This window comes from Pseudomonas sp. PDM02, assembly GCF_014852285.1.
Lineage (GTDB): Bacteria > Pseudomonadota > Gammaproteobacteria > Pseudomonadales > Pseudomonadaceae > Aquipseudomonas > Aquipseudomonas migulae.
The window spans coordinates 57672-115342 of record NZ_JACVBL010000018.1 but is presented as its reverse complement, the minus strand read 5'-3'; the positions used below and the strand labels follow the sequence as shown (position 1 = coordinate 115342).

Sequence of the window (57671 nt, the reverse complement as noted above, 5' to 3'; positions counted from 1 at the left end):
GGCTAGCCGACAACCGTAAAGGTCCGCAATTCTGTCCACTCCGAATCGACGCCCTCCACGTTTTGTCTAGCCTTGACTTGGTATTCCTCTTTTTCCCACGGAGAAGGTGAAGTCACTTGCCATTGACCTGAAGACAGCACGACAGCCGTACCCAGCAACTTTCCGTCATGTAGCACAACAGTTACCTTCCCCCCGACGGTCGCCGTCCCAATAAACGTTGGTCTTAGACTTTCCTCAGCACCTTCAACAGGAAGGATAATCTCGAGTTTCTCAAAAATAGGCGTGCTCATAGCAGTCTGCTCCTCATCCATGATTCAACGATCAAACAGGAACCCGTGACTGGCGCTCCTTTCAAGAAGGGATGTTCGACGTGTCTATGCGGGGCGTCTACCTGTGAGAAATGACAGTTCCGACAAGCGGTTGCGTCATCGGTACCCAAAAAATGTGGCTTGTCGCAGATTCCTGCCCATAAAAAAACCGCATAAATGCGGTTTTTTGTTATCGGTAATGATCGAAACCAGCGTCTACGGAGGTTCGACAATCCATGTAGGAGCCGGCTTGCTGGCGAAGCAGGCGACTCGGTTTAACTTCTTGACCGAGTCGATGCTATCGCCAGCAAGCCGGCTCCTACACAAGCGTTGCGGTGTTGCTTAGACGAACAACGACAGCAGCAGGATAAAGCCCAGGCCAACCACGGACAGGATGGTTTCCATCGCCGTCCAGGTCTTGAAGGTTTCCGCTACGGTCATGTTGAAGTACTGCTTCACCAGCCAGAAACCCGCGTCGTTGACGTGAGACAGGATCAACGAACCGGCGCCGGTCGCCAGCACCAGCAGCTCACGGTTCACACCCGGAATCATCCCCACCACCGGCACCACGATGCCTGCGCCAGTAATGGTCGCCACGGTCGCCGAACCGGTCGCGATACGGATCACCGCCGCCACCAGCCACGCCAGCAGGATCGGCGAGATTTGCGCAGCCACCGCCATGTTGCCGATGACATTACCCACGCCGCTGGTCACCAGCATCTGCTTGAAGCCACCACCGGCACCGATGATCAGGATGATCGCGGCGGTTGGCGCGAGGCTCGCATCCAGCCATTTGAGCATCTGGTTGGAGCCAATGCCCTGCTTGTAACCGAAGGTGTACAGCGACAGCAGCAACGCCAGCAGCAGGGCCGAGATCGGGTGACCGATCAGGTCCATGAAGGTGCGGAAGAAGTTGCCGTCCGGCAGCACTACGTCGGCAAAGGTCTTGAGCAGCATCAGGAACACCGGCGACAGCACGGTGATCAAGGTGATGGAGAAGCTCGGGAGATCGGCAGAATCGTTCTCACGCGCCAGTTGATCCACCAGCTCCTGGTTGGGATGGCCGGGAATGTATTTGGCGATGAAGGTGCCGTAGATCGGGCCGGCGATGATGGCCGTCGGCAGCGCAACGATCAGGCCGTAAAGAATGGTCTTGCCGATGTCGGCACCGAACACGCCGATGGCCAGCAACGGACCCGGGTGCGGCGGAACGAGCCCGTGCACGGCAGACAGACCGGCCAGCAGCGGGATACCGATCTTGATGATCGACACGCCGGTACGCCGGGCGACGATGAACACCAGCGGGATCAGCAGCACAAAACCGATTTCGAAGAACAGCGGAATGCCGACCAGGAACGCGGCGAACATCATTGCCCACTGCACTTTGTCCTTGCCGAACGCGCGAATCAGCGTCTGGGCAATCTGATCCGCCCCGCCCGACTCGGCCATCATTTTGCCGAGCATCGTGCCCAGCGCGAGGATGATGCCGACGAAACCGAGCACGCCACCGAAGCCGTCCTGGAACGCCTTGATGATGGTGCCGATCGGCATGCCGGAAGTCAGCCCGAGAAAGGCTGCCGCAATGATCAGGGCAATGAACGGGTGAAATTTGAACTTGGTGATCAAGACGATAAGCCCGATCACCGTGACCACTGCATCGAGCAGCAGGAACGTCTCGTGGGACATGCCAAACATTAGGGGTGTCTCCTGGTTGTTGTTGTTATTAAAACGGGTAATTCGAAAGCCATAAGGACAGCGCTATCTCTTCAAGCAAAATTTAACCGGCGCGTTTCAAGCCGTGTTCCAGCCACCAGGCGTGGGCTTGCTTCGCCAACTGGTCGACGCTGTGGTTCGAGGCGTCGAGGGCCAGGGTCAGCGGCTCGCCAACCGGGGATTCAAGGGTGGCGAACTGGCTGTCGATCAGGGTCGACGGCATGAAATGGCCCGGCCGATGGGAGACACGATCGGCCGCCACTTCAGGCGTGAGCTCAAGGAACACAAAGCCCAGGCCCGGCAAGGCGCTGCGCAAAACTTCGCGGTAACTGTGTTTGAGGGCCGAGCAGGTCAACACCGGGCGCTGGCCCGTGGCATCAACGCGGCGCAGTTCATCGCACAGGCTGTCGAGCCAGCCGGCACGGTCGTCGTCGTTCAGGGGGATACCCGCGCTCATCTTTTCGATATTGGCGGCAGGGTGGAAAGTATCGCCTTCAATGGCAGTCGCGCCGCTGAGCTGGCACAAGGCTTCGCTGACGCAGGTCTTGCCGCAACCGGCAACGCCCATGATGACCAGGGCGGTGATGGGATGATTCATGTAACACCTCAGCGCGCAGACAGCGCTACCTTTGCCAGTTATGACACTAGACGAAAAGTAGAAGTTGCCGACGCCTTCTTGTCATTTTTGTGGGTTGCAGCATGTTCGTTCCGGACGCCGAAAAGCGAGGTTCAGGCAAAACTCGCTTACGCATTTGCAGCTGCATCGGGACAGCGCTACCTTAGTGCCTTGAATTTTGTTTGGCAAGCCGCCCGATGACCTCTTCTAAAAACGATAAAAATACGCGAACCACTGGCCGTCCTACCCTCAATGAAGTAGCCCGACTGGCCGGCGTCAGCCCGATTACCGCCTCCCGCGCCTTGCGCGGCGTGAGCACGGTGGCCACCGAACTGGTGGAAAAAGTCCAGAAAGCCGCGCTTGAACTCAACTACGTGGTCAACCCCGCCGCCCGAGCGTTAGCCTCGGCCCAGAGCCATTCCGTGGTGGTTTTGGTGCCGTCGCTGTCCAACTTGCTGTTCATCGACACCCTGGAAGCCATTCATCAGGTTTTACGACCGAAGGGCTTCGAAGTGCTGATCGGCAACTTCCATTACTCGCGCGATGAAGAAGAAAACCTGCTGCGCAATTACATGGCCTATCAGCCACGCGGTTTGCTGCTGACCGGGTTTGATCGCACCGAAAGTTCGCGGCGGATGATCGAGGCGAGCAATATTCCCTGCGTGTATATGATGGAACTCGACAGCGCTGCGGGCCTCAATTGCGTGGGTTTCTCGCAACTGGCGGCCGGCGAAACGGCGGCGGAGCATTTGCTGTCCCGCGGTCGCAAGCGTCTGGCGTACATCGGTGCGCAACTGGATCAGCGCACGTTGCTGCGCGGCGAAGGGTTTCGCAAAGCCCTGCAAAAGGCTGGTCGGTATGACCCGGATCTGGAAGTGCTGACGCCCCGCGCCTCCTCCGTCGGTCTGGGCGGCGAGCTGTTCCTGCAACTGATCGCCAGTCATCCTGACGTCGATGCGATCTTCTTCGGCAACGACGACCTGGCCCAGGGCGCGCTGCTGGAAGCGATGCGCTGCGGAATCAAAATCCCCGAACAAGTGGCGGTCCTCGGTTTCAACGACCTGCCGGCCTCGGCGCACATGGTCCCGCGCCTGAGCAGCATCAACACCCCGCGCGAGGCGATTGGCCGGCGCGCGGCAGAGCAGATGCTGACGTTGATGGCGGGCAACACCGTGGCGAAACCGGTGCAGGACATGGGGTTCGAATTGAAGGTGCGCGAAAGCACGTAACACCTGTAGGAGCCGGCTTGCTGGCGATGGCATCACCTCGGTCCGTCAGATTCAACGCGGTGATGCCATCGCCAGCAAGCCGGCTCCTACAGAGGTATTCTGATCTTCCGGAAGCATCGAATCGCTAAAGGAGCAGCTCCATGGAACATGCACTGAAGATTCTCGGCAAAGCCTCATCCATCAACGTCAGAAAAGTCCTGTGGACCTGCGACGAGCTGGGCCTTTCCTACGAACGCGAGGATTGGGGCAGCGGGTATGCGTCGACCCACAGTCCCGAATTTGTCCGGCTCAACCCCAACGCACAGGTGCCGGTGATCATCGATGAGGCCGGCGTGCTGTGGGAGTCCAATACCATCTGCCGTTACCTGGCCGGCAAACACCCGCACGCAGAATTGCTGCCACACGAACCGGCAGCGCGCGCCCGGGTGGAGCAGTGGATGGATTGGCAAGCCACCGATCTCAATTCGTCCTGGAGCTACGCGTTCACGGCACTGGTACGCAAAGACCCGGAGTTCCAGGACGCGCACCGGATTGCCACGGGCTTGCGCGGCTGGAATCAAAAGATGGGTATCCTCGAGCATCAGCTCGCGACCACCAAAGCCTATGTTGCCGGGCCACGGTTCACGCTGGCCGATATCGTCATCGGGCTGTCAGTCAACCGTTGGCTGATGACGCCGATGGAACGACCGGATTTCCCGGCCATCGACGAATATTTCCAACGCCTGGCGCAACGCCCCGGGTTCCTCAAACACGGCTGCAACGGCCTGCCTTGATCGGTCGACCTCTGCCGTCGGGCGGCAAAGGTTGACCGCAACGCTTTCGTTTTCTGCTCAAGCAAAAACATAACCAATTGAAAATACTGGGTTTTATTGCCTAGGCACGCTAATTGCTCAAGTCGCTGCACCGCAAACACCTACAAGGTCTACTCATCATGTTGGTCAGTGCAAAGCAAAACCTAGTGACGCCGCTTCCCAAAAAGCCGGGCGACGAACCGACGGCGGACGCCGCTGCGGGTCTTCAAGGTGGCCTGCAAGCCGTGTTGATGCAGAGCGTGCAAAACAATATCCAGCTGCAAAACGTGAAGAACGATGGGAAGGTCCTGGCGTCTGCTTCCAAGCTCGCCACGGAACAGGTCAACGCCGCCAATAAAATCAGCGACAACGTCGATGAAGCGTTCGCCAAGACCCGTGTCGCGCTGCAAGCCACCGAAGCCTCGACAGTGCCAAAGGCCGGTGAAAGCACCGCCATGGCCGACTTCAAGGACTACATGAGCAAAACCCCGGAACAGCGATTGCGCGACAGTATTCTGAAGGAGATGGGGATTACCGAAGAAGACCTGAAAGCCATGCCGCCGGAGAAACAACTGGCGGTCGGTAAAGAGATTGCCGAGCGTCTGCAGGACAAGATAAAACTGGCGCAGGCCGAGAAAGTAAACGGCAGCAGCAGTGAGAAAAGCGGCGCCCAGGTGGTCGACAAGTTCCTCGCATCGCTCTGACCACGCGGATGCTTCTGTAGGAGCCAACTTGCTGGCGATGGCGTCCGCAAGATCGCCATCGCCGGCAAGCCGGGCTCCTACAGGTCAGCGTTTCAATTCAATTGCAGCGTTGAATTGAACTGGCTGATCGCATCCACCACATGCCGCGAGCCTTGCTGGATTTCCAGGATCACCTCCCCCGCCTCGTTCGCCAGTTCCACCCCAAGACCGGTGCGGCTCAAGCTCGACTGCATGCTCGACACCGCGCTCAACGACAAATCGTGGTTTTTGCGCACCACGTCGACAATCTCCAGCGTCGCCTGGCTCGTGCGTGCCGCGAGGCTGCGAACCTCATCCGCCACCACGGCAAACCCTCGGCCGTGTTCCCCGGCCCGCGCCGCCTCGATGGCCGCGTTGAGCGCCAGCAGGTTGGTCTGGTCGGCGATGCCACGAATGGTCTGAACGATGGTGCCGATGATGTCGGACTGTTTGCTCACCGCATCGATACTCAGCGCCGCTTCGTTCAAGTCCCTGGAAATGTCCTGGATGATCTGCACCGTCTGCTGCACCACCTGAGATCCCTTCTGCGCGCAGGCGTCGTTCTGCACCGAAGTGCTGTGGGCCGACTCCGCAGCCGTTTGCAGCGTGGTCACTTGCTGCGTGATGTCGCTGGCGAACTTCACCACTTTGTACAAACGGCCCTTGGCGTCGAACAACGGGTTGTAGGACGCTTCGAGAAAAATCGTATGACCGTGCTTGTCTCTGCGTTCGAAACGGTGCGAGTGATATTCGCCGCGATTCAGTGAAGCCCAGAATCCTTTGTAAGACGGCGATTCGGCTTCGGCGCGGTGGCAAAACAGGCTGTGATGCTGGCCGACGATTTCGTTGAGCGCGTAATGCGTGGTCTTCAGGAAGTTTTCATTGGCGGTGATTACATTGCCAGCGGGGGTGAATTCGATCACCGCCATCGAACGACCGATTGCCGCGAGCATGCTTTCGTTTTCGTGTTCCTTGTTCACCCTGTCCGTAATGTCGGTGGCGACTTTGATCACACTGCTGACTTGCCGGTCGGCACCGAAAACCGGCATGTAACTGGCTTCGAGCCAGATCTCCTTGCCGCCCTTGTTCAAGCGCAGGAAAGTCCCGCTGATCGGCTCGCCACGGGCCAGGTCACGCCACAATTTGGCGTAGGCCTCACTGCGATAAAACGTTTCCTCACAAAAGATCCGGTGATGTTTGCCGCGCACTTCTTCGGCGCTGTAACCCATGGCTTTGCAAAAGTTATCGTTGGCATCGAGCACGATGCCGTCAGGGGTGAACTCAATCATCGCCATCGAACGACTGACGGCCGCCAACTTGGCGTTGGCCTCGGTCAGCGCACAGCTGTAGCGCTCGATTTCCTGCAGGTCAGCCTTGTGATGTAGGTTAAACATGGTCGTATCACCCTAAGCGCGGTCGTTTGATTGATGAAAGTTCTTCGGTCTTTCAACGTATCCACCACAACGTTCCATGGAACAGGCACACGCATTCCTCCACGGGAGGAATTGTCAGGTGATCAATGATGTTGAATCGGAGAGTCCATGTGGCAACGCTCTTATCAAGACATCCGTCTCTTGATAGCCCGGGACCGGGCCAGCCCTAACGTTTTCATAAGTAACTCCCTTTATCGTAAAACTCCTTGCCGCTCGCATCGGTGCCTTGGGGTGCGCACTCTGAAGCATGCATGCCAGCCTTCACATGGCGACCGACATGGTTCGTCAGGACTGAGCATAGCCAGCCGCAATAGGCTTGCAAGGCCACTAGTCGGCCAGTATTGAGGACAAAAACGGTTCAGCTTGATTCAGTGTTCAGCCAGCATGCTCAACAACGCCTGCACCGCTGCCGAGGGTTGTTTGTTTGCGGCGACCACCAAGGCAAACTCACGATCGATACGCGGTTTGACCGGCACCACACGCAGCCCCTGGAGATGGCTGGGCAAGGTCATTTCCGGCACCAGGGTGATACCGATGTTTTCGCGCACCAGCGTGAACGCACTGCTCCACTCGCGGACCTCGACCCGAACGTCGCGCAATTGCAGACCGGCATCGGCGGCCAGGCTGCGGGCGTTGGTTGAACAGCCGCCCGTGGCCAGCACAAACGGCTGGTCTGCCAACTCCGCGAGGGTGACGCCTTGTTCAATCGAGCGGCGTGCCAAGGGATGGCCGCCGGGCAACACCGCGACCCAGGCATCGCGCCCCAAACGCCCGGCATTGCGCTCCGGCGCCGGGTTCAGCACCACACCCACATCCACCAGGCCGGCGCCGAGCAGTGCTTCCACTTCATCGTCGCTGACTTCCAGCGCGACCACCTGAATGCCGGGGTAAAGCCGGCTGAATGTGCGCAGCAGCGGCGGCAGAAAGGTTGCCAGCACCATGGGAAAACTCGCCAGGCGAATCGTCCCGCGCTGGATGTCTTTCGCGGCATCGACGGTGCTGCGGATGTTTTCCAGGGCGCCGAGCATGGTCCGGGCCTGCTCGATGACCGGCAGGCCGATAGCGGTCGGCAGCGTTTGGCGATTCTCCCGAGTGAACAGCTGCACGCCGAGGGTTTCTTCGATCAGCGCCAACGCTTGGCTCGCGCCTGACTGGGTCATGCCGACCCGCTCGGCCGCGCGGGTAATGTTGCCCGTATCGGCCACTGCCACCACCATTCTCCAGTGCATCAGATTCATCATGGCAGTAGCTTTCCTTATGGCAGTTTTCTGAAAGATTAATTTTACCGAGGGCGCCGCGCACTATGACACTGGCGCAAATCCCCAACCAGAGCCCTGCCGATGAAGTTGTATTACGCCCCTCAAGCCTGCTCGCTGGCACCGCACATTGTGCTGCGTGAACTGGACCTGCCGTTCGAGTTGATCCGCGTCGATAACCGCACCAAACGGACCGCGAACGGTGCCGATTTCCTCGCCATCAACCCGAAGGGTTACGTCGCGGCGCTGCAACTCGACAACGGTGACGTGGTGACTGAAGGCCCGGCGATCCTGCAATACCTGGCGGACCTGCGACCCGAGGCGAACCTGGCGCCCGTGAACGGAACGTTCGAGCGAGTGCGGTTGCAGGAGTGGCTGAATTTCGTTTCGACGGAGATTCATGGCGGGCTGGGTTGGCTGTTCAACGCGCAGTTCCCCGAGGAGGTGAAAGCGCTGATCAGGGAGAAGTTGTACAAGCGCTTTGCGGTGTTGTGTCAGACGCTGGAGCGCCAGGATTATCTGCTGGCGGGTGGGTTCAGCGTGGCGGATGCTTACTTGTTTACGGTGCTGCGGTGGGCGCCGTTGTTTGCGATAGATTTGAATGAATGGCCGGCGTTGATGCGGTTTCAGGCGCGGGTTGATTTGCGCCCGGTGGTGAAAGCGGCGTTGGCCGTGGAGTTGGTGTAGGTCTTGAGACCATTCGCGAGCAAGCCCGCTCCCACATTTGATCGCATTCATACAGGATGAACTCGGTTCAATGTGGGAGCGGGCTTGCTCGCGAAAGCGGTCTAACAGACGCGGGAGAATTTACAGGCTCGAACTCACTTTCGTCGCCACCTCACCCGGCACCCACCCCTTCCAAATCTGCGGTTGATCGCGCAAAAACGCTTCCGCCACCTGACGCGGTTGCTGGCGTTTTTCGCTCATCTGCGCCAGCGTCTGGTTCAGCAGATCGATCGGGAAATCGACTTTCTCGAAGAACGACACCAAGTCCGGATACTGCGTCTTGAACGGTGCAGACACGCCGATCGCCAGGCTCGCCGGCATCGAGCGCGTGCCTTTGGGGCTTGGGTTGTTGGCATCGGCCAGGGTCTTCCAGGCTTCGGCGTCGAACGGCGGCTCTTCGAGTTTCACCAGTTTGAAGCGACCCAATAGCGGCGTCGGTGACCAGTAGTAGAACAACACCGGTTTGCCGCGACGGATCGACGAAGCCACTTCGGCATCCAGCGCCGCGCCGGAGCCGGTGCGGAAGTTGACGAAGCTGGTGGTCAGGTCGTAGGCCTTGAGTTTCTGACTGTTGACGATCTCCGAAGTCCAGCCGGTCGGGCTATTGAGGAAACGCCCGCGACTCGGGTCTTCGGGGTCGCGGAACACGTCTTTGTAGCGCGCCAGATCGGCGACGGATTTCAGCTCCGGCGCCAGCGGTTTGATCCCGCGCTCCGGGTCGCCCTTGATCACGTATTCCGGCACCCACCAGCCTTCGGTGGCGCCTTTGACGGTGTCGCCCAGCCCGAACACTTTGCCTTCCGACGCCGCCTTGACCCACGCCGGACTGCGCCCGGCCCACTCTTCGCCGATCACTTGAATGTCGTTCTTGGCCAATGCCGCTTCGAGGCTGACGGTGCTGCCCGGCAAAGTGTCGGTCGGGTAGCCGTAACCTTTTTCGACGATCAGCCGCAGGATCTCGGTGATCAGGCTGCCGCTTTCCCAGGTGATGTCACCGAAGTGGATCGGCTTGGTTTGTTCCGCAGCGGGAACGTGGGTCGCCACAAGGCTCAGGGCCAGCAGCGAACTGCCGAGCAGGGTTTTGATCGATTTCATGCGGACCTCTGGTGCAAGGGTTCATTGGCGCTGTGCTGGGCGCACAACGCTTGGGAGCGGGTCATGTAGACGCTGACCGAGCGCTGGGAAATGCCCAGTTCGGCAGCGATTTGCGGGTACGTCAGGCCATCGATGCGCGACAACAGGAACGTCGCCCGGACTTTGCCCGGCAAACGCTCAAGCGTTCGGTCGAGGCGGTGCAACGCCTGGGTCAGTTGCAGCAATTCCTCGGGCGAGGACGCTTGGGGCTGATCGAGGTGTTGCAGTTGATCGAGGTGCTGACGCTCCAGATCGCGACGGCGCCAGAGCTGATAAATCAACCGGCGGGCGATGGTGGTGAGCAAGGCGCGGGGCTCGCGGATCGGGGTCAGACCCGGCGATTCGAGCAGTTGCACGAAGGTCTCGGCGGCGATGTCTTCGACGCTGGAACTGGCCCCGAGAAACTGGCGCAACCGAGTGCACAGCCAAGGGTAATGGGCGCGGAACAATCCGCCCACGTCGTTTCGATGGGATACGTCGGTGCCGGACATAGAGGCTCCAAGGGTTAGGGTCGCTGAATGTCCGGTGGTCCGGTGAGGCGAATCCTAGCAAGGAGCCTTATTCTTTAATAATACTTAAAATGCATTTTTATATTCCATTATTGAATTTGAGATTAATGGTGATTTTGCAACCGCTTTCGCGGGCAAGCCCGCCCCCACATTTGGAATGCATTCCACTGTGGGAGCGGGCTTGCCCGCGAAAAATCTCCAGTCAACGCAACCGCCCAAACCCCAACGCCTCGGCTTCCTGCTGATAATCGAGAACAACCTGATAGTCGCTCTCGCCGGCCGGCAACACCTCGTGCAACCCGAGGATTTCGGCGACATCGGGCAATTCCCGCAGCGTCTCGTTCATCACCTGCCGCAGCGCCTCCACCTGTTCATCGGTCGCCGTCGCAACGGTGATATACGGCAAGGTCGGGCTGAACGCGCTACGCACCACCACGCGCAATCCCGCCACTTCCTCTTCGGCGTGCCGCGCCAGGTAGGCGAAGGTCACGCTGTCGATGGCGGCGAGGTCGGCTTGATCTTCACGCAGCCAGTGCAGGCTCTCGCGGTGGCTGCCGCTGATGCCGACGCTGGCGAAGAACTGCCCGTCGCGGTGCAACGGCGCGAGTCGTTGACGCAGCAGGTTCATGCCGCTGTTGGAGTCTTCGCCGTTGATCACGCCACGGCTGCCGAAAAACGCGGGCAAGGTCCGGCGTGAATCATCGACACGGCTCAACAGCAGGCTGCAATGGTTGCCGCCGCTGCTGTCCGGCAGTTCGTAACGAGGCCGGCCGATAACCCGAACCTGGCCGCGCAATGCGGTCATCAGCGGATAGCCGCAGGTTTGGGTCAGCAGCAACTGCGGGGCCAGCCACAGGTCCATCAGCGATAGCCCATCGGCGTTGCGGCGGGTGGCGCCCAGACGTTCGAGGATTCGCGTCAGCCAACGCTCGTTGGCCTGGCGGATGGGTTCGGGCGCGACGTACATCAGTAATTCGGTGATGTGTTGAGTCATCAAAATCTTCCCATACAACAAAATTCCCCGTGTAGGAGCCGGCTTGCTGCGGGCGGCGTTCCGACGATGGCGGTGTGTCAGTCCCGTCAATGCAACATGACACACCGCTATCGCCAGCAAGCCGGCTCCTACAAGGGGATGCGTTGGCAATCAGTGGAAGGGGTGTTTCGGGCTGTCGATCGCCTTTATCCCGTTCTCACGCCACAACTGAGCATAACCCTGCACCAGAAAGCCGCCGCTGCGCGCCACCCATTGCTCGCGGCGCGCGTGGTAGGCGCGGGGCAAGTCGTACCAGGGCAGACCCGGCAAGTCGTGATGCACCAGATGAAAATTCAGGTTCAGGAACAGCCAGCGCCATGGCCAGCCAGCTTCATTGAGCACGGTGCGTTGCTCGGGTTGCGCATGGGGACGGTGCTCATAGTAGGAGCGGATCATTGCAATCGACAGCGCCGGCACGCTGATCAGCAACAGGTAATGCCACACCGGCACCACGCTGTAATGGGCGATGAACAGCAACATCGACACGGTCAGTGCGCCGTGGGTCAGCCACATCAACCAGGCCTGTCGATCACCCGATCTCAAGCGCTGCAGTTCTTCGCGCGCCAGCGCCAGCAAGGCCAGCGGCGCACCGATGATGAAGCGTCCGAGTACGGTTTTGTTCAACCAATGCAGGCTCTGTTCGAACACGGAACTGCCCTGCCACCGCTCGGCACTCAGGTAACGGCTTTCCGGATCGATGCCCGGCAAGGTCAGGTCTTCGTCGCGGTGATGCAGCAGATGGCTGTCGCGATACAACGTGTAGGGGTACCAGACGGCGAACGGTGCGTAACCGAGGATTTTGTTCAGCGTGGTCCAGCGGGTGGGATGACCGTGAAGCAATTCGTGCTGCACCGACAACCACAGCACCACCAGCGGAATCAGCAGCAACGTGCTCCACCAGACACCCAATCGATTGCTGGCCAGCATGATGCCGAACCAGCCGCCATACACGCCGATCAGCAGCAACCAGGTCGGCCACTCGGTGCGAGCGGTCAGGCGCTGGCGCAGGGTTTCGATTTCTTCTCGGTGGGCACTATCGAAGTAATGGGGCATGGCGTTGCTCAGATCGGGGACCAGTCCCCTTCTGTGCAATGGCATCGGGAAATCTTGCAGATTATTTTTTCGCTGTCTGTAGGAGCCGGCTTGCTGGCGATTCAGGCAACGCGGTCTGCCTGACACACCGAGTGGTCTGAATCGCCAGCAAGCCGGCTCCTACAGGGGGGCGTGCGTTTCATGCTTACAGCTTAATGGCCGAACACACCCACCTTCTTGGCCTTCTTGTCCGCGCGTTTTTCATCGGCGGTTTTCGCCGGTTTCTTCTTCGCTGCTTTTTTTGAATCCATGCCTTTGGCCATGATACGTACTCCACTCATACGGGATGTGAGATCAGGTATACACCTATCCCCGGCCGCCCGTTCTTTTATAATCGCCCGCTTTGCGCACACACAGACCCGCCCCATGACCGACACTCAATACACCTTGCTCGACGAGCCGTTATGGCCCCTGATGAACAAGTTTTATCGCGCTCACCAATCGTCGATGAAAGCGGTCCGCGACGCTCAATTGTGGGTGGCCAGACGCAACGAGATCATTGCGGCGCTGTGCTTGCGTCCGGTCTCGGGCGGGCATTGGTTGACTGGTTTGTTTGTCGACCCGGCCTGTCGTGAACAAGGGATCGCAGCGGCGCTGATTGCCGAAGCGGTGAACGGTCTCGACCAACCGGTGTGGCTGTTCTGCCACCCGGACTTGCGGGGCTTTTATGAGCGTCGCGGGTTTACCTTCGATCCGCCCATGCCTTACGCGATGGTCGAACGCTTGAGCCGTTATGCGCGCAGCAAACCGATGATTGCGATGGGCCTGGAGCCGGTTGGATAGGCGTGTGGACCCAATGTGGGAGCGGGCTTGCTCGCGAATGCGCAGTGTCAGTCAGCATTGATGTAGCCTGACACTGCGCATTCGCGAGCAAGCCCGCTCTCACAGGGGATTATGGTGATTTCAATCGTCGGCGTTGGGATCTAGATCCGGAAACATCACTTCGGTAAACCCGAATTTGCTGAAGTCGGTAATCCGTGACGGGTACAACCGGCCGATCAGGTGATCACATTCGTGCTGCACCACACGGGCGTGAAACCCTGAAGCGATGCGCACGATTGGCTCGCCTTTCGGGTCAAAACCTTCATAGCGAATTTGCTGGTAACGACTCACCGCGCCGCGTAATCCAGGCACCGACAGGCAGCCTTCAAACCCCTCTTCCATCACCGGGCTCAACGGCGTGATCAGCGGATTGATCAGGATCGTCTGCGGCACCGCTTCAGCGTCCGGATAACGCTCGCTGTGCTCGAAGCCGAAGATCACCAGTTGCAGGTCGACGCCGATCTGCGGCGCAGCCAGGCCCACCCCGCCGACGCTTTCCATGGTCTGGAACATGTCGTCGATCAGTTGCCACAGCTCGGGGCTGTCGAACATCTCGGCGGGGACCGGCGGCGCAATGCGCAGCAGGCGCTCGTCGCCCATTTTCAGGATTTCACGGATCATTTGATGACTTCGTCAGTGGGTGGTTTCACCGAGTGATCCCGGCCCAGTCCGGAAACGTGATGTTTCTCTTCGTGGACAGGACCGTGTTCACCGGCGACTTTTTCGCCAGGGTCTTTGCCTTCGCGCGACATGTGTTCGATCACCGCATTCATCTCCGCACCGAGCAACAACACCGCCGCAGAAATATAGAAGTACAGCAACAGCACGATGATCGCGCCGATACTGCCATACATGGCGTTGTAGTTGGCGAAGGTCTTGACGTAAAACGCAAAGCCCAACGACGCGATGATCCACACCACCACCGCCAGCACCGAGCCTGGGGTGATGAAACGAAACTCCTGTTTGACGTCGGGCATGACGTAATAGATCAGCGCCACGGCAATCATCATCAGGATCACGATGACCGGCCAGCGAGCGATGGTCCAGACCGTGACAATAAAGTCTTCAAGGCCGACCTGCGCGGCGATCCAGCCCATCACTTGCGGCCCGAGCACCATGAGCGCGGCGGCAATCAGCAACATCCCGGCAATGCCGATCGTGTAGAAAACCGACAGCGGAAAACGCTTCCAGAACGGCCGGCCTTCGACCACGTCATACGCGGCGTTCATCGCGCTCATCATCAGTCGCACGCCGGCCGAGGCCGTATACAGCGCGATGACGATACCGACCGAGAGCAAGCCACCCTTGGATTGCTGGAGCTGGTCGATCACCGGGTTCACCTGCTCCAGCGCCTGGGGCGGCAGGACCAGTTCCGATTGCAGGCGCAGCCAGGAAAAGAAGTCCGGCAGGTGCAGGAAACCGATCAGGGCAATCAGGAAAAGAATGAAGGGAAACAACGAAAACAGCATTTGATAGGCCAACGCCGAGGCATAGGTCGACATCTCGTCGGCGACGAACTCGGTGACCGTGCGCACCATCACGCGATGGAGGGGCACACCTTTCATGTCCGGGAAAATCATTAGCGTCTCCTTTCGCCGCAATGGGGTTGAAGTCGTGGCGACTCAGGGGCCGTTTTCTACATCAAAGTAGCCTACTTGGCGAATTTGAAACAATTTCCGTGTGCAAGTTCAGACTGACACAAAAACGACATTTCATCGTTCCGTGCAGGTTGGGCTTTATGTTTGCCGACCAACCCCCGAGAATGCGCAACGTATTCAGGCCACGGCCCTGAAGATCCAATCCCGTAGGAATGTTATGAAACTCGATAAAAAGCAGGCCATTGCCCGCAGAAACCAGGAACTCGGCGGTGCCGTGCTTGGCGTCAACAACTGCCATTTCGCCGAATTGAACCGTAACCGCAACATCTGGTGGTTCGATCTCCCGGTGGCGCGCCTGGCCATTGGTCAGTACGAATGGATTCACCTGCTGATGCACACGCCGGACACCGACGAACTGCTGCACCTGAAAGTGCCGACGGTGTTCCTGCGCGAGAAGCTCGAAGGGCTGGTAGTGCGTAACCAGGGCAAGCGCAAGGCTGCGCTGAGCCTGGAACTGAGTGCGGACAAGGATTCGTACCTGCAGGACATGCGCCCGGCGGGCACCAACGTCAATTTCGCGCCGTTCCGCCAGTAAGCCAAAAGAAAATCAAAAGCTTCGCGAGCAAGCCCGCTCCCACAGTTGATCGCATTCATCCTGATAGAACGCGGACAAAAATGTGGGAGCGAGCCTGCTCGCGATGGCAATCGATCAGACAACGAACCTTTCAAGTCAGCCAACAAAAAGCCCCGCATCTGCGGGGCTTTTTGCTGGATTACGCGGTGGTCTTCTTCGCGTTGATCTTCTTCAGCTCTTCATCACGCAATTCCCGACGCAGGATCTTGCCAACGTTGGTCGTCGGCAGCGCATCGCGGAACTCGACGGCTTTCGGCACTTTGTAGCCGGTGACGTTCGCACGCATGTGCTCCATCACTTGCTCTTTGGTGAGGGTCACGCCCGGTTTGGCGACGATGAAAATCTTGATCGCCTCGCCCGACTTCTCGTCCGGCACGCCGATGGCCGCGCATTGCAGCACGCCCGGCAGGGTCGCGAGCACGTCTTCGAGCTCATTCGGGTACACGTTGAAACCGGACACCAGGATCATGTCTTTCTTGCGATCGACAATGCGCATGTAGCCGTCAGGCTGGATCAGCGCGATGTCACCGGTCTTCAACCAGCCTTCGCTGTCGAGCATTTCGTCGGTGGCTTCCTGACGCTGCCAGTAGCCCTTCATCACCTGCGGACCTTTCACACACAGCTCGCCGATTTCGCCCAACGGCTGTTCAACGCCGGCATCGTCGATGACTTTGCAAAGGGTCGACGGCACCGGAATGCCGATGGTGCCGATCTGGATATTCTGGATCGGGTTCACGGTGGCCACCGGGCTGGTTTCGGTCATGCCGTAACCTTCGCAAATGGCGCAACCGGTGACCGCTTTCCAGCGTTCGGCCGCGGCCAGTTGCAGGGCCATGCCGCCCGACAGGGTGACTTTCAGCGCCGAGAAATCCAGCTTGCGGAAGCCTTCGTTGTTGCACAGGGCCACGAACAGCGTGTTCAGGCCGACGAAGCCGCTGAACTTCCACTTCGACAGTTCCTTGACCATCGCCGTCAGGTCGCGCGGGTTGCTGATCAGGATGTTGTGGTTGCCGATCAGCATCATCGCCATGCAATGAAAGGTGAAGGCATAGATGTGGTACAGCGGCAGCGGCGTGATCAGGATCTCGCAACCTTCATTCAGGTTGGAACCCATCAGCGCCTTGCACTGCAACATGTTGGCGACGAGGTTGCGATGGGTCAGCATCGCGCCCTTGGCCACGCCGGTGGTGCCGCCGGTGTATTGCAGCACTGCCACGTCGCTGCTGGCCGGGTTGGCTTCAGCCACTGGCTGGCCATGGCCCTTGCTCAACACGTCGTTGAACTTGATGGCTTTGGGCAAGTGATACGCCGGGACCATCTTCTTCACGTACTTGATGACGCTGTTGATCAGCAGGCGTTTGAGCGGCGGCAGCAGGTCGGCGACTTCGGTGACGATGACGTGCTTGACGCCGGTTTTCGGCACGACGGCCTCGGCCAGATGCGCCATGTTGGCCAGGCAGACCAGGGCTTTGGCGCCGGAGTCGTTGAACTGGTGTTCCATTTCCCGCGCGGTGTACAGCGGGTTGGTGTTGACCACGATCAGCCCGGCGCGGATGGCACCGAACACAGCGACCGGGTACTGCAAGACGTTGGGCAGTTGCACGGCGATTCGATCGCCCGGCTGCAAGTCGGTATGCTGTTGCAGGTAAGCGGCAAAGGCACCGGACAATTCGTACAGTTCACCGTAGGTGATTGTCTTGCCCAGGTTACTGAATGCCGGCTTGTCGGCGAAGCGTTGGCAGGACTGTTTCAACACTGCCTGAATATTCGGATACTCGTCCGGATTGATGTCGGCAGCAATCCCGGCAGGGTACTTATCCTTCCAGAAGTCTTCGATCATGGAAGCCCACTCCTCAGCAACGCGAATTCAAATACCGCATTTGATGCGATTATTATTGGTGTTTGATTATTGGTGAGTCTGGGCTTTTTACAGAGGCCGAGAGGTCACAAAGCGCGCCGAGAGTAGCAGCTTTGCCAAGGGCCGACTAGAGCCAAAAGCGGCCTCTACAGTCACATTAGTGACTCAAGAATGACAAGCGGTCATTTTAGAGCAAAAAACCTATATGTCGCTGAAAGCCCCGAAAATCGGGGCCTCCGCCTTAAAAGCTTCGCGGGCAAGCCTCGCTCCTACAGGTTTTGTGTCGTTCATTACCTAATGAACAACACTGACCTTGTAGGAGCGAGGCTTGCCCGCGAACCGCGCGAAGCGCGGCCATTTATCGGTTACGCGATATCCCGCAACTCCCGCCGCAGAATCTTGCCCACCGGCGTCATCGGCAACGACTCACGCAACACGATGTGCTTGGGCACTTTGTACGCGGTGAAGTTTTCCTTGCAGTAAGCCTTCAACTCTTCAAGGCTGACCCCCGACTCACGCGCCACCACAAACAACTTCACCGCCTCGCCCGAACGTTCGTCCGGCACACCGATGACGGCGCAGTTGGCGACTTTCGGGTGAGCCATCACCACGTCTTCGATTTCGTTCGGGTACACGTTGAAACCCGAGACGATGATCATGTCTTTCTTGCGATCGACGATGCGCACAAAACCGTCCGGGTCGATCACCGCGATGTCGCCGGACTTGAACCAGCCTTCGGCATCCAGCACTTCGGCGGTGGCTTCGGGTTTCTGCCAGTAGCCCTTCATGATCTGCGGGCCCTTGATGCACAGTTCGCCGCGCTCGCCCAACGGTTGCTCGACGCCTTCGTCGTTGATGACTTTCAGCGTGGTGCCCGGCACCGGCAGGCCGACCGTGCCGATCCGCGATTTGTCGCCGTACGGGTTGGTGCACGCCACCGGTGAGGTTTCGGTCAGGCCGTAACCTTCGGTGATGCGGCAACCGGTCAGTTGCTCCCAGCGCTCGGCGGTGGCCTTGACCAGCGCGGTGCCGCCGGAGTTGGTGAGCTTGAGGCTGGAGAAATCCAGGGTCTTGAAGTCCGGATGGTCCATCAACGCGACGAACAGCGTGTTGAGCCCCAGCAACGCCGAGAACCGCCAGTTTTTCAGCTCCTTGATGAAGCCCTTGATGTCTCGCGGATTGGTGATCAGCACGTTGTGGTTGCCGGTCACCATCATGCACATGCAATTCGCCGTGAATGCATAGATGTGGTACAGCGGCAGCGGCGCGATCATCACTTCCTGCCCCTCACGCAACAACGGCTGACCGTCAGCGCCGAACTGGCCGAGGCAGGCGCGTGCCTGCTGCATGTTCGCCACCAGGTTGCCGTGGGTCAGCATCGCGCCCTTGGCCAGCCCGGTGGTGCCGCCGGTGTATTGCAGCACGGCGATATCGTTGAGGCCGGCGTTCAACGGCTTGATGCCCAGGCCCCGGCCCAGACGCAGCGCGCTCCTGAAGGAGATCGCCTGCGGCAAGGCGTAGTCCGGGACCATTTTCTTGACCTTGCTGACCAGCGTGTTGACCAGCCAGCCCTTGGCGGCAGGCATCAGGTCGCCCATCTTCGCTTCGATCAGGTACTGGATGTCGGTGTCGGCCAGCACTTCCTGGACCTTCTGCCCGAATACGTTCAGGTAAACCAGTGCCCGGGCACCGGAATCCTTGAACTGATGACGCATTTCCCGCGCGGTGTACAGCGGGTTGGTGTTGACCACGATCAGCCCGGCGCGCAATGCACCGAACACGGCAATCGGGTAATGCAGGACGTTGGGCATCTGCACCGCGATGCGATCGCCGGGCTCCAGGTCGGTGTGGGCTTGCAGGTAACCGGCGAACGCGGCGCTGTAGCGTTCCAGTTCGGCGTAGGTCAGGGTGACGCCCATGTTGCTGAAGGCCGGGCGGTCAGCAAATTTTTTGCAGGAACGCTCGAACACCTCGATCACCGACTTGTAAGCCCCTTGTTCGATGTCCAGGGGTACGCCGGCCGGGCGTTTGTCATTCCAGAAATCAGGTTGCATTGTTCTTGTCCTCTTTACCTGAACCTATCCGGGGCCGCTTTTGTGTCACCTTTGAAAAAGCGGAGCTTCACGGACACTAGCAGCTATGGCGAATCAGGCAAATATGCCAACAACCGTCATTGACCGTGTGAATCTCGGTGCCGTGGTGCGGCCTGATCAGACGGCAAGCGCAGGATGCGCTATACAATGGGCCGAGCCCATGCAAAGGAATCGCCATGATCCACGACACCTTCTGGCTGACCGCGAGTGACCGCAGCCGCCTCTTCGTCAACCAGTGGCTGCCCGCAGCGCCGTTGAAAGCGGTGATCCTGCTGGCCCACGGCATGGCCGAACACAGCGGTCGCTATGCGCGCCTGGCAGAAAAGTGCTGCGCACAGGACTACGGTGTGTACGCGCCGGACCTGCGTGGACATGGCAAAACTGCCGAAAACGGGACACTCGGTCATTTCGCCGACGACGACGGCTGGTGCAAGGTGGTCGGCGACCTCGCCAGCCTCAATCAGCACATTGGCCAGCATCATCCCGGCGTGCCGATCGTGCTGCTCGGCCACAGCATGGGCAGCTACATCGCCCAGGCTTATCTGCTGCATCACAGCGCCAGCCTGCACGGCGCGGTGCTCAGCGGTTCGAACTTCCAGCCCGTGGCGCTTTATCGCGCGGCGCGGCAGATTGCCCGCCTGGAACGACTGCGCCAAGGGCCGAAGGGCCGTAGCGCGCTGATCGAATGGCTGTCGTTCGGCTCGTTCAACAAGGCCTTCAAACCGGCCCGCACCCGGTTCGACTGGCTCAGCCGCGACCCGGCGGAGGTTGATCTGTACGCCAACGACCCGCTCTGCGGCTTCCGCTGCACCAACCAACTGTGGATCGATTTGCTCGGTGGCTTGCAGCAAATCAGCAAAGCGTCCAATCTCGCTCAGATCGATCCGGGCCTGCCGTTGCTGGTGATAGGCGGTGAATGTGATCCGGTGAGCGAAGGCAAGCGTCTGAAAGATCTGGCCGATGCGCTACGCGCCGCGGGCAGCCAGAGCCTGCAACTGACGATTTACCCGCAGGCACGGCACGAACTGTTCAACGAGAGCAACCGCGATGAGGTGACGGCCGATGTGCTGGGCTGGATCGCACAAGCCCTGAGCCACCGCCGCCCGCCCCGATCCGAATAGTTTTTTTGTGGTTTTTTTATTTGTCACAGGAATTGAAACAGATGACCCAGGTTACCAACACCCCGTACGAAGCCCTCGAAGTCGGCCAGACCGCCAGCTACAGCAAGACGGTCGAAGAGCGTGACATTCAGCTGTTCGCCGCCATGTCGGGTGACCACAACCCGGTGCATCTGGACGCCGAATTCGCCGCCGGCACCATGTTCAAGGAACGCATCGCGCACGGCATGTTCAGTGGCGCGTTGATCAGCGCTGCAGTTGCCTGCGAGTTGCCTGGGCCGGGGACTATTTATATCGGTCAGCAGATGAGCTTTCAGAAGCCGGTGAAGCTTGGCGACACGCTGACGGTGCGCCTGGAGATTCTGGAGAAGTTGCCGAAATTCCGTGTGCGCATTGCCACCCGCGTGTTCAACCAGCGCGATGAGTTGGTGGTGGATGGCGAGGCGGAGATTCTGGCGCCGCGTAAGCAGCAGACCGTGACGTTGACTAGTCTGCCGGCGATCAGCATCGGCTGAGTACGGCGCTTAACTGTAGGAGCCGGCTTGCTGGCGATGCGTACGCCTCGGTATCTCAAGGAAACCGCGTTGATCCCATCGCCAGCAAGCCGGCTCCTACAGTGGCTGCGATCTTTTGATTTTATCGCCCCTCCTGCACCTGCACACTCGCCGTCATCCCCGAACTCAAATTGATCCCCTCGGGCACCTTGTCCAGTTTGATTCGCACCGGAATCCTCTGCGCCAACCTTACCCAGTTAAATGTCGGCTCCACCTCCGCCAACAACTGTCCATCCGGCGTGGTGTTGCGATCGGTAATGCCGCGACTGATGCTTTCCACCTGCCCTTCCAGCGCCTCTCCCGCGCTCATCAACCAGACCTTCACCGGATCGCCGACGCGAATCCGCGGCAGTTTGGTTTCTTCGAAATACGCCTGCACATAAAACGTTGAATCATCGATCAACGCCATCACCGGTTGCCCGGCATTCACGTAATTGCCCTGGGCCAGACGCAGGTTGGTGATGTGGCCGCTGCGCGGCGCGTGGACCTGACTGCGAGCGAGATTGAGTTCGGCGACCTTGGCTTCGGCCTGGGCTTCACGCAGTTCGCCACGAGCGATACCGGCGTTGATTTGCGCATTCTCGCGCAGCTCGGCACTGATCGCTTGCGGCCCGAGGCTGGCACGACGACTGGCTTCGCGTTCGCGCAGGTTGAGTTGTTGCTGACGGGTTTGCACCACCGCTTGCGCCTTCTCCAGCGCCGCTTCGAAACGGTCGCGGTCAATGCTCAACAACAGATCGCCGGCCTTCACCGGCTGGTTGTCGAAGGCCTTGAGTTCACGCACCCAGCCCGACACATCCGGGGCGATGACCACCACGTCGGCGCGAATCCGCGCGTCCCGGGTCCACGGCGTAAGCATGTAGTACTGCCACAAATGGAAACCGGCAAAAATCGCCAGCGCCACCAGGCACAGGGTTACCGCGACACGCACGGGTGTACGCATGTTCAACTCCTTATAAAGGTCCGAGGACGACGGTGATCAGGGTCAATACACAGACGTACAAGGCGCAATCGAATAACGCTTCGTGCCAGATCCAGCGACCGGCCGGGGTCAGGCGCAACAGCAGGCGCAAGACCCCGGTGACCAGCAGCGCCAGCACCACATAAATCAGAAACGGGCTGAGCAGCACGCCGCCCACCGACCATTCACGCAAGCCCATGGCTTTGCTCCTGTTGATGGCACCAGGCGCGCCAGCTGTTCTGCAATTGCAGCACCGCGCCCTGGGCCAGTTTCACCGGGTCGCTGGGTGGCAACGCGTACAAGGTTTTCAAAAAATCTTCGCTGGGTTGTTCCAGCGCATCCGCGCAGTGGCCGGCCGGGCCTTGTTCGAGGATGTTTTCCAGTTGTTCGAGATAACGCCGCTGCGCGGCATTGACCGGTGCCTGCGCCGCCGCCAGGCTCAAGCGCAAATGCAGCAGCTCGTCGCCGATGTCGAGACCGAGCAAGCCGTCGTCCAAGCGGCTGCGCGCCGGTTCCGGCAGCTCCGGGTAGTGCCGCGCCAGTTGCAGCAAGCGGTCGGCCATGCGTCCGCCGAACCAGCTTTCGGCACCGCGCAGGTTGCGCCGGGTCAGGCGCACCAGGTCGTCGAGGGTCGCCGCCAGCAAACGCCGACCGTGCCACGTCGGGTTGCGCAGGATCAGCAAGTGGAAGGCCAGCACCGCCGCACCGACGCCCACCACCATGGCTTGAGCGCTGTTGAAGAACATCGCGACATCAAACTTCATCGCGTTGAGCGGTGACACCAGCACGATGAAATGCAGACAGAACGACGTGGCCGTGGCGCCGATCTGCGGCCTGGCCATGCCCAGCGCACCGAAAAACAACGGTACGCCCATGCCCATGCAGAGCAGCGCAAAACCACTCCATTGCGGCAGCAGAATCTGCCCAACGAAAAACGCCGCCGGGATCGCCAGAAAAATCCCGCGCATGAAACTCATGCCGATTTGCGCGCCGTTTTCGCGACTGGCGAACAGGCTGCACACCACACACGTCAGCACCAATGCGCCCGAAGCGGCGGGCCATGCAGTGGCCAGCCAGAAACACGACACCACCAGAAACGCCAAGGCACTGCGCGCGCCGAACACCAGCGCCAACGACAGGTCGCGGTGCGGTGTCAGGGTGCGCGGTGGGTCGACGGTTTCCTTGCCCTGCTCCACCGCCGTCAATGCCGCGCTCGCCGCCATCGCGGTATCCATCAGCAAGGTGAAACGGACCAGACAGTAACTTTGCGCGGAGCTGATCTGCGGGTCATGGCTGGCGTCGAGCAAGCGCGGTCGCAAGGTTTGCAGCGTCGCGGTGTCCGGGCTGGCGAGCGCTTGCTGAACCTCGGTCATCCACGGCATCAATTGCTTGGCTTCCTGCGGTTCAAGCTGCTTCCACTGCCGGCGCACCGAGCGTGCGATGCGCAGCAACATCAACAGTTTCTGGCTCAATCCGCTGATGGCCCGCGCACGCTGCCGACCCAGCCCGCCTTCGAACCAGGCATGTTCGCGCTGGGCATCCACCGCGACGATGCGGCCAAGGATTTCCAGCAGCCCCTTGCGCGCCTGACCGTCGCCGGCCAGGGTTGCGCGTGCGGCGTTCATCCCACTCTGCCACGCCGTTCGCGCCTGATCCGCCAGTTGCCGTTCGACGCGCATCGGCCATAGCAGCGCGCTGGCGGCAGTGGCGCAGAGAATGCCCAGACAGATTTCCGTGCAGCGCGCCACGGCTTGGTCGAACACCGTCAGCGGGTGGCTGATGGCGGGTAATGCGATGATCGCTACCGTGTAACCGGCCAGCACAAACGAATAGGACCAGGCACTGCGCAGCAGCGTCGAACTCGCCGTACACAACCCGAGCCACAACGCCAATGCCAGCAAAAACAGCCACGGCGTCTGGGCGAACAGGCCCATGAACACCACCGACATGAACGTCCCGATCAGCGTCCCCAGCAGCCGCGCCAAGCCCTTTTGCACCACCATCCCGGACAACGGTTGAGCGACGATGAACGCCGTCATCAGCGCCCAGGCCGGTTGCTCAAGGCCCCAGCGCAATGCCAGCCACAATGCCAGGCCGCCACCGAGTAACGTCTTGATCGCGAACTGCAAGGCGCGGCGGTCAGGCGCGAATAAAGCCTGCAAAGTGATAGGCACGTAAAGCACTCTTGAAAGGACGATTTAACGATAGTCGGGTTCATCGAAGTGACCGGTAAATCAAATTATTAGCTGGCTATCTATCAGGCGTCCAGCGCTAAAACCCAGGCACAAAAAAACGCCAGGCTGGCTGGCGTTTTTGACAGGCTTTACGCGCTTACGAGCGTGCGCGAGCCTGGTTGCGCAGGGCTTTCACCTGATCGTGATTGCGTTGCACGCCGTGATACTGACGTTCAACCAGGTCACGAATGCCCACCAGGTTGTGCTTGTTGATTTTCTCGATGGCTTCTCGGTAAGCCTTCAGTGCATGGTCTTCACCGCGTTCGGCTTCGTTCAGCACGGCTTCTTCATCCTTGCCGGTGAATACTGATTTCACGTCGACCCAGCGGCGGTGCAGGTCCCCACTGACGCTGGTGGAAGTTTCCGGATCGCCGCCCATCGAACGCACCGCAGCCTGCAGTTCGGAAGCCGCAGTGGCGCAGTCGGCGGAGCGAGAGATGAACAGGGTTTTCAGTTCTGGATGCTTGATGTCTTCAGCGCAGGTCTTGAACCCTTCCTGACCATCTTTGCTGGTTTCAATCAGGTCGTTGAGTACAGAGATCGCTTCTTTATTAATGTCGGTCATTTTTCAATTCCTTGCGGGTTGATGAAAGATGCAATAGGTATTGCACCCTGCATGCCAGCCTTGAACTGATAATTTATTTGTTAATTTTCAATAACTTAGTTTTAAAGAGAAAATCTGTATCCGTTTTTTTTGCATGATCTGTCAATTGGCCTGCATGCAGAATGCCTGTATTTTCCAAGGCTGTTGAATCAAGACGATCGATTGATGAACCCTGAAAAACTCGAACTGCTGATTACCCGCGAAATGCCCTTCGGCAAATACAAGGGCCGCATCATTGCCGACCTGCCCGGCCCCTACCTGAACTGGTTTGCCCGGGAAGGTTTCCCCCATGGCGAACTGGGCGGACTGCTGGCCCTGATGCAGGAAATCGATCACAACGGCTTGTCGGAACTGCTTGAACCGCTGCGCGCCAAACACGGCAAACCCGCCCCTCGCCACTGAGCCGTCCCCATGCCCGATAACACCCGCCGTGCCCGTGATGAAATGTTCTGGCAAACCTTTGCCGACCGCTATGCCGTCGAACCCGGCCCGATCAACCTCGAGAACGGTTACTTCGGCCGCATGTCGCGCACGGTGATCGAGGAATACCAGCGCAACATCGAACTCATCAACCGCGGCAACTCGGTGCATGTACGCCAGCGTTTTGAACAGGGTGAAAACCTGGCGATCGTGGAACGTCTCGCCGACCTGATGGGCGTAACAACCGAATCCGTCGCCTTCACCCGCAACGCCTCGGACGGCTTGCAATCGCTGATCCGCAATTACAATCGCCTGCAACCCGGTGACCAGGTGCTGATCTGCGACCTGGAATACGACACGGTCAAAGGTGCCATGCGTTGGCTGGCCCGGCATCGCGGCGTGGAAGTGATCGAGATCGAACACGCCCACCCCGCCAGTTTCGACAGCCTGCTGGCGACTTACCGCGACGCCTTCGTGCGTTACCCGAAGCTCAAATTGATGGCCCTGACCCACGTCACTCACCGCACCGGCCTGGTGATGCCGGTGCAGGCGATTGCGGCCGCCGCCAAGGAACACGGGATCGACGTGATCCTCGACGGCGCCCATGCGCTCGGCCAGATCGAGTTCAGCCTCGATGACCTCGGCATCGCGTTCGCCGGTTTCAACCTTCACAAATGGATCGGTGCACCGCTGACCCTGGGCTTCATCTACATCGCCCCGGAGCGCCTCGCCGACATCGACCCGGACATGGGCGAGATGCATTTCCCGATCACCGACATTCGCGCCCGTACGCCGTACAGCACACCCAACATCCCGGCGTTGCTGACCCTACCGCTGGTGTTCGAAGAACATCGGGCGATGGGCGGTTCTGCCGCCAAGGGCGCCCGGCTCAATTACCTGCGCAACCGCTGGGTCAGCGCCGTACGTGACTTGCCGGGCATCGACGTCATGACCCCGGACGATCCGCGACTGTATTGCGGCATCACGTCGATGCGCTTTACCCGACATACCGATCAGCAAGCGATGGCCGGGCGGCTGCTCAAGGACTTCAACCTGTTTACCGTGGTGCGCAGCGGCGCAGCGAGTGGTCCGTGCATCCGCATCACGCCGGGGCTGACCACCACCGCAGCAGACATGGATGCGCTGAGCGAGGCACTGAACGAGCTGCGCTGACGTCACACGGTGTACTTGTCGAAGTCCTCCGGCTTGAGCTGTGATGAAATCGCGAACGTGTCGATGCCAATGGTCATCTGCCCGAAAAAACCGTCTTCTTTCGAATCTCGACCGAGGGTGTGAACGTTCAGGGTCGAGGCTTCGCCGCCCATGGTGTTGTAGAAATAGTCCTCGTCGTTGCTCAGCGCGGTGACGGTTCGGCCGCTGTATTCCCTGGCATTGAGCACCGAGCGCGAGGCCACTTCGGGGAAGTACAGCTGGCCAACCCAGGCGACGTGGCGCTCTTCGAGATAGTTGTTGCCGGCGGTCACGCGAATCGCGACGTGTATGTGCAGCGCGCGACCGGCATAGAACCCCGGATAGATCGTGGTGAAACGCACGATGCCCTTCTGGTCGGTGAATTGCCCGCCGCGCAGATACGTGTCGTCGTCGGTACGCGGGATCGCGCCGATATCGCCGACATCGACTTCCTTGTCCGGGTTGACCTTGCTCCACCCCGAATAGGCACCTCGAGCATTGCAATGCCAGATATCGACGATGGCCCCGTTGACGGGCTCACGGGTCATCGCATCGATGATCGTCAACCGCAGCACCAGCGGAATACCGTCCAGGCCTTCGCTGATGTTTCGTCTGATCAGTTTCGGGTTGCGAAAATACGGACCGGCGATCTGTTCGGGTGACAGCAGGTAAGCCGGTTGTGCGGATGTCACTGAGGTGTTGTCGTCCATGACGTTCTCTCTTCCATAAGATGAACGCAGGTTAACGCGGGACCGGCGGCGAGATGCGGTAACTATGTATCGCATGATGTCCTGTAGGAGCCGGCTTGCTGCGGGCGGCGTTCCGACGATGGTATCGACTCGGTGCACCTGAGAGACCGAGTCGATACCATCGCCAGCAAGCCGGCTCCTACGGAAAATGGTTATTCGCGGGCAAAAAAAAACGGTGCACCGACCAAGCGCACCGTAAAGCCGTAGAACACACAACGAAGTGTTGGGTAAAAGCAGGTCAGTCCAGCAGCGCCAAGGCCTCGGCGGTGCATTCCTGAATGCGGGCCCAGTCGCCGTTCTTGATCCACTCCGGATCAAGCATCCAGCTACCGCCCACGCACATCACGTTTTTCAACGCCATGTAGCTCTTGATGTTGGCCGGGCCGACGCCGCCAGTCGGGCAGAATTTCACTTCGCCGAACGGGCCGCCCAAGGCTTTGATTGCCGCAACGCCGCCGCTGACTTCCGCCGGGAACAGCTTGAAGCGGCGATAGCCCAGACCGTAGCCTTCCATGATGCCCGAGGCGTTGCTGATGCCTGGCAGCAGTGGAATCGGGCTGGCGACACTGGCTTCGAGCAGGTCACGGGTGATGCCCGGCGTCACGATGAATTGCGAACCGGCGGCTTCGGCAGCGGCCAGCATCTGGCGATCGAGCACGGTGCCGGCACCGGTCACCAGTTCCGGACGCTGCTCGCGCAGGATCTGGATGGCCTTGAGGCCGAACTGCGAACGCAGGGTCACTTCCAGGGCTGTAAGACCACCGGCGGCCAGGGCGTCGGCCAATGGCAGCACGTCCTGTTCGCGCGCGATGGTGATCACCGGCAGAATCCGCGCCTTGGCGCAGAGGCTGTCGATCAGGGCAACTTTGTCCGCCATGGAAACGGTCGGGGATGGGGTTGTCATAGCGGCTGTTCCTTGGCTCATGGGCACCAGTAAATCTCTAACGTGGGTTGCAGAAACGCGCGGATCGGCATTTCGGCGACATCGTCACCGGCCAGCGCGAAACTCAGGGTGGTCAGCTTGGACTGACCGGAAATCGACAGAATCTTGTGTTTGGCCGAGGCCAGCAGCGCACGACTCATGGTCAGGCGCTGATGCGGCACGGTTGGCGCCAGCATCGGGTAGCAACGACGCTTGCCGTCGGTTTTCAAGGCGTCGGCCAGGTTCGGGCTGTTCGGGAACAGCGACGCGGTGTGGCCGTCATCGCCCATGCCCAGCACCAACACGTCAATCGTCGGCAGCTCGGCGAGCAGGCGATCAGCCTGTTCGGCCGCTTGCTCCAGGTTCGCGGTGGCGCTGTACAGGCTCAGGAACTGAGCCTTGGCCGCCGGGCCTTGCAACAGGTAACGCTTGAGCAGACCGGCATTGCTGTCGGCATGTTCAACCGGCACCCAGCGCTCGTCCGCCAGGCTGACCACCACGTTCGACCAGTCCAGCGTCTGCTTGGCCAGGTGCTGGAAAAACGCCACCGGACTGCGCCCGCCGGACACCACCAGCGTGGCCGTGCCTCGAGCATCGATCGCCTCGCTCAGCTGCCTGGCCACCTGCAGTGCCAGGCCTTCGGCCAGCAACACCGGGCTTTTGAACGCATGGGCGCTGACGCCCTGCGGCAATTGCAAATTAGATATCGCCATACCACGACCTCCCGTCCCGCGTGATCAGAGCAATGGAGCTCATCGGTCCCCAGGACCCGGCCGCGTACGGCTTGGGCGCATCACCGGATTTTTTCCACCCGGCGATCAACTGGTCACACCACTTCCACGCGGCTTCGATTTCATCTTTACGGACAAACAGGTTCTGATTGCCACGCATCACTTCCAGCAACAACCGCTCGTAGGCATCGGGGATCCGTGCGCTGCGCCAGGTGTCGGAAAAATTCAGCTGCAACGGACCGCTGCGCAGCTGCATGCCCTTGTCCAGGCCTTGTTCTTTGGTCATCACACGCAAGGAAATGCCTTCGTCCGGTTGCAGGCGGATAATCAGCTTGTTGCTGATCTGCAGGCGCTGCTCCGGGGCGAAGATGTAGTGCGACGGTTCCTTGAAGTGGATGACGATCTGCGACAGCTTTTGCGGCATGCGCTTGCCGGTACGCAGGTAGAACGGCACGCCGGCCCAACGCCAGTTGCGGATGTCGGCACGCAGGGCGACGAAGGTTTCGGTGTCGCTCTGGGTGTTGGAATTCGGTTCTTCCAGATAGCCGGGAACTGATTTGCCTTCGCTGTAACCGGCGATGTACTGGCCGCGCACCACTTGCGTGGTCAGGCCTTCCGGGCTGATCGGCGCCAGCGCCTTGAGCACTTTGACTTTCTCGTCACGGATGCTGTCGGCGGACAGGTCGGCCGGCGGGTCCATGGCGATCAGACAGAGCAGTTGCAGCAGGTGATTCTGGATCATGTCCCGCAGCTGACCGGCCTTGTCGAAGTAGCCCCAGCGGCCTTCGATCCCGACCTTCTCGGCCACGGTGATTTCCACGTGGGAAATGTAATTCTGGTTCCACTGGGTTTCGAACAGGCTGTTGGCGAAACGCAGGGCGATGAGGTTTTGAACGGTCTCTTTGCCCAGGTAGTGGTCGATGCGGTAGGTGCGGTTCTCCGGGAAGAACTGCGCCACGGCGTCGTTGACCTTGCGCGAAGATTCAAGGTCCGAACCGATAGGCTTTTCCAGCACTACGCGGGTGTTCTCGGCCAGACCGACCTTCGCCAGGTTCTCGCAGATCGCGCCATAAACGGCGGCCGGCGTGGCGAAATAGGCAATCACCCGCTGGGCGCTGCCGGCCAGTTCGGCCAGGGCGACGTAATCGTCAGCCTTGAGGAAATCGACGTGCAGGTAGCTCAAACGAGACAGGAAGCGCTCGACCACCGCCTCGTCCAGCTCTTTGGCACCGACGTAGCGGCGCAGCTCGGACGCGATGAACGCCAGATGCTCCTGTTCGCTACCGGGCTCACGGGCCAACGCGATGATGCGCGTGTCCTCATGCAGCAGGCCTGCGCCATCGAGTTGATAGAGGGCAGGAAACAGCTTGCGCAGGGCCAGATCGCCAAGCGCGCCGAACAAGGCAAAGGTGCACGGTTCAACCGTAATCGAAGGCATGATGTTTGTTCTTTTATCAAGTTAAGCTACAAATACCTTTTTTCAAGGCATCGCTCAAGAGAAAATGTAGTAATAACCACAACATTTTCGCAAAATACAGATTCCGAGTGGTGGTCGGTTGGTGCCATCAGTAGGATAGGCCACCGCTTGGGGCCCTATCAAAGGCCCAATTTGCATAGCAACACCCTTATTTGCATCGCAGTGCACTCTTGTAGGTGCACCAAGGAAATCATATGGACCGCGTGCGAAATTTACTGGAACAGATCCAGAATCGCCTTGAAGACCTGAACAAGGCGGAACGCAAAGTCGCCGAAGTGATCCTGCTCAACCCACAGCAGGCCACCCGGTTCAGCATCGCCGCCCTCGCCCAGGCCTCCAAGGTCAGCGAGCCGACGGTCAACCGTTTCTGCCGTTCGTTCGGCGTCAGCGGCTACCCGGAACTCAAGCTTCAGCTCGCCCAGAGCCTGGCCAGTGGCGCGGCGTATGTCAGCCGCGCGGTCGAGGCCGACGACAATCCTGAAGCCTATACCAAGAAGATTTTCGGCAGCGCCATCGCGTCGCTGGACAGTGCCTTGCAGGCGCTGGACCCGAACCTGATCAGCCGCGCCGTCGACTTGCTGATCCAGGCCCGGCAGATCCACTTCTTCGGCCTCGGCGCCTCAGCCCCGGTGGCGCTGGATGCGCAGCACAAATTCTTCCGCTTCAACCTGGCCGTCACCGCCCATGCGGACGTACTGATGCAGCGCATGATTGCCTCGGTGGCCCACACCGGCGAGTTGTTCGTGATCATTTCCTACACCGGTCGCACCCGCGAGCTGGTGGAAGTGGCGCGTATCGCCCGGGAAAACGGTGCATCGGTGCTCGGCTTGACCGCTGAAGGTTCGCCGCTGGCCAAGGCCAGTACCTTGAGCCTGAACATTCCACTGCCGGAAGACACCGACATCTACATGCCGATGACTTCGCGGATCATTCAGCTCACCGTGCTGGACGTGCTGGCGACCGGCATGACCTTGCGCCGTGGCGTGGATTTCCAGCCGCATTTGCGCAAGATCAAAGAGAGTTTGAATGCGAGCCGGTATCCGATTGGGGATGAGTTTAATTAATCAGGTTTGAGTAGTTTGTCGGCTGATAGTCCGTCTTCGCGGGCAAGCCTCGCTCCTACAGGTTCAGGGTGACCTGTAGGAGCGAGGCTTGCCCGCGAAGAGGCCAGCCGATCCACCGCAACCCCCTGAGCTAAACCCCGACCCGAGCCTGCAAACTCAAATGCGCTTTCTGCCCCGGCGCCAGGCTCAGGCTATCGGTCCCGCCGCTCGCCGCTTCCACACACACAAACTCGGAAATCTCGTTCCAGCTCACGCCCAATAGCGGACGCGTCCCTGGGTGCCAGACCACCGTGTCCGCATCATCCCCGGTATCGATGCACAATTGCCGCTGCCAGGCGTGGTCCTTAAGCTGCAATTCGCCGTCATGCTGGAACACCCGCTGACAGCCGCCCTCTACCCGCAACTCGCCTTCCTGCTGACAAACCTGGCGGTTCAACTGGTCGTAACCTTGCGCCCCGTCGAGCCCAGACAGCGCTATCTCACCGACATCACCAATACGCCAATAGGCGTGCAATGCCTGACTCAATTGGCACGGCAGGCTGTCCTGATGCTCGGTGCTCAGGCGCAACTCCATGCGTTCGCCAAGGTGCGCATGCAGGTCCACTTGCCAGTCGCACAACTGCAATTGCCAGTGCAGGCGCACGCCGTCATCGTCGTGACGGCTGTCGAGCAGCTTCCAGTCCAGCAAGCGTGCCCAGCCATGGGACGGCCAGGCGTTTTCGCTCGGATGGCGGCCATACCACGGCCAGCACACCGGCACGCCGCCGCGAATCGCACCGACATGCGGCCACTTCGCCGCGCACCAGAGCCAGGGCTTTTGGCCCTTGGGCTGAAAGTGCAGCAACTGCGCGCCCTGACGACTGAACACCGCCTGACACAGCGGGTGATCGATCACCAAAACATCGCGCATCTGATAGCGCTCCCACGCAAACACCGGACGTTCGCGCAAGGATTTGAAGAAGCGTTGTAGCGGATGCTCATGCATGTGCCACGGTCCTGAAAATCAGCTGTCACCGGGGTGCGCCGCCCCCAAAAAAAAGCGGACAGCCTGGGCTGTCCGCAAAAATGCGCACATAGAGAGGAGCTTATCGCAACAGCGTTAGAACACCGACTGAATTTTCAGGCCGGCGACCAGCGCGTTGTCGACTTCATCCACACCGCCCGGGTGAGTGATGTATTGCAGGTTGGGACGCACGGTCAGCCAGTTGGTAACGTGGAAGCCGTAGTTGATCTCGTAGTTGTACTCGGTGGTACGCAGTGGCGAGAACCGTGGATCGTTGTAGTCCGTGACATTGTTGGCGGCGTTGACCAGCTCGGCGTTTTTCTTCACGTCATCGTTGACATGAATACGCGCGAAACCGATACCGACGTCATCTTTCGGACGGGCATCGAACGGGCCTTTGTACACAAACATCAACGACTGGTAGTTGTCGACGAAGTTGGTGTCCTTGTCGTGGAACGTGGCGTTGGCCGAAACGGTCAGGCCGCGGCTTTTGTCACCGTTGTGGTCAGTCAGCTGTTGCTGCGCCACGAACCAGTAGCCGGACTTGCTGTCGTGGCTGCGGTAAGCGTTGCCGCTGGTGGCAGCATCAGCGCCGTTGTCGTCTTCACGAACGTCATTGGCATCAGCCGTGCTTTTGTAGTAACCGACACGGTATTCGCCCGGCAGGTTGTTAGGGTTAGGCAACCAGACCAGTTCGACCGGCAGGACGGTGCCGTTGGTACCACTGCCGCTGAGCTTGAAGCCGTTACCGTGCTCCAGTTGCGACGTGTTCTGGTTGTACGCGCCGATCTGCGCATAGAACTCAGGCGAGATGTTGTACTTCACGCGGACCGCAGCCTGCATGACCGGCCAGTTGTACCAGATGTTGGTCGCCCAGTTACCCACCTGGGAACCGCAGAACGCCAGGTTCTGGAACTCGCAAGGGAAGGTGTTGAAGTCTTCGCCTTCACCGAAGTAACCAGCCTTGACGTCCAGTTTGCCGTCGAGGAACTGGTGCTTGATCCACAACTGGGTCAGACGGACCATATGGCCGCGACCGTAGACTTCCTGGGAGGAACTCAAGGTGCCGGCACGCGGGTCGCCGACACGGTCATTGGAGATGTTTTCGCCGTTACGGTTGGTCAGCTGGATCTTCGCCTGGGTGTTATCCCAGCCCCACAGTTTTTGCAGGTCCAGTGCCACGCCCAAACCAAACTGGTCGGCATAACGCGCTGTCTTGTCGTCGTTGAAGCCGCCGTGAAGGTTGCTGCCCACTTCACCGACGTAGTCCATCTTGATGTCGATGCCTTGCTCGATCAGCTTGGTCCGCTCACCACCCCAATCACCGGTCATCCATTCGGAATCGGCGCTGAACGCGTCAGCCGCGTGCACACTACCGGCCAGCATCATTGCCGCAATTGCCGACAACTGGCAGATAAGCTGAGCGTTGTTGTTCTTCTTCATCCCTACATCCTCGTTTTATTGTTATTAACTGTTTTTATCTAACGCGGTTACATCGGTTGCGATGCGCGACAGGCCGCCCACCGCATATCCCCCCTGTAGGAGCCAGGCTTGCCGGCGAAGGCGTCACTGAAATCGCTTTCGCCGGCAAGCCTGGCTCCTACAGTTTTTGATCTTCAGCGGTTTTTGAACTGAGTTACGTTGGCGCTGTGAACTTCGGTTTTTGGCAGACCGGCCACCCCCAGGCGCTCCCCGGTCTTGGCATCGAACAGCAGCACTTTCGATGGATCGAATTGCAGGGTCAGGGTCTCGCCCACGGCCGGCGCAACGTCCGGTGCCAGACGGCAGCAGACTTTGGTGTCGTTGAGATTGACGAACACCAGCGTGTCCGGACCGGTCGGTTCGGTGACCTGCACTTCGGCGCGAATGGTCGGCAAACCATTCGGCTCGCTGCCCGCCAGCACGATCTGCTCAGGGCGCATGCCGAGGATCACTTCGCGATCTTCCAGACCGGCGTCCTGCATGCCCAACGGCAATTCGCAGCGCGCCTGACCGCTGTCGAGCAGCGCCAACAGACGACCGTCCTTGCGTTGCAAACGCAGGGGAATGAAGTTCATCGGCGGCGAACCGATGAAGCTCGCCACGAACAGGTTGGCCGGGTTGTTGTAGATGTCTTTCGGCGTGCCGAACTGCTGAATGATCCCGTCCTTCATCACCGCCACTTTGTCGCCCAGCGTCATCGCTTCGATCTGGTCGTGGGTCACGTAGACCGTGGTGGTTTTCAGGCGCTGGTGCATCAGTTTCATTTCGGTGCGCATCTCGACGCGCAGCTTGGCGTCGAGGTTGGACAGCGGTTCGTCGAACAAGTAAATCTTCGGCCGCCGCGCCAGGGCACGACCCATCGCCACACGCTGCTGTTGACCGCCGGAGAGCTGGCCGGGCTTGCGGCTCAGCAAGTGTTCGATCTGCAACAGCTTGGAGACGCGAGCGACTTCTTCATCGATTTCGGCGGCGGGCATTTTGCGAATCTTCAGGCCGAAAGCGATGTTGTCGCGCACGCTCATGGTCGGGTACAGCGCGTAGGACTGGAACACCATGGCGATGTCGCGATCCTTGGGGCTCATGCCGCTGATGTCGGCGTCATCCACCAGGATCGCGCCGCCGCTGATGGTTTCCAGGCCGGCGATGCAGTTCATCAGCGTGGATTTACCGCAGCCCGACGGGCCGACCAGGATCAGAAATTCCCCGTCATCGATCTTCAGTTCGATGTTTTTCAGGGTGTCCGGCAAACCGGCGCCGTAGGTCTTGTTGACGTTGCGTAATTCGAGAGTTGCCATGTTTCTACCCCTTGACCGCGCCGGACGTCAGCCCACGCAGGAAATACTTGCCAGCGAATATGTAGACCAGCAGTGTCGGCAGCCCGGCGATCATCGCGGCGGCCATATCAACGTTGTATTCCTTGGCCCCGGTGCTGGTGTTGACCAGGTTGTTCAGGGCCACGGTAATTGGCTGGGCATCGCCACTGGCGAAGACCACGCCGAACAGGAAGTCATTCCAGATCTGGGTGAACTGCCAGATCAGGCAGACCATCACGATCGGGATCGACATCGGCAGCAGGATCTTCCAGAAAATCGTGAAGAAGCCTGCGCCGTCCAGGCGTGCAGCCTTGACCAGCGCATCCGGGATGCTCACGTAGTAGTTGCGGAAGAACAGCGTGGTGAACGCCAGCCCGTAGACCACGTGCACCAGCACCAGACCGGTGGTGGTGTTGGCCAGGCCGAACTTGCCGAGGGTGAACGAAGCCGGCAGCAGCACGGTCTGGAACGGCAGGAAGCAGCCGAACAGCAACAGGCCGAAGAACAACTGCGAGCCACGGAAGCGCCACATCGACAGCACGTAGCCGTTCATGGCACCGATGAAGGTCGAGATAAAAACCGCCGGCACGGTGATTTTCACCGAGTTCCAGAAGTACCCGCCGACCACGTCCCAGGCCTTGATCCAGCCGATGCCGTCAATGACGGTCGGCCAGCTCAGCAGGTTGCCGGTACGAATGTCTTCCGGGGATTTGAAGCTGGTCAGCAGCATCACGATCAGCGGAATCAGGTACACCGCAGCGGCCAGCAGAAGCGTGGCGTAGATCGCGATGCGGCTGAAACTCAGCGTCGGTTTTCCGAGTTGATTAGTCATGGCGTTTGCCTCGCAGCTCGGAGTACAGGTACGGCACGAGGATGGTCAGCACGGCACCGAGCATCAACATGGCGCTGGCCGAACCGATGCCCATCTGGCCACGGCTGAAGGTGAAGGAATACATGAACATCGCCGGCAGGTCGGACGAGTAGCCGGGACCGCCCGCCGTCATCGCCGCCACCAGGTCGAAGCTCTTGATCGCGATGTGCGCGAGGATCATGAAGGCGCTGAAAAACACCGGGCGCAGGCTCGGCAGGACGATCTTCAAATAGATGGTCGGCAGGCTCGCACCGTCGACTTGCGCGGCACGGATGATCGATTGATCGACACCGCGCAGACCGGCCAGGAACATCGCCATCACAAACCCGGAGGCTTGCCACACGGCAGCGATCACCAGGCAGTACACCACGCGATCCTGATCCACCAGCCAGTCGAGACGGAAGCCTTCCCAGCCCCAGTCACGCAGCATTTTGTCCAGGCCCAGGCCAGGGTTGAGCAGCCATTTCCAGGCGGTACCGGTGACGATCATCGACAGCGCCATCGGGTACAGGTAAACGGTGCGAATGAAGCCTTCCTTGCGAATGCGCTGGTCCAGCAGCACCGCGAGGAACACGCCCAATACCAGGCTGATGCCGATGAACATGCCACCGAAGAGCGCGAGGTTCTTGCTCGCGACCCACCAGCGATCGTTGTCCATCAAGCGCATGTATTGCTGCAGGCCGACCCACTTGTAGCTCGGCATGAAGCTGGAGTTTGTGAAGGACAGTATGAATGTCCAAATGATGTAACCGTAGAAACCAACCAACACGATGAGCATGCTTGGCGCGAGTACCAACTTGGGTAACCAGCGTTGCAGCGCATCGAACGGTGAGGCTTTGCTGAAAACCGCCACAGAGCTCATCGGGATAATCCATTGGAGAAGTGAGTATCTGTAGGAGCGAGGCTTGCCCACGAAGGCGGCGTAACTGTCGACAACTCTGTTGAATGTCAGACTGCTTTCGCGGGCAAGCCTCGCTCCTACAAGGGGAACGGTCCCAGAAAATTGCCGCAGGCGAGCCTGCGGCCTCAGGGATTACTGGGCGGCTTTGACAGCCGATGCCAGTTGGGCGCTGGCCTTGGCCGGGTCAGCGTCCTTGTCGTTCATGAAGTTGGTGACCACGTCGAAGATCGCGCCTTGCACGGCCAGGGAAGTGGCCATGTTGTGCGCCATGCTTGGTTGCAGGCCGCCGGTCTTCTCGTCCGCCAGGAAGTCCTTGGCGGCGGTTTGAGCGCAGGCGTCGAAACCGAGCTTGTCCATCTCGTTCAGCATGTCGGTACGGACCGGGATCGAGCCTTTGTTGATGCTGAAGACTTTCTGGAAGTCGGTCCCCAGAGCAACCTTGGCCAGGTCTTGCTGGGCGGCGATGTCACCCTTGCGATCAGCTTTCAACTTGAATACAGCCATCGAGTCGATGTTGTAGGTGAAGGCTTTTTCGGTGCCCGGGAACGGCACGCACTGGTAGTCCTTGCCGGCGACTTTCTTCGCCGCAGTCCATTCGCTTTTCGCCCAGTCGCCCATCATCTGCATACCGGCCTTGCCGTTGATGACCTCGGCGGCAGCGATGTTCCAGTCACGACCGGCGCGGTTCGGGTCCATGTAGCCGGTGAGTTTTTTCAGCTCGGTGAACGACTTGGTCATTTCCGGCCCGGACAGGGTTTTCTGATCCAGGTCTACCAACGCTTTTTTGTAACCATCGGCGCCCATGACCGAGAGCACCACGTCTTCAAACACGGTGCTGTCTTGCCAAGGCTGACCACCGTGGGCGAGCGCGATGAAGCCGGCGGCTTTGAGCTTGTCGCCGGCGGCGTAGAATTCTTCGAGGGTGGTCGGGGCTTTGTCGATCCCGGCTTTCTTGAACACTTCCGGGTTGATCCACAGCCAGTTCACACGGTGAATGTTCACCGGAACGGCCACGTAGTCGCCTTCGTATTTGACGGTGTCGGAGACTTTCTTGATCAGCAGGTTATCCCAGCCTTCGGACTTGGAAACGTCTTTCAGGGTGTCGGTGCTGAGCAGGCCAGTGCTGCCCCACTCCTGGATGTCCGGACCCTTGATCTGGGCAACGCCCGGCGGGTTACCGGCGACTGCGCGGCTTTTCAGTACGGTCATGGCCGTGGAACCGCCACCACCGGCGACTGCGCCGTCCTTCCAGGTGAAGCCGTCTTTTTCGACTTGAGCCTTGAGGACATCGACCGCTGCTTTTTCACCACCCGACGTCCACCAGTGAACAACTTCCACCGAACCTTTGGAATCGGCGGCAAGGCCACTGAGGGGAAATGCACTGAGGGGAAGCAGCGACGCGAGAGAAATGACAGTAGCGAGGCGAGAAATCGCATTCATCTGGAAGTACCTTTCTTGTTGTTATGCATGCAAGTCTGGTGCTTGCGCTGCATAGGATTTTAAACAGGAGTCATCCCCTCGCAGGTAACGAAGGGACGCGTGAATGTCACCGCATGGTTACATAGAACCGCTCTGGGACAGACTCGCCAAGGCACTGGCCATGCTCGGCGCCAGCGGCAGGCGCGGAATCAACACGGCTTGCCAGGCGTGATAGAGATCGGGTTTGCCGGCCCAGATATCGGCGCTCGGACGGTTCTGCGGATCGAGCTCGTGATACCAACTGCCCTCGCAGCGGTCGATGAAATGACTGTCACAAAATTCCCAGAACAGTCGGTACCAGGTTTCATATTGCTCATCGCCCGTGCGTTTAAGCAGCGCGCTGGCGGCGGCGCTGGCTTCGCAATGGGTCCAGTGCAAACGATGGCGAACCACCGCGCGATTATCCCAATCGAGGGTGTAGACAATCCCGGGCAGCCCGTCGACATCCCAGCCGTGGCGGCAGTTGTGCTCGAAGAGTTTTTGCGCGTCAGTGGCGAGCCAACCGGGCGTCAGCATCCCGGCCTGTACTCGCGCAGCTTCGAGGTGCAGCAACAGCCGGGCCCATTCGAAGCCGTGGCCCGGCGTGGTGCCGTAAGGACGGAAACCGTCGGCCGGGTTGTCGTGGTTGTAGTCGCGCAACGGCTGCCAGTCGCGATCGAAATGCTCGACCACCAGGTAATCGTTGGCGGCGGCGTGACCATGGATCACGCGCTCGACGATCCGTTGCGCGCGGCACAACCAGCGATTGTCTTGCGTGACATCGGCCAGCGCGAGGAAGGCTTCGGTGGCGTGCATGTTGCTGTTGGCGCCGCGATAACGTTCCTCTTCACGCCAGTCGCGATTGAAGGATTCGCGCATTGCGCCCTCCTCCTCACTCCAGAAATACGTGTCGATGATGTGGATCGCGTCATCGAGCAAGGCCTGTGCGCCGGGACGCCGCGCCACCACGGCGGAACTGGCGGCCAGGGCAACGAAGGCGTGCAGGTAAGCGGCCTTTCCGGTGTTGTCGTCAAGGGGATGCGCTGTGGCGAACCAGCCGCCATGCTCGGCATCGCGCAACGGCCCGCGAAGGGCATTGATGCCGTGATCCACCAGCTCGGCGAAACCCGGCAGGCCCTGGATGTGCGCCATGGCGAAGCTGTGGGTCATGCGTGCGGTGTTCATGGTTTCAGCGTGGGCGTTGGTCGGGAGACAGCCCTTTTCGTCGAGATTGCCGAAGCCTTCGGGGAGCTTCGATGCCTTGGCGAATGCCAGCAGGCGCAAGCCTTCGGCGGCGAGCCATTGCTGATGGGCCGGTGCGTTCAGCCAACTGCTGAAGGCGGGTTGGAAGGTGTCCATGGGGTGCCTTTTTTGTTGTTATGACTGCGGGCAGTCTAAACAACGGGCGGTGGCGGGCTTGTAACGAAGGGGGCGAGTTATGTCACCAAGCTGTGACAATTGCAGGGCGTGGCGCCTATTTGCTTTTGTAGGAGCCGGCTTGCTGGCGATCAACGATAACGCGGCGTGTCAGGCACGCCGCTATCGCCAGCAAGCTGGCTCCTACAAGGTTGTGTGTCAGTCGATTGATCGAGGCAATTGGAGCGTCACCCGCAACCCGCCTTCACGCAGGTTTTGCAGGCTGACTTCCCCGCCATGGCTATGGGCAATGTTGCGCGCAATGCCCAACCCCAACCCATAACCCTGTTGCTGCCCGGCAAGGCGAAAGTGCGGCTCGAACACCTGCTCCAGCCGCTGCTCCGGCACACCCGGCCCTTCGTCATCGACATGCAGGACAAACGCGTTCTCGTCGTCATCGATGTGCAGGTGCGCGTTCTGACCGTACTTCAAGGCGTTGTCGATCAGGTTGCCGATGCAGCGCTTGAGCGCCAGCGGTTTACCCGGATACGCCGCCAGCGCCCGCCCCTGCTGGGTCACGCGACCATTGCCGTTAGGCGCCAGATACGGCTCCACCAGGCAATCGAGCACATGGTTGAGGTCCACCTGCTCGATGTTTTCGTGGATGTCAGTGTCTTTCACGCATTGCAGCGCGCCTTTGACCAGAAGCTCCAATTCATCGAGATCACGACCGAATTTGGCTTGCAGCTTTTCGTCCTCAAGCAATTCCACCCGCAGGCGCAAGCGGGTAATCGGCGTGCGCAAATCATGGGAAATCGCACTGAACAACTGGCTGCGTTCAGTCAGGTAACGGCTGATACGTTCGCGCATCGCATTGAAGGCGCGCCCCACTTCGACCACTTCACTGCCGCCACCTTCCGCCACCGGCTCGACTTCCGCCCCGAGGGACATGTCCCGCGCCGCCCGTGCCAAACGCTTGAGCGGCCGGCTCTGCCAGTGCACCAGCAGGCCGATGAACAACAGCAAAAAGCCGCTGGTGAGAACGATGAACCAGACTTGCTGCGCCGGCAGGCCTTGCTCTTCAAGGCTGGTGTAGGGCTCGGGCAACAGCGAGGCGATGTACAGCCACTCGCCCGGCGCCATCTGGATTTGCGTGACCAGCACCGGCGGATTCACCGGCTCCAGCGTCAGTGCGTAATGCGCCCAGGAACGCGGCAGCTCATCCAGTTTCAGGCCACCGTTGAAGATCCGCAGGTCTTCGGGGCTGACAAAGGTCACCGAGATATCGGTGTCCTGGCCGAGCGACTGGCGCAGCACTTCGTCCACCGCTTTGAGCACCGCCGCTTTGCGCGGGGTGATCGGCAGCACTTCCATGCCAAGCGGTTTGTCGTTGAGGGTCACCACGAAACGGGTGCCGCCCATGCTGCGCAACTGGTCGAGTACCAGCGGCCTGAACGCCACCGGCAACGAGCGAAAATAACTGACGCTGGCGGTCATCGAATGGGCAAGGCTGCGAGCGCTGGTGACCAGGCCTTCCAGCTGCGTGGCACGCAATTGCGAGACCCAGATCACGCTCGACAACGTCTGCGCGAACAACACCGCCAGCAAGGTCAGCAGCAGCATCCGCCCGAGCAGCGAACGCGGGACCGGAACCTTTGCCGCGAGCTTGCGCAACACCTCAGTGACCATTGCTGGCAACCACATTGGCCGCCAACTGATAACCGCTGCCGCGCACGGTGCGGATCAGTCGCGGCGGTTTTTCGGTATCGCGCAGGCGTTGGCGTAAACGGCTGACGGCCATGTCGACGATCCGGTCCAGCGGCATCAGGTCGCGGCCACGGGTGGCGTTGCCGATGGTGTCGCGGTCGAGGATTTCCTGGGGGTGATCGAGGAACAGTTTCAGCAGGGCAAAATCGGCGCCGGAGAGAATCACTTCTTCGCCATCGATGTGGAACAGCCGATGGCTGACCATGTCCAGCCGCCAGTCATCAAAGGCCAGCACTTCACTGCCGGAACGTTCCTGGCCGAATTGCGCACGACGCAACAAGGCTTTGATCCGCGCCTGCAATTCACGAGGGCTGAAGGGTTTGCCAAGGTAGTCGTCGGCACCCAGTTCCAGGCCGATGACGCGGTCGGCTTCATCGGAGCTGGCGGTGAGCATGATGATGGGCACTTGCGCCTGCCGCGGGTGCTGGCGGATCCAGCGGCAGAGGCTGAAACCGTCTTCGTCGGGCAGCATCACGTCGAGGATCACCAGATCGCTCGGCGCTTCGTTCAACGCCTGGCGGAAACCGGCGCCGTCGGGCGTGGTACGTACCTGGAAACCCGCGCGGGTCAGGTAGGTGTCCAGCAACTCGCGTATCTCTTGATCGTCATCGACCAACAAAATCGACTTGTTGACTGAGCTCACGGGGCGGCGTCCTTGTTGTTTGAATTGGAGGATTATGCCTGATCGATCATAAATCTATGTGTCTGTTCCGGCCTCTTCGCGGGCAAGCCTCGCTCCTACAGGTTGCTCCGGTGCTTCTGTAGGAGCGAGCGGTGCGGCGTCCGACTTGCCCGCGAAGAGAACGACGCGATCCTTATGCCTGGTCGAGGGCCACACCCGCACCCACCAGCCCGGAATACGGCGCCGTCACCAGCCACACCGGAATCCCCTTGAAGTAATCGCTCATGCAACCCTTGTCGGCAAAGCACCGCGCAAAACCGCTTTCGAGGAAGAAATCGGCAAACCGTGGGATCACCCCACCGACGATAAACACGCCACCGCGCGCGCCCGTGGTGAGCACGTTGTTGCCCGCCACGCGACCGAGCCAGCAACAGAACTGTTCCAGCACTTCCAGCGCAATCGGATCACCCGCCAGGCCGGCGGCGGTGATCGCTTCCGGCGTTTCGAGCACAGGCGTGTGCCCGTCCACCGCGCAAATCGCCCGGTAGACGCGCGGCAAGCCGCTGCCACTCAACGCCGTTTCCGCGCTGACATGCCCAATCTCGTTGAAGATGTGCTGCCACAACTGAGTTTCACGCGGGCTGCTCAACGGCAAATCGACGTGGCCACCCTCGCCCGGCAATGCAGCAAAACGCCCTTCGCCGAGATCGAGCAAAGTACCGACGCCCAACCCCGTGCCCGGACCAATCACCACCGCCGGGCGCAACGGTTCCGGCGTGCCTTCGCAAACCACGCGGAATTCGCCCGGCTGCAAACGGGTCATGCCCAGCGCCATCGCCGAGAAGTCGTTGACCAGCAGCAGTTGCTCCACTTGTAGGGTCTGGCAGAACGCCTTGCGACTGAGGCGCCAGTGATTGTTGGTGAACTTGAATTCATCACCGCTCACCGGGCCGGCCACTGACAGGCACACGGAACCAATCGAACCCGGCGCCAGCCCCTGCCCGTTCAGATAGACGCTGATCGCCTCTTCCGGGCTGGGAAAATCTGCCGTTGCCAGCACCTGGACCGATTCCAGCTGCTGGTTTTTCCACAACGCGAAACGTGCGTTGGTCCCACCGATGTCACCGACCAAAGCCAGTTTCAATTAAGCGTCTCCAGGGCAGAAGTAAAGGCGCTGGCGCCCTGCTCTGCGGAGCTGAAGGCCATGCGCATGAAACCAAACAGCTCGCGACCGGTGCCAATGTTGTTGCCCAACAGGCCCTTGGCCGGCGTGCGCGCTGCGAATTCTTCGGCGTCCACCTTAAGCTCCAGGGTGCCTTTGACGCCATCGACGCGGATGATATCGCCCTCTTGGACTCGCGCCAAAGCGCCGCCCACGTAAGCTTCGGGGCTGACGTGAATCGCCGCCGGGATTTTCCCCGAGGCGCCGGACATGCGCCCGTCGGTGACCAGCGCGACTTTGAAGCCGCGATCCTGCAGCACGCCGAGGAACGGCGTCATCTTGTGCAGTTCCGGCATGCCGTTGGAGCGCGGGCCCTGGAAGCGCATCACCGCGACAAAGTCCTTCTCCAGCAAACCGGCCTTGAACGCATCGGCCAGATCCTGTTGATCCTGGAACACCATTGCCGGTGCTTCGACGATCTGGTTTTCCAAGGCGACTGCCGAGACTTTCATCACGCCACGACCGAGGTTGCCTTCCATCACGCGCAAACCGCCCTCGGGCGAGAACGCACGAGCGACTGGACGCAGGATGGTTTCATCGAGGCTGTCGGTGACGCCTTCGCGCCATACCAGCTCACCGTTATCGAGGAACGGTTCCTTGGTGTAGCGGCTCAGGCCGTGGCCCAGAACCGTGTTGACGTTTTCGTGGAGCAGGCCGGCTTCCAGCAGTTCGCGGATCAGGAACGACATGCCGCCCGCCGCCTGGAAGTGGTTGATGTCGGCTTTGCCGTTCGGGTAGACGTGGCTCAGGGTCGGCACGACTTCGGAGAGGTCGGCCATGTCCTGCCAGGTCAGTTGAATGCCCGCCGCCATGGCAATCGCCGGCATGTGCAAAGTGTGGTTGGTCGAGCCGCCGGTGGCGTGCAGCGCCACGATGGAGTTGACCAGCGAACGCTCATCGACGATTTCGCCGATCGGCATGAAGTTGCCATTCTGCTTGGTCAGGCGTGTGACCTGATGCGCCGCTTCGCGGGTCAGGGCATCGCGCAACGGCGTGTTCGGGTTGACGAAAGAGGCGCCCGGCAAGTGCAGGCCCATGACTTCCATCAGCAACTGGTTGGTGTTGGCGGTGCCGTAGAAGGTGCAGGTGCCGGGGCTGTGGTAGGAATTCATTTCCGATTCCAGCAGCTCTTCACGCGAGGCCTTGCCTTCGGCATAGCGCTGACGCACATCGGCTTTCTGCTTGTTGGAAATGCCCGAGACCATCGGCCCGCCCGGTACGAAAATCATCGGCAGATGACCGAAGCGCAACGCGCCCATCATCAGGCCCGGCACGATCTTGTCGCAGATGCCGAGCATCAGCGCGCCATCGAACATGTTGTGGGAAAGGGCAACAGCGGTGGACAGCGCGATCACTTCACGGCTTGGCAGGCTCAGTTCCATGCCCGGCTCGCCTTGGGTCACGCCATCGCACATCGCCGGGGTGCCACCGGCGAACTGGCCGACGGAGCCGATTTCGCGCAGGGCTTTTTTGATCAGTTCAGGAAAGACTTCGTACGGCTGATGCGCCGAGAGCATGTCGTTATATGACGAAACAATCGCGATGTTCGCGGAGTTCATCATTCGCAGGCTGTTCTTGTCTTCGGTGCCGCAACCGGCCACGCCATGGGCGAAGTTGGCGCATTGCAGCTTGCCGCGCATCGGACCGTCGCTGGCCGCACCGCGAATGAGCGCAAGGTAAGCCTCGCGGGTTGCGCGGCTGCGGGCGATAAGCCGTTCGGTGACCTCAAGGACGCGGGGATGCATGTGTAGAACTCCAGGCTAACGGATGTGGCGACCTGATTGTCTATGCTGAACAAGAGCCGTTGTTGATGGGATGACAAACGGCTTTCTTGATCATTCGGACCAGTTGATTCAGGTCACTCGTTGTAGATTGAACAAAATATTGCCACTAAAAAGGCTTGTTTTCTATTTTTATGCGAATAATCTTGTAATTCCAACAACAAAACGACGGCGGCCCTGTTAAATGACTCTTCGAATCGCAATCAATGGTTTTGGCCGTATCGGCCGCAACGTCCTTCGCGCACTGTATACCCAAGGCTACCGTCAGGATTTGCAGATCGTTGCAATCAATGACCTGGGCGACAGCGCGATGAACGCTCATCTACTCAAGTACGACACCGTTCACGGCACGTTCGACGCCGATGTCCAGCATGATCAGGAAAGCCTGACCGTCAACGGCGACCGGATTTCCGTCAGCGCCATTCGTAACCCGGCCGAGCTGCCGTGGGCTGCGGAAAAGATTGATGTCGTGTTCGAATGCACCGGTTTGTTCACCGACCGGGCCAAAGCCGCCGCGCATATTACGGCCGGCGCGCGCAAAGTGATCATCTCTGCACCGGCCAAAGGCGCCGACGCCACCGTGGTGTATGGGGTGAACCACGACATTCTGCGCCAATCGCACCAGATTATTTCCAACGCGTCGTGCACCACCAACTGCCTGGCCCCGGTGGCCCAGGTGCTGCACCGCGAGCTGGGCATCGAAAGTGGTTTGATGACCACCATCCACGCCTACACCAACGATCAAAACCTGACCGACGTCTACCACACCGACCCGTACCGCGCCCGTTCGGCCACCCAGAACATGATCCCGAGCAAGACCGGTGCGGCCGAAGCGGTCGGCCTGGTGCTGCCGGAACTGGCGGGCAAACTGACCGGCATGGCCGTGCGTGTGCCGGTGATCAACGTGTCGCTGGTGGACTTGACCGTGCAACTGAAGCGCGAGGCATCGGCCGATGAAGTGAATGCACTGCTCAAGGAAGCCAGCCAGCATTCGAAGATTCTGGGCTACAACACCCTGCCGCTGGTCTCGAGCGACTTCAACCACAACCCGCTGTCGTCGATCTTTGACGCCAACCACACCAAGTCCAGCGGCAAGCTGCTCAAGGTTCTGGCCTGGTACGACAACGAATGGGGCTTCTCCAACCGCATGCTCGATAACTGCCTGGCGCTTTGCAACGCCGAGTAACTCTGTGCCTGTTGCGCCGTACCCGACTCTGTAGGAGCCAGGCTTGCCGGCGAAGAACGAAGACGCGGTCTAACAGATACATCGCGCCGCTCGGTTCGCGGGCAAGCCTCGCTCCTACAGGCGATGGCGTACTCAACCATCGTCGGTAACCTGCCTACGGAACACCCCATGATCGGTATCAGCTTCACGCAAAAAACCGTCGCCGCGCGCAAACGCATCGCCCTGGTCGCCCACGACCACTGCAAGGTGTTCCTGCTGGACTGGGCCGAGCGGCACAAAGACAAGCTCGCGCAACATGAACTGGTCGCCACCGGCACCACGGGTTTGTTACTGCAACAACGCCTCGACCTGCCCGTGGAAAGCATGATCAGCGGCCCATTGGGCGGCGACCAGCAACTCGGCGCGCAAATCGCCGAACAGCGGGTCGACATGCTGGTGTTCTTCTGGGACCCGTTCGAACCGCAACCCCATGACCCGGACATCAAGGCGTTGCTGCGGGTCGCGGCAGTCTGGAACATTCCCGTTGCCTGCAATGAATGCAGCGCCGACTACCTGCTCAGCAGCCCGTTGATGGATCAGGCGCATTCCCATCGCATTCCCGATTACGCGACCTATTTGCTGGGCCGCGCATAAACCTTCACAAATCAGGACTTGACCATCGTAGCGGATGATAAGCATTATCATTTGATCGAAATGGATCAGGTCCTCCCGTGAGTCAATCGCGCTTCAATCACGTCTTCATCGCCCAGCGCGTCTCTCTGCTGCGCACGCTGGAGCGGATGGTCAACAATCACAGCACCGCCGAAGACCTCTTGCAGGAGACCTACCTGCGCGTAACCCGTGCGCTCAGCGAACGGGCCATCGACCACCTTGAACCCTTTGTTTTCCAGACCGCCCGCAACCTGGCGCTGGACCATTTGCGTGCGCGGCGCATTCAGTCCCGGACGATGCTCGACGACGTGCCGATGGACGTGGTGGAAAGCATTGCCGCGCCGGCCAGCAGTGCCGAGGACGCCGCCCATGCCAAACAATTGCTGGAGCGTTTGAACGTGAGCCTCAGTGAACTCAGCGCCCGTCAGCAGCAGATTTTCATTCTCAGCCGTTTGCACGGGCACAGCTATCTGGAGATTTCCGAGAAGCTCGGCGTGTCATTGAGCACGGTGCAAAAGGAGTTGAAGCTGATCATGGCCATCTGCATCGGTGTCGCCGAACGGTTAAACGGCGACTGAGCAAGCAAGGCTTTGCTACCCTTGCCCACTTTCAAGCTCCACTAAAAAACAGCCGTGCACAGACACTGCCGAGGAAACACCGTGACGGACACCCACCGCTCCCCTCCGCCCTCCCCGGCGCGGGACTCCGCAAGTGCGATGGACCAGGCCCTGGACTGGCTGATCGTGCTGGGCAGTCCGAGCGAAGAACAGTCTCGCCAGTTCCAGGCATGGCTGGACGCCGACCCTTTACATGCCCAAGCGTTCGCCAAGGCCCAGGCCATCTGGGACGGCCCGCAAGTCGTGCAATGCGCGCAACACCTGGCCGCGCTGCCACCCAAAGTCACCGTGTTGTCGCGCCTGCGCCCGCACTGGAAACCGTTGGCCACCGCTGCCGTGTTGATCCTCGGCCTGTTCAGTTTCAGCAACCTGCCCCTGCGTCTCCAGGCCGATCACCTGACGGTGGTCGGCGAGCGTCAGCGCCTGCAACTGGAGGACGGCTCGAAAGTCCTGCTCAATACCAACTCGGCGTTTTCCAGCACCATCAACGATCAGCAGCGCGTCGCCCGTCTTTATCAGGGCGAAGCGTTTTTCGAAGTGCCGGCCCATCGCGGCCAGCCGCTGGAAATCGACGCCGGACCGGTGAAGGCCAGCGTGCACGACACGGCGTTTGCGGTGCGCTACCTCGATGGCGTGACGCAGGTTCAAGTGCAGCGTGGCGATGTCGACTTGCGGGCGACCCGCGACGATGCACGGATTCGCCTGTCTGCCGGCGAAAGCATCCGCATCGGCCCCAACGGTTTCGACCGGCCGGCCAGGCTCGACGCCGCGACTGACCTGGCCTGGGTCCAGGGCCGACTGGTGTTTGAAAACTGCCCGATGAGCCAGGTGCTGGCGGAGCTGCGTCGCTACTATCCAGGCTGGATCATCAACAACAACGAGCAATTGGCCGACGTCGCCGTGACCGGCAATTACCGTCTCGACCAGCCGCTGGACGTGGTCCGCTCCCTGGCGCACATCACCTCGGCGCGGCTCCAGGAATTCCCGGCGCTGGTGATTTTGAACTAAATGAGAATTATTTTTACTCGATAGCTGAAGCTCGTACGTCTCGTTATAGCCAATGCAATTGATTCGCATCTTCATATGCCAATCAGCACCTATAAAGATTCGTGCGACTCGGAGCGCTATCGATGTCCTCTCGCCTTACCCGCCACTCCTCTTCACCGTCCCGCGTGCTCTCGCTGCTGACCGCCGCCATCCTCATGGCTGGTAGCGCGCCGCTGATGGCCGCCACCGCCGCCGAGCAACCGACGCGCAACATGGGCGATTACGCGTTTGCGATCCCGCAACAGTCGCTGGTCTCGGCACTCAATGCCTTTACCGCGGTGACGGGCTGGCAGGTCGGCTTGCCGGCAGAACTTGGGCAAGGCGTGGCCTCGCCGGGTGTGCGCGGGTCCTTGTCTCCGGAGAAAGCCCTGGATCGCCTGTTGGTGGGGACCAACCTGAGCTATCGCAAACTGGGCAACAACAACATCGTCCTGGAAAAGCGCCCGAACAGCGGCGCCCTCAACCTGCAACAGGTGACCATCAGCGCCACCCGCCAGGAACAAACCGTGGAAAGCGTGCCGGGCACCGTCACCGTCCACACCCGCGAAGAGCTGGACCGCAACAACGTCAACACCATCAAGAACCTCGTGCGTTACGAACCGGGCGTTTCGGTCGGTGGTGCCGGCCAGCGCGGCGGGATCAGCGGCTACAACATCCGCGGCATCGACGGCGACCGGATCCTGACCCAGGTCGACGGCGTCGAAGTGCCCAACGACTTCTTCAACGGCCCTTACGCCAAGACCCAGCGCAACTACGTCGACCCGGAGATCATCAAACGCGTCGAAATCCTCCGCGGGCCGGCCTCGGTGCTGTACGGCAGCAACGCCATCGGCGGTGCGGTCAGTTACTTCACCCTCGACCCGGACGACATCATCAAACCCGGTAAAGACGTCGGCGCCCGCCTGAAAACCGGCTACAGCTCCGCCGACGAGAGCTGGTTGAAGTCCGCGACGGTGGCCGGCCGCGCCGATCAGTTCGATGGCTTGCTGCATTACAGCCAGCGCGACGGTCATGAAACCGAATCCTACGGCAGCAACAACGGCACCGGCCTGGCGCGCACTGCGGCCAACCCGGAGGACGTGCGAACCTACAACGTATTGGCCAAGATCGGCTGGAACTACAACGAAGATTCGCGCCTGGGCCTGACGTATGAAAAGTACAAGGACGACCGCGACACCGATCAGAAAAGCGCCTACGGCGGCCCATTCGACAAAGGCCAGCCGGCGATTCCGGCCAGCGTCCTGCCGGGCGGCATGTACCAGTGGCGCACCGGTAACGACACCGTCACCCGCGAGCGTTTCGGCCTGGAACACAGCTTCGCCCTCGACAGTCTGCTGGCAGACAACGTCAAGTGGAGCCTGAACCACCAGGTCGCCAAGACCGACCAGAGCACCGAAGAGTTCTACTACCCGATCTCACGCAAAGTGCTGCGCACCCGCGAAACCCTTTATGAAGAAAAGCAGTGGGTGTTTGACGCGCAACTGGACAAGGCTTTCAGTCTTGCCGACACCGAGCACCTGCTGACCTACGGCACCACGATCAAGCAGCAGAAAGTCACCGGTTCGCGCAGCGGCAACGGCACCTGCCTCGCGGTATTTGGCTCCTGCCGAACCCTCGGCGCCGTCAGCACCGCAGACGTGCTGAAAAAATCCAGCGACTTCCCCGACCCGACCGTCAACACCTACAGCCTGTTCGCCCAGGATCAGATCAGCTGGGACAAATGGACCTTCCTGCCGGGGCTGCGCTACGACTACACCGAGCTCAAGCCGCACATCACCCAGGAGTTCTTGAACACCGTGGCGGCCGATGGCCGCGGCACCGTCAGCAACGACTCAAAAACCTGGCATCGCGTGTCGCCGAAATTCGGCCTGACCTACGCCCTGACTGACCAGTACACCTGGTATGGCCAGTACGCCGAAGGTTTCCGCACACCGACCGCCAAGGCGTTGTACGGACGCTTCGAGAACACCACCACCGGTTATCGCGTGGAACCCAACCCGAACCTCGACCCGGAAACCAGCAAAGGTTTTGAAACCGGTCTGCGCGGTCAATTTGAATCGGGCTCCTTCGATGTGGCCGTGTTCTACAACAAGTACCGCGACTTCATCGAAGAGGATGCCATCTCCCCCGGTTACAACGAGCTGACCTTCCAGAGCGCCAACATCAAGCGCGCCACGATCAAGGGCGCAGAGGTCAAGGGACGTCTGAACCTCGACGTCTTCGGCGCGCCACAAGGTCTGTACACCCAGGGCTCGGTGGCCTACGCCTACGGTCGCAACAACGACAACGGCGAACCGATCAACAGCGTCAACCCGCTGACCGGTGTGTTCGGCCTCGGTTACGACCAGGACAACTACGGTGGTTTGCTCAGCTGGACGCTGGTGAAAAAGAAGGATCGCGTCGACGACACCAAATTCAAGTCGCCGGACGGCGTCAGCAGCCAGTTCAAATCGCCGGGCTTCGGCGTGCTGGACCTGACCGGTTTCTACAAAGTGACGGACGACGTGACTGTCAGCGCCGGGGTCTACAACCTGACCGACAAGAAGTACTGGCTGTGGGATGACGTGCGCGGTTACGACGGCGTCGGCGAGGCTTCGGTCCTCAGCCCGGCCAACCTTGATCGCCTGACTCAGCCGGGTCGCAACTTCGCGGTCAATCTGGTCTGGGACATCTGATCCTGCACGCTCACTGCGCGGCTTTTTATAGAGCCGCACAGTGAGGTTTTTTTACTGTCAGGCGTCTTCTTGTTCGTCTCGTTACCAAGCGCCTCTTTTCTTCAAGGATTTCTCATGACTAACCAGGACACTGCTCAACGCCCGGCTTTGCGTTCGCAACGCTTGAACCAGATCACCCATGAGCCCCACACCAAACTCGATGCGCTGGTCAAAGCCCATGCGCCGTTCGAAACCCAGGCCAATTTCGCCCGTTTCGTAGTGGCGCAGTATCTGTTCCAGTCGGAGCTGGTGGCGCTGTACAACGATGCCGAACTGATCGCCATCGTTCCCGATCTGGCGGCGCGCTGCCGTGCCGAGGCGGCCAAGGCTGACCTGGCCGATCTGGACACCGAAGTGCCGGCGCCTGTCGCGGGTGCAGTGAACACCCCGAGCAAAGCCGAAGCGCTGGGTTGGTTGTTTGTGTCAGAAGGCTCGAAGCTCGGTGCAGCGTTCCTGATCAAACGGGCTGTCGGCCTGGGCCTGAGCGAGACCTTCGGTGCCCGTCACCTCGGCGAACCGGCCGGTGGCCGCGCTGAAGGCTGGAAAAGCTTCGTCAAGACGCTGGATGGCCTGGAACTCACCGAACAGGAAGAAGCCGAGCTGGATAAAGGCGCAATTAATGCGTTCAACCGCTTCACCGTGTTGCTGGAACACGCCTACGCCACCACCCCCGAACTCGCCTGATAACCCCGCCCTTGTAGGAGCGAGGCTTGCCCGCGAAGAACGATAACGCGGTCTATCTGAAAAACCGCGGCGCATTCTTCGCGGGCAAGCCTCGCTCCTACAGGTTACAAGTCGATCTTATGACTCGCCCCTCCTCCAAACTCGCCCGTTTCCTGTTCGGTCTCTTGGCCTACATCAGCCTCGCCATCGGCCTGATCGCCATCGTCGTGCCAGGCCTGCCGACCACCGAGTTCGTTCTGCTCGCCGCCTGGGCCGCGACCAAGAGTTCGCCGCGCCTGAGTGCCTGGCTGGAAAACCATCGGCTGTTCGGTCCGATCCTCTGCAACTGGCGCAACGGCAAAATCGTTGCGCGTCGAGCCAAGGTCAGTGCCACCGTGAGCATGCTGCTGTGCGCCGGGTTGATGCTGGTCATGCTCGATCACGGTTGGCCGGTTTACCTCGCCATCGCCGGCATGAGCCTGGGCAATCTGTGGATCTGGTCACGACCGGAATCACTGCCGCAAACCACCTGACACACTCCGCGATTTATCCCCGTTTTAAAGCGTTTTTCGGCACATTTTTCCGCGCAAACGTTCAACTATGACCGTTCGTCGGAGTCACCTTCATGCATCCTCGCCCCACGCCGATGCGCAGAGATTGGCGCTGAATGGATTTGGCGAACCGGGTCGACCTCGACTCGCAGCCAACACTTCATCCCTTCGCGAGTTCGTCCTATGTTCGACTCTCTGTCCATCCGCCTGAAAATCGTTCTGCTCTCCGGTCTATGCCTGCTGGGCGTGGTCGTCCTGATCGTCAGCATGAACTTCTACCAGACCAACCAGAACGATGAGCTGGTCAGCGCCTCCAGCAGCAAAATGCTCACCGACAGCGTGCAAGACCTGCTTCAGGCCAAGGCCGCCGAGCAAGCGGTGCGGGTGCAGAAAACCTTTGGCGAAAGCCTGCTGGTGGTGACCGCCCTGGCGGACCAGATCAAGGACATGCGCACCCTGGCCGCCAAGCGCTCGCTTGAGGCCGGTGCCCTGCGTGAAGAGTTGAACCAGAGCCTGAAAACCGCCTTCGAGCGCAACAGCAAAGTGCTGGGGATCTGGCTGGCGTTCGAACCCAACGGGCTGGACGGCAAGGACAGCGAGTTCGCCAATGACGCCGCTCGCCAGTCCAACGAAGCCGGTCGTTTCGCCAGTTACTGGAGCCGCGCCGGTGGTACCGCGCTCAACACGATCATGGTCGAAGACGACATGACCAAAACCACCTTGAGCCTCAGCGGAACGCCTTACAACAGCTGGTACACCTGCCCTCGCGACAACAGGCGCACCTGCTTGCTGGACCCGTACGCCGATACCGTCGGCGGCAAGGAAATGCTGATGACCACCATTTCCGTACCGCTGCTGGTGGACGGCAAATCCATCGGCGTGGTTGGTGTGGACATCGCCCTCGACGCTTTGCAGGCAGCGGCTGTCGGTTCCCAGCGTGATCTGTTCAACAGCGCCGGGCACATGCTGATTGTCTCCGGTAGCGGCGTGCTCGCCGCTTACAGCGTCGACGCGAGCAAGGTCGGCAAAAGCATCGGTGAGACCCTGGGCGCAGAGGGCAAGGATGTCCTGCAATTGCTCAGCGGCGGCGCACCGAAAATCCTCGAACAAGGTGATTTGATTCGTGCGGTGTACCCAGTCAGCCCGATCAGCGATTCCAAAGCCTGGGGCGTGGTGATCGACCTGCCCAAGCAAGTGCTGCTGGCCGATTCGGTGAAGCTGCAAACGGTGCTCGATGATGCCCAGCAAAGCGGCACGATCAAAGCCGTGCTGGTGGCGGTCGCTGCCGGTCTCGTCGGCCTGCTGCTGATCTGGCTCACCGCGTCGGGTGTGACCCGGCCGATCAACAGCGTCGCCGAGATGCTCAAGGCCATTGCCAGCGGCGACGGCGACCTGACCCAGCGCCTGCATTACAGCAAGCAGGACGAACTGGGCGAACTGGTGAGTTGGTTCAACCGCTTCCTCGACAAGCTGCAACCGACCATCGCGCAGATCAAACAGAGCATCACCGATGCCCGTGGCACCGCCGACCAGTCTTCGGAAATCGCCCGCCAGACCAGCGAAGGCATGCAGGTGCAGTTCCGCGAAATCGACCAGGTTGCCACCGCGTCGAACGAAATGAGCGCCACGGCCCATGACGTCGCCAACAGTGCGTCGAACGCGGCAAACGCTGCCAAGGGCGCTGACCAGTCGGCTCGCGATGGCATGTCGATCATCGAACGCAGCACCCGCGACATCAATCAACTGGCCGACGAAGTCAGCAAGGCGGTGACCGAAGTCGAAGCGCTGGCGGTCAACAGCGAGCAGATCGGTTCGGTGCTGGAAGTCATCCGCAGCATCGCCGAGCAGACCAACCTGCTGGCGCTCAACGCCGCCATCGAAGCCGCCCGTGCCGGCGAGAGCGGTCGCGGTTTTGCGGTGGTGGCCGATGAAGTGCGCAACCTGGCCAAACGCACGCAGGATTCGGTGGAAGAGATCCGCATCGTCATTGAGCGCATCCAGACCGGCACCCGCGGCGTGGTCGCCACCATGCATTCGAGCCAGACCCAGGCGCACAGCAACGCCGGGCAGATTCAACAAGCGGTGCAAGCCTTGAGCAAAATCAGCGACGCGGTCACGGTGATCAGCGACATGAACCTGCAAATCGCCAGCGCCGCCGAACAGCAAAGCGCCGTGGCTGAAGAGGTCAACCGCAACGTCTCGGCGATCCGCACCGTCACCGAAACCCTGACCGGCCAGGCCACCGAATCGGCGCAGATCAGCAGCCAGCTCAACTCCCTGACCACCCACCAGATGAAATTGATGGATCAGTTCCGCGTGTAGCTGCAACGGCCCCTGTAGGAGCGAGGCTTGCCCGCGAAGAACGATGACGCGATCTGCCAGGTAGACCGCATCATCGTTCTTCGCGGGCAAGCCTCGCTCCTACAGGGGGATTTCATCCGGCTTGGAAGATTTTTGATCTATGCTCGGCCTTTCGTTCCGGAGGGCCTTCGATGACTGATTTACTCACGTCCATTCAAGCCGCACTCGGCTTGCCCCACACCCCGATTCCGTTCACCTCGAAGGGCGCCCTGCCCTCGGCGTTCGCCGTCACTGACCTGGCGAGCGCCAGCATTGCCGCTGCCGGCCAGGCGGTCAGCGAGTTACTGAATCAGCACACCGGTCGTTTGCCCGGCCTTGAAGTCGACCGTCGCCTCGCCTCTTTCTGGTTCGCGACGTCGATCCGTCCCGTCGGCTGGAGCGTTCCTCCACTCTGGGACCCGGTGGCCGGCGACTACCCGACCAGCGACGGCTGGATCCGCCTGCACACCAACGCGCCTCATCACCGTGCGGCGGCCGAAAAAGTGCTCGGTGCTTGTGCCGACCGCGCCGCCGTAGCGAGCAAGGTTGCGCAATGGGCGAAAACCGATCTGGAACACGCCGTGGTCGAGGCCGGTGGCTGTGCCGCCGAAATGCGCAGTTGGGCGCAATGGCAGGCGCATCCCCAGGGCCTGGCGGTGAATTCTGAACCACTGATTCAGTTCAGCGCCGGCAACCCTGAATCGTCGCCATCGTGGCAAGGATCGGTGGCACGACCACTGGCCGGAATCAAGGTGCTGGATTTGACCCGCGTGCTTGCCGGCCCGGTCGCCAGTCGCTTTCTTGCCGGCCTCGGCGCCGACGTTTTGCGCATCGACCCACCGACCTGGAACGAGCCCGGTGTGGTGCCGGAAGTCACCTTGGGCAAACGCTGCGCACGCCTGGACTTGCATGACAAAGCAGATCGCATCCTGTTCGAAAGCCTGCTCAAGGACGCCGACATTCTGCTCCACGGCTACCGCGCCGATGCGCTGGAACGGCTGGGTTACGGCGTCGCCGAACGACAGGCACTCGCGCCCGGCCTGATCGACGTCTGCCTGAACGCCTACGGCTGGAGCGGGCCATGGCAGAACCGCCGCGGCTTCGACAGCCTGGTGCAGATGAGCAGCGGGATTGCTGAAGCGGGCATGCAATGGAAGAAGGCGGACAAGCCGACGCCGTTGCCCGTGCAGGCGCTGGATCATGCCACCGGGTATTTGATGGCGGCTGCGGCGATCACGTTATTGGGACGGGGTGGGTCGGCACGGTTGTCGCTGGCGCGGACGGCGAAGTTGTTGATTGAACAGGGTGCGGGGGGGAGTGAGCCGCTGCGGGCAGAGGATGAAAACGATCAGGGCCTGTTGGTAGAGCAGACGCCTTGGGGGCCTGCGCATCGGCTTCATGTGCCACTGAACATCACCGGGACGCCGTTGCAGTGGGCGATTCCGGCGTCTGAATTGGGTTCACATCGCGCGCAGTGGTGGTGACTCTCCGGACGCAATCGCGAGCAGGCTCGCTCCCACATTTGACCGAGTTGTTGCGGATATACGCGGTCAACTGTAGGAGCGAGCCTGCTCGCGATAGCGGTCGAACAGTCACTAAAAATCCCGGATCAGCTCAGTCCGCCCGACTCAGTGATGTCCACAAAAGCTGCGCCGCATACCCTCGACAAGGTCGCCAATCTTCGGCCCGCGTCAACAACTCCCGAGCCGTCACCCGCTCCCCCTCAAGCGCCGACAACGCATTGATCAACCCCACATCCCCACCCGGAAACGCATCCATCTCGCGCAATTGTCGCAAGGCAATGTACTGCGCCGTCCAGTCGCCAATCCCGTGCAACGCCAGCAACCGCGCCACACCACCCTCACGCCCCGGTTCAAACAACAACGGATCATCAAGCAACGCCTGGGCCACACCCGACAACGTCCGGCCCCGGCTTTTCGGCATGCCCAGCGCCGCCAGATCCGCCTGCGCCAATACGCCAGCCGCCGGGAACACCTGCGTGATACCGGGCAAAACCGACGCCAAAGGCGGTCCATATTGCACCACCAGTTTCCCCGCCAACCTGATCGCCGCAACCACGCTGATCTGCTGCCCCAACACCGCACGAATCGCCAGTTCCAGACCGTCCCACGTCCCCGGAACCCGCAATCCTGGCCGCTCGGCAATCAACCGCGCCATCAACGGGTCAGCCTCCAGCGACCGATGAATCGCCGCTAGATCCGCATCCAGATCAAACATCCGTCGCAACCGCGCAACGATCTCCGGCACCGCCGCCGGGTCAGGAAAATCCAGCGTCACTTCCAGCGCATCGCCCGCCACCGGCCTTATCGAAAACGTACCGTGAGCGCCGTCCAGGCCGATGCTGCGCGAATACACGCCATCAACCACCGTTTCCATTCCCGCTACGGCCCGCGCCGACAAGAACCCCAACATCGCCGGCCAGTCATAGGGCGGCTGATAGGCCAGCCGCAACCTCACAACGACAGAAATCCACTGTACAAACCGTACGCCGCCAACCCGGCGCCGCTGATGAC

The 57671-nt window shown here is 60.3% G+C and carries 53 protein-coding genes and 3 pseudogenes (1 of these 56 only partly in view); 21 read left to right on the top strand and 35 right to left on the bottom strand.

Annotated features, from left to right (window positions below; translation table 11 throughout):
* Positions 1–2: 2 nt before the first annotated feature.
* The 3 genes from IB245_RS26305 to IB245_RS26295 all read right to left on the bottom strand — a co-directional run bounded on the left by IB245_RS26305 (position 3) and on the right by IB245_RS26295 (position 2619).
* Positions 3–290 carry an Ig-like domain-containing protein gene (locus IB245_RS26305; RefSeq protein ID WP_192229136.1) on the bottom strand — a complete coding sequence of 96 codons (288 nt, stop codon included), beginning with the start codon at positions 288–290 and terminating at the stop codon, positions 3–5.
* A 360-nt stretch (positions 291–650) separates the two neighbouring features.
* A complete protein-coding gene (locus IB245_RS26300; protein WP_008038555.1) occupies positions 651–2003 on the bottom strand; it encodes a GntP family permease in 1353 nt (450 codons plus the stop codon).
* A gap of 82 nt (positions 2004–2085) precedes the next feature.
* Positions 2086–2619, bottom strand: coding sequence for a gluconokinase (locus IB245_RS26295; RefSeq protein ID WP_192229135.1), 534 nt, complete (start codon positions 2617–2619; stop codon positions 2086–2088).
* A 215-nt stretch (positions 2620–2834) separates the two neighbouring features.
* Here IB245_RS26295 and IB245_RS26290 point away from each other — a divergent pair, with 215 nt between their 5' ends.
* The 3 genes from IB245_RS26290 to IB245_RS26280 all read left to right on the top strand — a co-directional run bounded on the left by IB245_RS26290 (position 2835) and on the right by IB245_RS26280 (position 5361).
* The gene (locus IB245_RS26290) at positions 2835–3866 is read left to right on the top strand and encodes a LacI family DNA-binding transcriptional regulator (protein WP_192229134.1); all 1032 of its coding nucleotides are present in this window, start codon (positions 2835–2837) and stop codon (positions 3864–3866) included.
* Between the two features lie 140 nt (positions 3867–4006).
* Complete coding sequence (locus tag IB245_RS26285) at positions 4007–4639, top strand: glutathione S-transferase family protein (protein ID WP_192229133.1); 633 nt, start codon at positions 4007–4009, stop codon at positions 4637–4639.
* A gap of 158 nt (positions 4640–4797) precedes the next feature.
* Positions 4798–5361, top strand: a complete 564-nt coding sequence (locus IB245_RS26280; protein WP_192229132.1) for a hypothetical protein — start codon at positions 4798–4800, stop codon at positions 5359–5361.
* Between the two features lie 92 nt (positions 5362–5453).
* On the opposite strand, the pseudogene IB245_RS29485 reads toward IB245_RS26280, so the two are convergent.
* The 3 genes and pseudogenes from IB245_RS29485 to IB245_RS26270 form a co-directional block, all read right to left on the bottom strand.
* A pseudogene (locus IB245_RS29485) lies at positions 5454–5885 on the bottom strand (methyl-accepting chemotaxis protein); the annotation flags it as partial.
* A gap of 111 nt (positions 5886–5996) precedes the next feature.
* Positions 5997–6668: pseudogene (locus IB245_RS29480) on the bottom strand (PAS domain-containing protein); the annotation flags it as partial.
* 512 nt (positions 6669–7180) lie between these two features.
* Positions 7181–8053: a LysR family transcriptional regulator gene (locus tag IB245_RS26270; RefSeq protein ID WP_192229130.1), complete on the bottom strand. Its 873-nt coding sequence runs from the start codon at positions 8051–8053 to the stop codon at positions 7181–7183.
* A 99-nt stretch (positions 8054–8152) separates the two neighbouring features.
* Here IB245_RS26270 and gstA point away from each other — a divergent pair, with 99 nt between their 5' ends.
* The gene (gstA, locus tag IB245_RS26265) at positions 8153–8755 is read left to right on the top strand and encodes a glutathione transferase GstA (RefSeq protein WP_192229129.1); all 603 of its coding nucleotides are present in this window, start codon (positions 8153–8155) and stop codon (positions 8753–8755) included.
* A 120-nt stretch (positions 8756–8875) separates the two neighbouring features.
* Here the strand turns inward: gstA and IB245_RS26260 are convergent, their stop codons facing one another.
* The 4 genes from IB245_RS26260 to IB245_RS26245 all read right to left on the bottom strand — a co-directional run bounded on the left by IB245_RS26260 (position 8876) and on the right by IB245_RS26245 (position 12523).
* Positions 8876–9889, bottom strand: a complete 1014-nt coding sequence (locus IB245_RS26260) for an ABC transporter substrate-binding protein (RefSeq protein WP_192229128.1) — start codon at positions 9887–9889, stop codon at positions 8876–8878.
* Complete coding sequence (locus IB245_RS26255; RefSeq protein WP_192229127.1) at positions 9886–10419, bottom strand: sigma-70 family RNA polymerase sigma factor; 534 nt, start codon at positions 10417–10419, stop codon at positions 9886–9888. Before IB245_RS26255 ends, IB245_RS26260 begins: the two co-directional genes overlap by 4 nt.
* A gap of 220 nt (positions 10420–10639) precedes the next feature.
* Positions 10640–11431, bottom strand: a complete 792-nt coding sequence (locus IB245_RS26250) for a phosphate/phosphite/phosphonate ABC transporter substrate-binding protein (protein WP_192229126.1) — start codon at positions 11429–11431, stop codon at positions 10640–10642.
* A 150-nt stretch (positions 11432–11581) separates the two neighbouring features.
* Complete coding sequence (locus IB245_RS26245; RefSeq protein WP_192229156.1) at positions 11582–12523, bottom strand: fatty acid desaturase; 942 nt, start codon at positions 12521–12523, stop codon at positions 11582–11584.
* A 405-nt stretch (positions 12524–12928) separates the two neighbouring features.
* Here IB245_RS26245 and IB245_RS26240 point away from each other — a divergent pair, with 405 nt between their 5' ends.
* Positions 12929–13345, top strand: coding sequence for a GNAT family N-acetyltransferase (locus IB245_RS26240; RefSeq protein WP_192229125.1), 417 nt, complete (start codon positions 12929–12931; stop codon positions 13343–13345).
* A gap of 120 nt (positions 13346–13465) precedes the next feature.
* Here IB245_RS26240 and def read toward each other — a convergent pair whose 3' ends face one another.
* Positions 13466–14005, bottom strand: coding sequence for a peptide deformylase (gene def, locus IB245_RS26235; RefSeq protein WP_008032999.1), 540 nt, complete (start codon positions 14003–14005; stop codon positions 13466–13468).
* Positions 14002–14964: a YihY/virulence factor BrkB family protein gene (locus IB245_RS26230; RefSeq protein WP_192229124.1), complete on the bottom strand. Its 963-nt coding sequence runs from the start codon at positions 14962–14964 to the stop codon at positions 14002–14004. Before IB245_RS26230 ends, def begins: the two co-directional genes overlap by 4 nt.
* A gap of 235 nt (positions 14965–15199) precedes the next feature.
* Between IB245_RS26230 and IB245_RS26225 the strand changes: the two genes are divergently transcribed.
* The gene (locus IB245_RS26225) at positions 15200–15577 is read left to right on the top strand and encodes a hypothetical protein (RefSeq protein ID WP_008032995.1); all 378 of its coding nucleotides are present in this window, start codon (positions 15200–15202) and stop codon (positions 15575–15577) included.
* 178 nt (positions 15578–15755) lie between these two features.
* On the opposite strand, the gene fadD1 is transcribed toward IB245_RS26225, so the two are convergent.
* Positions 15756–17456, bottom strand: a complete 1701-nt coding sequence (gene fadD1 / locus IB245_RS26220) for a long-chain-fatty-acid--CoA ligase FadD1 (RefSeq protein ID WP_008032993.1) — start codon at positions 17454–17456, stop codon at positions 15756–15758.
* 383 nt (positions 17457–17839) lie between these two features.
* On the bottom strand, positions 17840–19528 hold the full coding sequence (gene fadD2, locus IB245_RS26215; RefSeq protein ID WP_008032992.1) for a long-chain-fatty-acid--CoA ligase FadD2: 1689 nt from the start codon (positions 19526–19528) through the stop codon (positions 17840–17842).
* A 215-nt stretch (positions 19529–19743) separates the two neighbouring features.
* Between fadD2 and IB245_RS26210 the strand changes: the two genes are divergently transcribed.
* Both IB245_RS26210 and IB245_RS26205 read left to right on the top strand, forming a co-directional pair.
* Positions 19744–20688 (top strand): alpha/beta hydrolase, encoded by a 945-nt coding sequence (locus IB245_RS26210; protein ID WP_008032991.1) that lies wholly within the window; start codon positions 19744–19746, stop codon positions 20686–20688.
* Between the two features lie 41 nt (positions 20689–20729).
* The gene (locus IB245_RS26205) at positions 20730–21200 is read left to right on the top strand and encodes a MaoC family dehydratase (RefSeq protein WP_008032990.1); all 471 of its coding nucleotides are present in this window, start codon (positions 20730–20732) and stop codon (positions 21198–21200) included.
* Positions 21201–21321: 121 nt separating this feature from the next.
* Here IB245_RS26205 and IB245_RS26200 read toward each other — a convergent pair whose 3' ends face one another.
* The 4 genes from IB245_RS26200 to IB245_RS26185 form a co-directional block, all read right to left on the bottom strand.
* Positions 21322–22182, bottom strand: a complete 861-nt coding sequence (locus IB245_RS26200) for an HlyD family secretion protein (RefSeq protein ID WP_192229123.1) — start codon at positions 22180–22182, stop codon at positions 21322–21324.
* Between the two features lie 10 nt (positions 22183–22192).
* Positions 22193–22399: a DUF1656 domain-containing protein gene (locus tag IB245_RS26195; protein WP_008032988.1), complete on the bottom strand. Its 207-nt coding sequence runs from the start codon at positions 22397–22399 to the stop codon at positions 22193–22195.
* Positions 22386–24374 carry an FUSC family protein gene (locus IB245_RS26190; protein ID WP_192229122.1) on the bottom strand — a complete coding sequence of 663 codons (1989 nt, stop codon included), beginning with the start codon at positions 24372–24374 and terminating at the stop codon, positions 22386–22388. The genes IB245_RS26195 and IB245_RS26190 overlap by 14 nt, the downstream gene beginning before the upstream one ends.
* A gap of 157 nt (positions 24375–24531) precedes the next feature.
* Positions 24532–24999, bottom strand: a complete 468-nt coding sequence (locus IB245_RS26185) for a ferritin-like domain-containing protein (RefSeq protein ID WP_192229121.1) — start codon at positions 24997–24999, stop codon at positions 24532–24534.
* A gap of 204 nt (positions 25000–25203) precedes the next feature.
* On the opposite strand from IB245_RS26185, the gene IB245_RS26180 reads away from it, so the two are divergent.
* Both IB245_RS26180 and IB245_RS26175 read left to right on the top strand, forming a co-directional pair.
* Positions 25204–25440, top strand: coding sequence for a DUF3820 family protein (locus tag IB245_RS26180; RefSeq protein WP_003213031.1), 237 nt, complete (start codon positions 25204–25206; stop codon positions 25438–25440).
* A 9-nt stretch (positions 25441–25449) separates the two neighbouring features.
* Entirely contained in the window at positions 25450–26631 is a 1182-nt protein-coding gene (locus IB245_RS26175; RefSeq protein ID WP_192229120.1) for an aminotransferase class V-fold PLP-dependent enzyme, read from the top strand.
* A 2-nt stretch (positions 26632–26633) separates the two neighbouring features.
* Here the strand turns inward: IB245_RS26175 and IB245_RS26170 are convergent, their stop codons facing one another.
* The 4 genes from IB245_RS26170 to zwf form a co-directional block, all read right to left on the bottom strand.
* Positions 26634–27359, bottom strand: coding sequence for an intradiol ring-cleavage dioxygenase (locus tag IB245_RS26170; protein ID WP_192229119.1), 726 nt, complete (start codon positions 27357–27359; stop codon positions 26634–26636).
* A gap of 277 nt (positions 27360–27636) precedes the next feature.
* The gene (locus IB245_RS26165) at positions 27637–28302 is read right to left on the bottom strand and encodes a bifunctional 4-hydroxy-2-oxoglutarate aldolase/2-dehydro-3-deoxy-phosphogluconate aldolase (RefSeq protein WP_008032978.1); all 666 of its coding nucleotides are present in this window, start codon (positions 28300–28302) and stop codon (positions 27637–27639) included.
* Positions 28303–28319: 17 nt separating this feature from the next.
* A complete protein-coding gene (pgl, locus tag IB245_RS26160) occupies positions 28320–29033 on the bottom strand; it encodes a 6-phosphogluconolactonase (RefSeq protein WP_008038595.1) in 714 nt (237 codons plus the stop codon).
* Positions 29020–30489, bottom strand: coding sequence for a glucose-6-phosphate dehydrogenase (gene zwf / locus IB245_RS26155; protein ID WP_192229118.1), 1470 nt, complete (start codon positions 30487–30489; stop codon positions 29020–29022). Before zwf ends, pgl begins: the two co-directional genes overlap by 14 nt.
* Before the next feature lie 242 nt (positions 30490–30731).
* Between zwf and IB245_RS26150 the strand changes: the two genes are divergently transcribed.
* The gene (locus tag IB245_RS26150) at positions 30732–31592 is read left to right on the top strand and encodes a MurR/RpiR family transcriptional regulator (protein ID WP_177318169.1); all 861 of its coding nucleotides are present in this window, start codon (positions 30732–30734) and stop codon (positions 31590–31592) included.
* 130 nt (positions 31593–31722) lie between these two features.
* Here IB245_RS26150 and IB245_RS26145 read toward each other — a convergent pair whose 3' ends face one another.
* The 11 genes from IB245_RS26145 to edd all read right to left on the bottom strand — a co-directional run bounded on the left by IB245_RS26145 (position 31723) and on the right by edd (position 45332).
* Positions 31723–32577: a D-hexose-6-phosphate mutarotase gene (locus IB245_RS26145; protein ID WP_008038602.1), complete on the bottom strand. Its 855-nt coding sequence runs from the start codon at positions 32575–32577 to the stop codon at positions 31723–31725.
* A gap of 114 nt (positions 32578–32691) precedes the next feature.
* Positions 32692–34038, bottom strand: a complete 1347-nt coding sequence (locus IB245_RS26140) for a carbohydrate porin (protein ID WP_192229117.1) — start codon at positions 34036–34038, stop codon at positions 32692–32694.
* A 173-nt stretch (positions 34039–34211) separates the two neighbouring features.
* Positions 34212–35372 (bottom strand): ABC transporter ATP-binding protein, encoded by a 1161-nt coding sequence (locus IB245_RS26135; protein ID WP_008038607.1) that lies wholly within the window; start codon positions 35370–35372, stop codon positions 34212–34214.
* A 4-nt stretch (positions 35373–35376) separates the two neighbouring features.
* Positions 35377–36222, bottom strand: coding sequence for a carbohydrate ABC transporter permease (locus tag IB245_RS26130; protein ID WP_008032971.1), 846 nt, complete (start codon positions 36220–36222; stop codon positions 35377–35379).
* The gene (locus IB245_RS26125) at positions 36215–37123 is read right to left on the bottom strand and encodes a carbohydrate ABC transporter permease (protein WP_008032969.1); all 909 of its coding nucleotides are present in this window, start codon (positions 37121–37123) and stop codon (positions 36215–36217) included. Before IB245_RS26125 ends, IB245_RS26130 begins: the two co-directional genes overlap by 8 nt.
* 171 nt (positions 37124–37294) lie before the next feature.
* On the bottom strand, positions 37295–38602 hold the full coding sequence (locus IB245_RS26120; protein WP_008032967.1) for an ABC transporter substrate-binding protein: 1308 nt from the start codon (positions 38600–38602) through the stop codon (positions 37295–37297).
* Between the two features lie 117 nt (positions 38603–38719).
* Positions 38720–39979, bottom strand: a complete 1260-nt coding sequence (locus IB245_RS26115; protein WP_192229116.1) for an AGE family epimerase/isomerase — start codon at positions 39977–39979, stop codon at positions 38720–38722.
* Positions 39980–40195: 216 nt separating this feature from the next.
* The gene (locus tag IB245_RS26110; protein WP_192229115.1) at positions 40196–41665 is read right to left on the bottom strand and encodes an ATP-binding protein; all 1470 of its coding nucleotides are present in this window, start codon (positions 41663–41665) and stop codon (positions 40196–40198) included.
* A complete protein-coding gene (locus tag IB245_RS26105; RefSeq protein WP_007903365.1) occupies positions 41655–42386 on the bottom strand; it encodes a response regulator in 732 nt (243 codons plus the stop codon). The genes IB245_RS26110 and IB245_RS26105 overlap by 11 nt, the downstream gene beginning before the upstream one ends.
* A gap of 172 nt (positions 42387–42558) precedes the next feature.
* On the bottom strand, positions 42559–43509 hold the full coding sequence (locus IB245_RS26100; protein ID WP_008031013.1) for a glucokinase: 951 nt from the start codon (positions 43507–43509) through the stop codon (positions 42559–42561).
* Complete coding sequence (gene edd / locus IB245_RS26095; protein WP_008038612.1) at positions 43506–45332, bottom strand: phosphogluconate dehydratase; 1827 nt, start codon at positions 45330–45332, stop codon at positions 43506–43508. The genes IB245_RS26100 and edd overlap by 4 nt, the downstream gene beginning before the upstream one ends.
* Before the next feature lie 220 nt (positions 45333–45552).
* On the opposite strand from edd, the gene gap reads away from it, so the two are divergent.
* The 10 genes and pseudogenes from gap (at position 45553) to IB245_RS26050 (ending at position 56621) form a co-directional block, all read left to right on the top strand.
* Complete coding sequence (gap, locus tag IB245_RS26090; protein ID WP_008031008.1) at positions 45553–46554, top strand: type I glyceraldehyde-3-phosphate dehydrogenase; 1002 nt, start codon at positions 45553–45555, stop codon at positions 46552–46554.
* A gap of 168 nt (positions 46555–46722) precedes the next feature.
* Positions 46723–47187 carry a methylglyoxal synthase gene (locus IB245_RS26085; protein ID WP_008038633.1) on the top strand — a complete coding sequence of 155 codons (465 nt, stop codon included), beginning with the start codon at positions 46723–46725 and terminating at the stop codon, positions 47185–47187.
* A gap of 77 nt (positions 47188–47264) precedes the next feature.
* Entirely contained in the window at positions 47265–47783 is a 519-nt protein-coding gene (locus IB245_RS26080) for an RNA polymerase sigma factor (RefSeq protein WP_008038635.1), read from the top strand.
* Between the two features lie 81 nt (positions 47784–47864).
* A complete protein-coding gene (locus IB245_RS26075) occupies positions 47865–48830 on the top strand; it encodes a FecR family protein (protein ID WP_192229114.1) in 966 nt (321 codons plus the stop codon).
* Between the two features lie 122 nt (positions 48831–48952).
* Complete coding sequence (locus IB245_RS26070; protein WP_192229113.1) at positions 48953–51544, top strand: TonB-dependent receptor; 2592 nt, start codon at positions 48953–48955, stop codon at positions 51542–51544.
* 114 nt (positions 51545–51658) lie between these two features.
* Positions 51659–52267, top strand: coding sequence for a biliverdin-producing heme oxygenase (locus IB245_RS26065; protein ID WP_192229112.1), 609 nt, complete (start codon positions 51659–51661; stop codon positions 52265–52267).
* 119 nt (positions 52268–52386) lie between these two features.
* On the top strand, positions 52387–52779 hold the full coding sequence (locus IB245_RS26060) for a YbaN family protein (RefSeq protein WP_192229111.1): 393 nt from the start codon (positions 52387–52389) through the stop codon (positions 52777–52779).
* A gap of 201 nt (positions 52780–52980) precedes the next feature.
* Positions 52981–54213: pseudogene (locus IB245_RS29475) on the top strand (chemotaxis protein); the annotation flags it as partial.
* Positions 54214–54363: 150 nt separating this feature from the next.
* On the top strand, positions 54364–55119 hold the full coding sequence (locus tag IB245_RS29470; protein ID WP_411738967.1) for a methyl-accepting chemotaxis protein: 756 nt from the start codon (positions 54364–54366) through the stop codon (positions 55117–55119).
* 170 nt (positions 55120–55289) lie between these two features.
* Entirely contained in the window at positions 55290–56621 is a 1332-nt protein-coding gene (locus tag IB245_RS26050) for a CoA transferase (RefSeq protein ID WP_192229109.1), read from the top strand.
* A gap of 130 nt (positions 56622–56751) precedes the next feature.
* On the opposite strand, the gene IB245_RS26045 is transcribed toward IB245_RS26050, so the two are convergent.
* The gene (locus tag IB245_RS26045) at positions 56752–57615 is read right to left on the bottom strand and encodes a DNA-3-methyladenine glycosylase family protein (protein WP_192229108.1); all 864 of its coding nucleotides are present in this window, start codon (positions 57613–57615) and stop codon (positions 56752–56754) included.
* Positions 57612–57671: the final stretch of an arginine-ornithine antiporter gene (gene arcD / locus IB245_RS26040; RefSeq protein WP_008027826.1), read on the bottom strand. It continues 1368 nt past the right edge of the window; only the last 60 of its 1428 coding nucleotides appear in the window; the start codon falls outside the window, past its right edge — the gene reads right to left on this strand; it ends in the stop codon at positions 57612–57614. The genes IB245_RS26045 and arcD overlap by 4 nt, the downstream gene beginning before the upstream one ends.

Coding starts and splice junctions, on each gene's coding strand:
- IB245_RS26305 (WP_192229136.1), bottom strand. CDS start 290: ATGAGCACGCCTATTTTTGAGAAACTCGAGATTATCCTTCCTGTTGAA.
- IB245_RS26300 (WP_008038555.1), bottom strand. CDS start 2,003: ATGTTTGGCATGTCCCACGAGACGTTCCTGCTGCTCGATGCAGTGGTC.
- IB245_RS26295 (WP_192229135.1), bottom strand. CDS start 2,619: ATGAATCATCCCATCACCGCCCTGGTCATCATGGGCGTTGCCGGTTGC.
- IB245_RS26290 (WP_192229134.1), top strand. CDS start 2,835: ATGACCTCTTCTAAAAACGATAAAAATACGCGAACCACTGGCCGTCCT.
- IB245_RS26285 (WP_192229133.1), top strand. CDS start 4,007: ATGGAACATGCACTGAAGATTCTCGGCAAAGCCTCATCCATCAACGTC.
- IB245_RS26280 (WP_192229132.1), top strand. CDS start 4,798: ATGTTGGTCAGTGCAAAGCAAAACCTAGTGACGCCGCTTCCCAAAAAG.
- IB245_RS26270 (WP_192229130.1), bottom strand. CDS start 8,053: ATGATGAATCTGATGCACTGGAGAATGGTGGTGGCAGTGGCCGATACG.
- gstA (WP_192229129.1), top strand. CDS start 8,153: ATGAAGTTGTATTACGCCCCTCAAGCCTGCTCGCTGGCACCGCACATT.
- IB245_RS26260 (WP_192229128.1), bottom strand. CDS start 9,889: ATGAAATCGATCAAAACCCTGCTCGGCAGTTCGCTGCTGGCCCTGAGC.
- IB245_RS26255 (WP_192229127.1), bottom strand. CDS start 10,419: ATGTCCGGCACCGACGTATCCCATCGAAACGACGTGGGCGGATTGTTC.
- IB245_RS26250 (WP_192229126.1), bottom strand. CDS start 11,431: ATGACTCAACACATCACCGAATTACTGATGTACGTCGCGCCCGAACCC.
- IB245_RS26245 (WP_192229156.1), bottom strand. CDS start 12,523: ATGCCCCATTACTTCGATAGTGCCCACCGAGAAGAAATCGAAACCCTG.
- IB245_RS26240 (WP_192229125.1), top strand. CDS start 12,929: ATGACCGACACTCAATACACCTTGCTCGACGAGCCGTTATGGCCCCTG.
- def (WP_008032999.1), bottom strand. CDS start 14,005: ATGATCCGTGAAATCCTGAAAATGGGCGACGAGCGCCTGCTGCGCATT.
- IB245_RS26230 (WP_192229124.1), bottom strand. CDS start 14,964: ATGATTTTCCCGGACATGAAAGGTGTGCCCCTCCATCGCGTGATGGTG.
- IB245_RS26225 (WP_008032995.1), top strand. CDS start 15,200: ATGAAACTCGATAAAAAGCAGGCCATTGCCCGCAGAAACCAGGAACTC.
- fadD1 (WP_008032993.1), bottom strand. CDS start 17,456: ATGATCGAAGACTTCTGGAAGGATAAGTACCCTGCCGGGATTGCTGCC.
- fadD2 (WP_008032992.1), bottom strand. CDS start 19,528: ATGCAACCTGATTTCTGGAATGACAAACGCCCGGCCGGCGTACCCCTG.
- IB245_RS26210 (WP_008032991.1), top strand. CDS start 19,744: ATGATCCACGACACCTTCTGGCTGACCGCGAGTGACCGCAGCCGCCTC.
- IB245_RS26205 (WP_008032990.1), top strand. CDS start 20,730: ATGACCCAGGTTACCAACACCCCGTACGAAGCCCTCGAAGTCGGCCAG.
- IB245_RS26200 (WP_192229123.1), bottom strand. CDS start 22,182: ATGCGTACACCCGTGCGTGTCGCGGTAACCCTGTGCCTGGTGGCGCTG.
- IB245_RS26195 (WP_008032988.1), bottom strand. CDS start 22,399: ATGGGCTTGCGTGAATGGTCGGTGGGCGGCGTGCTGCTCAGCCCGTTT.
- IB245_RS26185 (WP_192229121.1), bottom strand. CDS start 24,999: ATGACCGACATTAATAAAGAAGCGATCTCTGTACTCAACGACCTGATT.
- IB245_RS26180 (WP_003213031.1), top strand. CDS start 25,204: ATGAACCCTGAAAAACTCGAACTGCTGATTACCCGCGAAATGCCCTTC.
- IB245_RS26175 (WP_192229120.1), top strand. CDS start 25,450: ATGCCCGATAACACCCGCCGTGCCCGTGATGAAATGTTCTGGCAAACC.
- IB245_RS26170 (WP_192229119.1), bottom strand. CDS start 27,359: ATGGACGACAACACCTCAGTGACATCCGCACAACCGGCTTACCTGCTG.
- IB245_RS26165 (WP_008032978.1), bottom strand. CDS start 28,302: ATGACAACCCCATCCCCGACCGTTTCCATGGCGGACAAAGTTGCCCTG.
- pgl (WP_008038595.1), bottom strand. CDS start 29,033: ATGGCGATATCTAATTTGCAATTGCCGCAGGGCGTCAGCGCCCATGCG.
- zwf (WP_192229118.1), bottom strand. CDS start 30,489: ATGCCTTCGATTACGGTTGAACCGTGCACCTTTGCCTTGTTCGGCGCG.
- IB245_RS26145 (WP_008038602.1), bottom strand. CDS start 32,577: ATGCATGAGCATCCGCTACAACGCTTCTTCAAATCCTTGCGCGAACGT.
- IB245_RS26140 (WP_192229117.1), bottom strand. CDS start 34,038: ATGAAGAAGAACAACAACGCTCAGCTTATCTGCCAGTTGTCGGCAATT.
- IB245_RS26135 (WP_008038607.1), bottom strand. CDS start 35,372: ATGGCAACTCTCGAATTACGCAACGTCAACAAGACCTACGGCGCCGGT.
- IB245_RS26130 (WP_008032971.1), bottom strand. CDS start 36,222: ATGACTAATCAACTCGGAAAACCGACGCTGAGTTTCAGCCGCATCGCG.
- IB245_RS26125 (WP_008032969.1), bottom strand. CDS start 37,123: ATGAGCTCTGTGGCGGTTTTCAGCAAAGCCTCACCGTTCGATGCGCTG.
- IB245_RS26120 (WP_008032967.1), bottom strand. CDS start 38,602: ATGAATGCGATTTCTCGCCTCGCTACTGTCATTTCTCTCGCGTCGCTG.
- IB245_RS26115 (WP_192229116.1), bottom strand. CDS start 39,979: ATGGACACCTTCCAACCCGCCTTCAGCAGTTGGCTGAACGCACCGGCC.
- IB245_RS26110 (WP_192229115.1), bottom strand. CDS start 41,665: ATGGTCACTGAGGTGTTGCGCAAGCTCGCGGCAAAGGTTCCGGTCCCG.
- edd (WP_008038612.1), bottom strand. CDS start 45,332: ATGCATCCCCGCGTCCTTGAGGTCACCGAACGGCTTATCGCCCGCAGC.
- gap (WP_008031008.1), top strand. CDS start 45,553: ATGACTCTTCGAATCGCAATCAATGGTTTTGGCCGTATCGGCCGCAAC.
- IB245_RS26085 (WP_008038633.1), top strand. CDS start 46,723: ATGATCGGTATCAGCTTCACGCAAAAAACCGTCGCCGCGCGCAAACGC.
- IB245_RS26070 (WP_192229113.1), top strand. CDS start 48,953: ATGTCCTCTCGCCTTACCCGCCACTCCTCTTCACCGTCCCGCGTGCTC.
- IB245_RS26065 (WP_192229112.1), top strand. CDS start 51,659: ATGACTAACCAGGACACTGCTCAACGCCCGGCTTTGCGTTCGCAACGC.
- IB245_RS26060 (WP_192229111.1), top strand. CDS start 52,387: ATGACTCGCCCCTCCTCCAAACTCGCCCGTTTCCTGTTCGGTCTCTTG.
- IB245_RS29470 (WP_411738967.1), top strand. CDS start 54,364: ATGCAGGTGCAGTTCCGCGAAATCGACCAGGTTGCCACCGCGTCGAAC.
- IB245_RS26050 (WP_192229109.1), top strand. CDS start 55,290: ATGACTGATTTACTCACGTCCATTCAAGCCGCACTCGGCTTGCCCCAC.